This window comes from Yoonia ponticola, from assembly GCF_014199395.1.
Classification (GTDB): domain Bacteria; phylum Pseudomonadota; class Alphaproteobacteria; order Rhodobacterales; family Rhodobacteraceae; genus Yoonia; species Yoonia ponticola.
Genome location: NZ_JACIJM010000002.1, coordinates 56,129 through 113,799, shown reverse-complemented (window position 1 = coordinate 113,799; position 57,671 = coordinate 56,129). Strand labels below are relative to the sequence as shown.

General features: G+C 57.3%; 46 protein-coding genes, 1 tRNA gene and 1 riboswitch (2 of these 48 running past the window's edge). Of the genes, 20 read left to right on the top strand and 27 right to left on the bottom strand.

Annotation, left to right across the window (positions count from 1 at the left end; translation table 11 throughout):
• From fdhF to FHS72_RS03380, 9 genes are all read left to right on the top strand, one after another.
• A protein-coding gene (gene fdhF / locus FHS72_RS03420) for a formate dehydrogenase subunit alpha (RefSeq protein WP_183525626.1) crosses the window boundary here: on the top strand, positions 1-1,022 show its end. 1,744 nt of this gene lie to the left of the window's left edge; 1,022 of the gene's 2,766 nt are visible here — the last part of the coding sequence; the start codon falls outside the window, past its left edge; its stop codon occupies positions 1,020-1,022.
• A 195-nt stretch (positions 1,023-1,217) separates the two neighbouring features.
• On the top strand, positions 1,218-3,176 hold the full coding sequence (locus FHS72_RS03415; protein ID WP_183525623.1) for an AMP-binding protein: 1,959 nt from the start codon (positions 1,218-1,220) through the stop codon (positions 3,174-3,176).
• 67 nt (positions 3,177-3,243) lie between these two features.
• Entirely contained in the window at positions 3,244-4,056 is an 813-nt protein-coding gene (locus FHS72_RS03410; protein WP_183525620.1) for an ABC transporter ATP-binding protein, read from the top strand.
• Positions 4,057-4,124: 68 nt separating this feature from the next.
• Positions 4,125-5,120, top strand: coding sequence for a branched-chain amino acid ABC transporter permease (locus tag FHS72_RS03405; protein WP_183525617.1), 996 nt, complete (start codon positions 4,125-4,127; stop codon positions 5,118-5,120).
• A gap of 50 nt (positions 5,121-5,170) precedes the next feature.
• Entirely contained in the window at positions 5,171-6,247 is a 1,077-nt protein-coding gene (locus tag FHS72_RS03400; RefSeq protein WP_183525614.1) for a branched-chain amino acid ABC transporter permease, read from the top strand.
• Between the two features lie 56 nt (positions 6,248-6,303).
• Positions 6,304-7,590, top strand: a complete 1,287-nt coding sequence (locus FHS72_RS03395) for an ABC transporter substrate-binding protein (RefSeq protein ID WP_183525610.1) — start codon at positions 6,304-6,306, stop codon at positions 7,588-7,590.
• 58 nt (positions 7,591-7,648) lie between these two features.
• Positions 7,649-8,470, top strand: a complete 822-nt coding sequence (locus tag FHS72_RS03390; protein WP_183525607.1) for an ABC transporter ATP-binding protein — start codon at positions 7,649-7,651, stop codon at positions 8,468-8,470.
• A gap of 106 nt (positions 8,471-8,576) precedes the next feature.
• Positions 8,577-9,776 carry a phenylacetate--CoA ligase family protein gene (locus FHS72_RS03385; RefSeq protein ID WP_183525602.1) on the top strand — a complete coding sequence of 400 codons (1,200 nt, stop codon included), beginning with the start codon at positions 8,577-8,579 and terminating at the stop codon, positions 9,774-9,776.
• A gap of 21 nt (positions 9,777-9,797) precedes the next feature.
• A complete protein-coding gene (locus FHS72_RS03380; RefSeq protein ID WP_183525599.1) occupies positions 9,798-11,456 on the top strand; it encodes a peptidoglycan-binding protein in 1,659 nt (552 codons plus the stop codon).
• A gap of 61 nt (positions 11,457-11,517) precedes the next feature.
• On the opposite strand, the gene FHS72_RS03375 is transcribed toward FHS72_RS03380, so the two are convergent.
• The 3 genes from FHS72_RS03375 to FHS72_RS03365 form a co-directional block, all read right to left on the bottom strand.
• On the bottom strand, positions 11,518-12,744 hold the full coding sequence (locus FHS72_RS03375; RefSeq protein ID WP_183525596.1) for a DVUA0089 family protein: 1,227 nt from the start codon (positions 12,742-12,744) through the stop codon (positions 11,518-11,520).
• A gap of 200 nt (positions 12,745-12,944) precedes the next feature.
• On the bottom strand, positions 12,945-13,070 hold the full coding sequence (gene ykgO, locus FHS72_RS03370; RefSeq protein WP_113910988.1) for a type B 50S ribosomal protein L36: 126 nt from the start codon (positions 13,068-13,070) through the stop codon (positions 12,945-12,947).
• Between the two features lie 78 nt (positions 13,071-13,148).
• Positions 13,149-13,223, bottom strand: a tRNA-Val gene (locus FHS72_RS03365).
• A gap of 150 nt (positions 13,224-13,373) precedes the next feature.
• On the opposite strand from FHS72_RS03365, the gene FHS72_RS03360 reads away from it, so the two are divergent.
• Complete coding sequence (locus tag FHS72_RS03360) at positions 13,374-14,246, top strand: N-formylglutamate amidohydrolase (RefSeq protein ID WP_183525593.1); 873 nt, start codon at positions 13,374-13,376, stop codon at positions 14,244-14,246.
• Between the two features lie 7 nt (positions 14,247-14,253).
• Here the strand turns inward: FHS72_RS03360 and FHS72_RS03355 are convergent, their stop codons facing one another.
• From FHS72_RS03355 to FHS72_RS03320, 8 genes are all read right to left on the bottom strand, one after another.
• On the bottom strand, positions 14,254-14,667 hold the full coding sequence (locus tag FHS72_RS03355; RefSeq protein WP_183525590.1) for a GFA family protein: 414 nt from the start codon (positions 14,665-14,667) through the stop codon (positions 14,254-14,256).
• 31 nt (positions 14,668-14,698) lie between these two features.
• The gene (locus tag FHS72_RS03350; RefSeq protein ID WP_183525588.1) at positions 14,699-15,952 is read right to left on the bottom strand and encodes a DNA polymerase IV; all 1,254 of its coding nucleotides are present in this window, start codon (positions 15,950-15,952) and stop codon (positions 14,699-14,701) included.
• Between the two features lie 112 nt (positions 15,953-16,064).
• The gene (locus FHS72_RS03345) at positions 16,065-17,027 is read right to left on the bottom strand and encodes an aldose epimerase family protein (RefSeq protein WP_183525585.1); all 963 of its coding nucleotides are present in this window, start codon (positions 17,025-17,027) and stop codon (positions 16,065-16,067) included.
• Positions 17,028-17,030: 3 nt separating this feature from the next.
• Positions 17,031-18,932 (bottom strand): beta-galactosidase, encoded by a 1,902-nt coding sequence (locus tag FHS72_RS03340; RefSeq protein ID WP_183525582.1) that lies wholly within the window; start codon positions 18,930-18,932, stop codon positions 17,031-17,033.
• Positions 18,933-18,979: 47 nt separating this feature from the next.
• Positions 18,980-19,807: an SMP-30/gluconolactonase/LRE family protein gene (locus FHS72_RS03335; protein ID WP_183525579.1), complete on the bottom strand. Its 828-nt coding sequence runs from the start codon at positions 19,805-19,807 to the stop codon at positions 18,980-18,982.
• Positions 19,804-20,409: a 2-dehydro-3-deoxy-6-phosphogalactonate aldolase gene (locus tag FHS72_RS03330; RefSeq protein WP_183525576.1), complete on the bottom strand. Its 606-nt coding sequence runs from the start codon at positions 20,407-20,409 to the stop codon at positions 19,804-19,806. Before FHS72_RS03330 ends, FHS72_RS03335 begins: the two co-directional genes overlap by 4 nt.
• A gap of 4 nt (positions 20,410-20,413) precedes the next feature.
• Positions 20,414-21,316: a 2-dehydro-3-deoxygalactonokinase gene (locus FHS72_RS03325; protein ID WP_183525573.1), complete on the bottom strand. Its 903-nt coding sequence runs from the start codon at positions 21,314-21,316 to the stop codon at positions 20,414-20,416.
• Positions 21,313-23,406 carry an alpha-galactosidase gene (locus FHS72_RS03320; protein ID WP_183525570.1) on the bottom strand — a complete coding sequence of 698 codons (2,094 nt, stop codon included), beginning with the start codon at positions 23,404-23,406 and terminating at the stop codon, positions 21,313-21,315. The genes FHS72_RS03325 and FHS72_RS03320 overlap by 4 nt, the downstream gene beginning before the upstream one ends.
• 112 nt (positions 23,407-23,518) lie before the next feature.
• Here FHS72_RS03320 and FHS72_RS03315 point away from each other — a divergent pair, with 112 nt between their 5' ends.
• Positions 23,519-24,304, top strand: coding sequence for an IclR family transcriptional regulator (locus FHS72_RS03315; RefSeq protein WP_183525567.1), 786 nt, complete (start codon positions 23,519-23,521; stop codon positions 24,302-24,304).
• Between the two features lie 13 nt (positions 24,305-24,317).
• On the opposite strand, the gene FHS72_RS03310 is transcribed toward FHS72_RS03315, so the two are convergent.
• The 9 genes from FHS72_RS03310 to FHS72_RS03270 all read right to left on the bottom strand — a co-directional run bounded on the left by FHS72_RS03310 (position 24,318) and on the right by FHS72_RS03270 (position 36,642).
• The gene (locus FHS72_RS03310) at positions 24,318-25,187 is read right to left on the bottom strand and encodes a dimethyl sulfoxide reductase anchor subunit family protein (protein WP_183525564.1); all 870 of its coding nucleotides are present in this window, start codon (positions 25,185-25,187) and stop codon (positions 24,318-24,320) included.
• Positions 25,187-25,966 (bottom strand): 4Fe-4S dicluster domain-containing protein, encoded by a 780-nt coding sequence (locus FHS72_RS03305; protein WP_183525561.1) that lies wholly within the window; start codon positions 25,964-25,966, stop codon positions 25,187-25,189. The genes FHS72_RS03310 and FHS72_RS03305 overlap by 1 nt, the downstream gene beginning before the upstream one ends.
• A gap of 73 nt (positions 25,967-26,039) precedes the next feature.
• A complete protein-coding gene (locus FHS72_RS03300) occupies positions 26,040-28,865 on the bottom strand; it encodes a molybdopterin oxidoreductase family protein (protein ID WP_183525558.1) in 2,826 nt (941 codons plus the stop codon).
• Positions 28,866-28,913: 48 nt separating this feature from the next.
• Positions 28,914-29,975, bottom strand: a complete 1,062-nt coding sequence (locus FHS72_RS03295; protein ID WP_183525555.1) for an acetate/propionate family kinase — start codon at positions 29,973-29,975, stop codon at positions 28,914-28,916.
• Positions 29,972-30,907, bottom strand: a complete 936-nt coding sequence (locus FHS72_RS03290; protein ID WP_183525552.1) for a phosphate acyltransferase — start codon at positions 30,905-30,907, stop codon at positions 29,972-29,974. The genes FHS72_RS03295 and FHS72_RS03290 overlap by 4 nt, the downstream gene beginning before the upstream one ends.
• Before the next feature lie 7 nt (positions 30,908-30,914).
• On the bottom strand, positions 30,915-31,655 hold the full coding sequence (locus FHS72_RS03285; protein ID WP_183525549.1) for a TSUP family transporter: 741 nt from the start codon (positions 31,653-31,655) through the stop codon (positions 30,915-30,917).
• Between the two features lies 1 nt (position 31,656).
• The gene (gene xsc, locus FHS72_RS03280) at positions 31,657-33,429 is read right to left on the bottom strand and encodes a sulfoacetaldehyde acetyltransferase (protein ID WP_183525546.1); all 1,773 of its coding nucleotides are present in this window, start codon (positions 33,427-33,429) and stop codon (positions 31,657-31,659) included.
• 120 nt (positions 33,430-33,549) lie between these two features.
• Entirely contained in the window at positions 33,550-35,028 is a 1,479-nt protein-coding gene (pdxR, locus tag FHS72_RS03275) for a MocR-like pyridoxine biosynthesis transcription factor PdxR (RefSeq protein ID WP_183525543.1), read from the bottom strand.
• A gap of 231 nt (positions 35,029-35,259) precedes the next feature.
• On the bottom strand, positions 35,260-36,642 hold the full coding sequence (locus FHS72_RS03270) for an aminotransferase family protein (protein ID WP_183525541.1): 1,383 nt from the start codon (positions 36,640-36,642) through the stop codon (positions 35,260-35,262).
• 333 nt (positions 36,643-36,975) lie between these two features.
• Between FHS72_RS03270 and FHS72_RS03265 the strand changes: the two genes are divergently transcribed.
• The 5 genes from FHS72_RS03265 (at position 36,976) to FHS72_RS03245 (ending at position 42,211) form a co-directional block, all read left to right on the top strand.
• Entirely contained in the window at positions 36,976-37,977 is a 1,002-nt protein-coding gene (locus tag FHS72_RS03265; protein ID WP_183525538.1) for a taurine ABC transporter substrate-binding protein, read from the top strand.
• Positions 37,978-38,085: 108 nt separating this feature from the next.
• Entirely contained in the window at positions 38,086-38,889 is an 804-nt protein-coding gene (locus FHS72_RS03260) for a taurine ABC transporter ATP-binding protein (protein WP_183525534.1), read from the top strand.
• Positions 38,889-40,223, top strand: coding sequence for an ABC transporter permease subunit (locus tag FHS72_RS03255; protein ID WP_183525531.1), 1,335 nt, complete (start codon positions 38,889-38,891; stop codon positions 40,221-40,223). The genes FHS72_RS03260 and FHS72_RS03255 overlap by 1 nt, the downstream gene beginning before the upstream one ends.
• Positions 40,224-40,348: 125 nt before the next feature.
• Positions 40,349-41,656 (top strand): histidinol dehydrogenase, encoded by a 1,308-nt coding sequence (hisD, locus tag FHS72_RS03250; RefSeq protein WP_183525528.1) that lies wholly within the window; start codon positions 40,349-40,351, stop codon positions 41,654-41,656.
• 36 nt (positions 41,657-41,692) lie between these two features.
• Positions 41,693-42,211, top strand: a complete 519-nt coding sequence (locus FHS72_RS03245) for an NYN domain-containing protein (RefSeq protein WP_183525525.1) — start codon at positions 41,693-41,695, stop codon at positions 42,209-42,211.
• Between the two features lie 2 nt (positions 42,212-42,213).
• Here FHS72_RS03245 and uvrB read toward each other — a convergent pair whose 3' ends face one another.
• On the bottom strand, positions 42,214-44,421 hold the full coding sequence (uvrB, locus tag FHS72_RS03240) for an excinuclease ABC subunit UvrB (RefSeq protein ID WP_281378236.1): 2,208 nt from the start codon (positions 44,419-44,421) through the stop codon (positions 42,214-42,216).
• A gap of 162 nt (positions 44,422-44,583) precedes the next feature.
• Here uvrB and FHS72_RS03235 point away from each other — a divergent pair, with 162 nt between their 5' ends.
• Positions 44,584-44,895: an ETC complex I subunit gene (locus FHS72_RS03235; RefSeq protein ID WP_183525522.1), complete on the top strand. Its 312-nt coding sequence runs from the start codon at positions 44,584-44,586 to the stop codon at positions 44,893-44,895.
• Positions 44,896-44,979: 84 nt separating this feature from the next.
• Positions 44,980-45,909, top strand: coding sequence for an MYG1 family protein (locus FHS72_RS03230; RefSeq protein WP_183525519.1), 930 nt, complete (start codon positions 44,980-44,982; stop codon positions 45,907-45,909).
• Positions 45,910-45,954: 45 nt separating this feature from the next.
• Here the strand turns inward: FHS72_RS03230 and cobO are convergent, their stop codons facing one another.
• Complete coding sequence (gene cobO / locus FHS72_RS03225) at positions 45,955-46,572, bottom strand: cob(I)yrinic acid a,c-diamide adenosyltransferase (protein ID WP_183525516.1); 618 nt, start codon at positions 46,570-46,572, stop codon at positions 45,955-45,957.
• Between the two features lie 217 nt (positions 46,573-46,789).
• The gene (gene cobN / locus FHS72_RS03220; RefSeq protein WP_183525514.1) at positions 46,790-50,497 is read right to left on the bottom strand and encodes a cobaltochelatase subunit CobN; all 3,708 of its coding nucleotides are present in this window, start codon (positions 50,495-50,497) and stop codon (positions 46,790-46,792) included.
• Between the two features lie 47 nt (positions 50,498-50,544).
• Here cobN and FHS72_RS03215 point away from each other — a divergent pair, with 47 nt between their 5' ends.
• Positions 50,545-50,712 carry a hypothetical protein gene (locus FHS72_RS03215; RefSeq protein WP_183525511.1) on the top strand — a complete coding sequence of 56 codons (168 nt, stop codon included), beginning with the start codon at positions 50,545-50,547 and terminating at the stop codon, positions 50,710-50,712.
• 83 nt (positions 50,713-50,795) lie between these two features.
• On the opposite strand, the gene FHS72_RS03210 is transcribed toward FHS72_RS03215, so the two are convergent.
• The 3 genes from FHS72_RS03210 to FHS72_RS03200 form a co-directional block, all read right to left on the bottom strand.
• Entirely contained in the window at positions 50,796-51,248 is a 453-nt protein-coding gene (locus FHS72_RS03210) for a GNAT family N-acetyltransferase (RefSeq protein ID WP_183525508.1), read from the bottom strand.
• Positions 51,245-52,318: a cobalamin biosynthesis protein CobW gene (gene cobW, locus FHS72_RS03205; RefSeq protein ID WP_183525506.1), complete on the bottom strand. Its 1,074-nt coding sequence runs from the start codon at positions 52,316-52,318 to the stop codon at positions 51,245-51,247. The genes FHS72_RS03210 and cobW overlap by 4 nt, the downstream gene beginning before the upstream one ends.
• Positions 52,319-52,400: 82 nt before the next feature.
• Positions 52,401-53,075, bottom strand: a complete 675-nt coding sequence (locus tag FHS72_RS03200) for an energy-coupling factor ABC transporter permease (protein ID WP_183525503.1) — start codon at positions 53,073-53,075, stop codon at positions 52,401-52,403.
• 37 nt (positions 53,076-53,112) lie between these two features.
• Positions 53,113-53,345, bottom strand: a riboswitch (cobalamin riboswitch).
• Between the two features lie 258 nt (positions 53,346-53,603).
• Between FHS72_RS03200 and smc the strand changes: the two genes are divergently transcribed.
• Positions 53,604-57,059 carry a chromosome segregation protein SMC gene (gene smc / locus FHS72_RS03195; protein WP_183525500.1) on the top strand — a complete coding sequence of 1,152 codons (3,456 nt, stop codon included), beginning with the start codon at positions 53,604-53,606 and terminating at the stop codon, positions 57,057-57,059.
• Between the two features lie 93 nt (positions 57,060-57,152).
• On the opposite strand, the gene FHS72_RS03190 is transcribed toward smc, so the two are convergent.
• Positions 57,153-57,671: the 3' portion of a dipeptidase gene (locus FHS72_RS03190; RefSeq protein WP_343042654.1), read on the bottom strand. The gene runs 648 nt beyond the window's last position; only the last 519 of its 1,167 coding nucleotides appear in the window; its start codon lies beyond the right edge, outside the window — the gene reads right to left on this strand; it ends in the stop codon at positions 57,153-57,155.

The window sequence follows — 57,671 nt, the reverse complement described above, 5'->3', positions numbered from 1 at the left end:
ATTATCAACCGGTGAGCGACGACGGCGTGCGCACCGCGTTTCAAGAGGTCTGGAAGGATGATGGCGTCGATCCGAACAATGGTCTGACTGTCACCGAAATCCTTGATGCGGTCCATGCTGGCGACATCGAAAGCATGTATATCCTAGGTGAAAACCCCGCGATGTCCGACCCCGATGTAGAACACGCACGGGACGCGCTGGCGAAACTTAAGCATCTGGTCGTGCAGGATATTTTCATCACGGAAACCGCGAATTATGCGGATGTGATCCTGCCCGCCTCAGCATTTGCCGAGAAAACAGGCACCGTCACCAACACCAACCGACAGGTGCAAATGGGACGGCCTGCGGTGGCCCCTCCGGGGGATGCAAAAGAGGATTGGTGGATCGAAGTTGAGCTGGCGAAACGGCTTGGCCTTGGTTGGACCTACACCCATCCACGCGATGTTTTTGCGGAAATGACGCTGCTGATGCCGTCGCTGGACAACATCACATGGGACCGTTTGGAAGACGAAAATGCAGTAACCTATCCCTCGCTCTCGCCAACGGACCCTGGTCAATCCATTGTTTTCGCAGACGGTTTCCCACGCCAAGATGGACGCGCGAAATTCACGCCTGCGAATGTGATCGCGCCCGACGACGTGCCTGATGTGGATTACCCGATGATCCTGACCACAGGGCGACAGTTGGAACATTGGCACACCGGATCAATGACGCGGCGGTCCAAAGTGCTAGACGCGGTCGAACCAGAAGCGAACTGCTCGCTCCATCCCTCGACGCTGCGCAAATTGGATGTCGAACCGGGCGGGTTGCTGCGATTAACCACGAAACGAGGCTCGATCCAGATCATGGCGCGGGCAGACAGGGCCGTGGCGCCCGATATGGTGTTCTTGCCCTTCGCCTACGTCGAGGCGGCGGCGAACATTTTGACGAACCCAGCGGTGGACCCATACGGCAAAATTCCCGAGTTCAAGTTCTCGGCTGTGCGGGTCGAAAAAGCGGATGAAACCGTTCCCGCCGAATAGAAACAACATCTACAACTAAAGTTATAGGGCCCGAACACATCGTTCGGGCCCTTTATTTTATGGGGAATCGCAGTGCGCCGCAATTAAATGAACGCTTGTTCAAAAAACCATTTGACGGATTGCAGGTGGTCAGCACAGTATCAAAGCCAAGCATCGGGTCGCGGGGAGGCGATTCAATGCGGGGGAGGACCATTGATGGCGACAGGACAACCACAGGCGAGGCCAGTGTCGATTCCGGCTCTTTTGGCACGCAACGTGGCGCAACACGGCGCAAAAGCAGCGTATCGTGAAAAAGAATTTGGCATTTGGCAAAGCTGGTCATGGGCAGAGGCCGCGCAAGAGATCGACGCGCTGGCGCTGGGTCTTTTGACGCTTGGTGCAAATGTGGGCGACCATATCGCAATCGTTGGACGCAACCGTCCGGCGCTGTATTGGGCGATGGTTGCGGCGCAAAAAGCGGGCTGTGTGCCTGTGCCTCTTTACCAAGATGCGGCGGCCGAAGAGGTCGCATATGCGCTGGACCACTGCGGCGCACGGTTCGCGATTGTGGGCGATCAAGAGCAGGTCGATAAGATCGCCGAAGTGCGCGACCAACTGACCGAGCTGGAACATGTAATCTACCTAGACGGGCGCGGATTGCGCAAATATGACCACGCTGCGATGACATCCTACACGGACGTCCAAGCCGCCGGACGCGCGTCTGACATGGCATCCACGATGGCGGATCGCATCGCTGTGCTGGACTACGATAGCACCTGTGTGATGCTGTACACCTCTGGGACAACGGGACGCCCCAAGGGCGTTGTTCTGTCGAACCGCAATGTGATCGAGACCTCTCGTAATTCATCCGACTTTGACCACCTTAAGGCTGGAGATGAAGTTTTAGCTTACCTTCCAATGGCTTGGGTCGGTGATTTTATCTTTTCGATTGGTCAGGCGATGTGGGCAGGCTTCTGTGTGAACTGTCCGGAAAGCCCTGACACGATGCAGTCTGACCTGCGTGAAATCGGGCCTACCTATTATTTCGCGCCGCCGCGTGTCTTTGAGATGCAACTCACAAATGTCATGATCCGTATGGAAGACGCGGGTCGTTTTAAGAAATGGTTGTTCCATAAATATATGGCCGTTGGCCGTCGCGTTGGGCCGCGCTTGCTGGACGGCAAAGAGGTCAGTTTCAGCGATAGGTTGCAGTACCGCCTTGCGGATTGGCTGGTTATCGGGCCGCTGAAAAACACGCTTGGGCTGAGCCGTGTGCGCGTTGGATATACCGCTGGTGAGGCGATTGGACCCGAGATTTTCGACTTTTACCGTGCCTTGGGGATTAATCTTAAACAGTTGTACGGCCAGACCGAAGCCACTGTTTTCATTACACAACAACCCGACGGCGAAGTGCGATCTGACACGGTTGGGGTGCCTAGTCCCGGTGTTGAGTTGCGGATCGCTGAAAATGGCGAGGTTTTCTACCGCTCGCCCGGTGTTTTCGTCGAATATTACAAGAACGCAGACAGCACGGCGTCAACCAAAGATGCCGAAGGCTGGGTGGCGACGGGCGACGCTGGATTCATCGAGGAGAGCTCTGGCCATTTGCGGATCATTGATCGGGCAAAGGACGTTGGTAAAATGGTCGACGGATCGCTGTTTGCGCCGAAGTACGTTGAAAACAAACTAAAATTCTTCCCGAATATTCTTGAGGCGGTTGTCTTTGGCGCGGATCGGGATCGGTGCACGGCGTTCATTAACATCGACTTAACTGCGGTCGGAAACTGGGCTGAGCGGAACAATATTGCGTATTCATCCTATCAGGAATTGTCGCAGCATCCGCAGGTTTTGGACACGATTGCGGGGCATGTGGCGGACGTGAATGCGTCGGTTGCAGCCGATCCGATGTTAGCGGGCTGTCAGGTTCATCGGTTCCTTGTTTTGCATAAGGAATTGGATGCGGATGACGGTGAAATGACCCGTACCCGCAAGGTCCGCCGCCGGATTGTCGAAGAGAAGTTTAGCGATCTGATCGCCGCGCTTTATGATGGAAGATCAGAGATTTATACTGAAACGGAAGTCACCTACGAAGACGGCCGCAAGGGCAAAATCACCGCGACATTAGATATCCGTGACGCAGTTGTAGCGCCCGCGGCGCAGGTTGCTGCGGAATGATGGGTCGTCGCTTTTGCTGCGCAATGCGCCCCGCCCACCTTCCCATTTCGCTTGGAGGAAACGCTTGATGTTAGACGAAGGTTACGTCACCGCAGACGGTCGCCAGATTGGCGGCGTCATGATGGATATGCGTGGAATTACCCTGCGATTTGGCGGGGTTGAGGCGATTAAGAATATCTCGTTTGATATTCGAGAAGGCGAAATTCGTGCGATTATTGGCCCCAATGGCGCGGGGAAATCGTCGATGCTGAACGTGATTTCCGGCTTTTATAACCCGCAAGAAGGCGAGGTGTGGTTTCATGGGAAACGGCGCCCGCCGATGAAGCCTTTTCAAGTTGCGCGGCAAGGGATTGCTCGCACGTTCCAAAACATCGCTTTGTTTGAAGGTATGACCGTGCTGGATAACGTGATGACGGGGCGTTTGACGCAGATGAAATCGGGCATGTTGGCGCAAGCGATTTGGAAAGGGAAAGCCGAACGCGAAGAGACGGCGAACCGCGAAGTTGTTGAAAAGATTATTGATTTTCTGGAAATTCAGGCGATCCGAAAGACCCCTGTAGGGCGTTTGCCGTATGGTTTGAAGAAGCGCGTCGAGCTTGCGCGTGCCTTGGCCGCTGAGCCGAAACTGCTGCTTTTGGACGAACCTATGGCGGGGATGAATGTCGAGGAAAAAGAGGACATGAGCCGCTTTATTCTGGATGTGAACGATGAATTTGGCACCACAATTGCGCTGATCGAACACGATATGGGCGTGGTGATGGACCTGTCTGACCGCGTTGTCGTGATGGATTATGGCCGCAAGATTGGCGACGGCACGCCTGACGAGGTCCGCAATAATCAAGAGGTGATCGATGCGTATTTGGGGGTCGCTCATGACTGATTTTGCGGATGTGATTTGCGTGCACAAGGCGTGCACACCCCGTGCACCGAGATGTCAGGAGAATTACGATGTCAGCTGATTTTCTGTATGGGATTGAAGTCATTATCAACGGATTGATGGCGGGCGTTTTATACGCGCTGGTCGCCCTCGGTTTTGTTCTGATCTTCAAAGCGTCCGGCATTTTCAACTACGCGCAGGGCGTGATGGCGCTGTTCGCTGCGTTGACTTTGGTCGGTGTGATGGAAGGGCAGGTGCCGTTTTCACATGTCATTAACGCGGTCTTTGGCACGGAAATCCACCACTTTGGTTGGGAGGTGCCGGCGCTGCTTGCGATCTTTGTGACGCTGATGGTGATGGTGCTGTTTGCGTGGCTCGTGCAGCAATTGGTGTTCCGGCATTTGGTGGGGCAAGAACCGATCATTCTGTTCATGGCCACGATTGGCCTCGCGTATTTCCTTGAAGGTGTCGGCGATCTGATGTGGGGGTCCGAGATCAAGACGCTGGCACTTGGTTTGCCGCAGGGGGGATCACTGGTCGTGGAGGACTGGACCGCTGGTTTGGGCGGCGATGATTTCTACGGTTTCTTCATTGATAAACTGGACATGGTGGCGACGCTGGTCGCGATTGTCTTGGTCGCGGGGCTGATCGGATTTGCGCAATACACCAAACAAGGCCGCGCGATGCGGGCGGTGGCCGATGACCACCAAGCGGCGCTGAGCGTCGGGATTTCGCTGAACTTTATCTGGGTGCTGGTGTGGTCGCTGGCGGGGCTGGTCGCACTGGTCGCCGGTGTCATGTGGGGCGCAAAATCGGGCGTGCAGTTTTCACTGTCGTTGATTGCGCTCAAGGCGCTGCCGGTGCTGATGCTGGGCGGCTTTACCTCGATCCCCGGTGCGATTGTCGGCGGTTTGATCATCGGCGTCGGTGAAAAACTGTTCGAATACATGATTGGGCCGATGGTCGGCGGTGCGACGGAAAACTGGTTCGCTTACGTGCTGGCGCTGATCTTTCTGGTGTTTCGTCCGCAAGGATTGTTCGGGGAGAAAATCATTGAACGTGTTTGATGTGACCGACGTGCGGATTGAGTTATTTTGGCGAAATGAAGGGGGATGTCATGCTGTATCGTGAAGCCGGTGATTTTAAGACGTCCTACCCGGAGGATAGTCAGACCTTTCCGATTGCTTTTGATCGGTGGCGCTATTGGGCGGTGTTGGCCATTGCGTTTTTGGTCATTCCGTTTGTGATCAATGACTATTGGGCGTCGTCGTTGATGGTGCCGTTTTTGATCTACGCGATTGCGGCAATCGGGTTGAATATTCTGACCGGATATTGTGGTCAGGTGTCGCTGGGCACTGGCGGGTTCATGGCGGTGGGGGCCTATGCTTGTTACAAGCTGATGACTGCGTTTCCTGATGTGAATATCGTGTTCCACGTGTTGCTGGCGGGCGGGATCACGGCCGCTGTTGGGGCGGCTTTTGGGCTGCCGAGCCTGCGGATCAAAGGGTTTTATCTGGCCGTTGCGACGCTTGCCGCGCAGTTTTTCCTTGTTTGGCTGTTTAACAAGGTCGCGTGGTTCTACAATTATTCCGCATCTGGTCAGATCAACGCGCCAGAGCGGTTTATCTTTGGCACGGCGGTCACAGGGCCGAGCGCACCTGCGTGGGCGCAATACTTGGTCTGTTTGGTGTTCGTGACGTTTTGCGCTGTGTTGGCGCGGAACCTGACGCGCGGATCACTAGGCCGGTCTTGGATGGCTATTCGTGATATGGACATCGCTGCAGAGATCATCGGCGTGAACCCATTGAAGGCGAAATTGACCGCCTTTGCTGTGTCGTCGTTTTTCATTGGCATCTCGGGCGCATTGTTCTTTGCTGTGTATTTGGGCGCGGTCGAGGCTGGCGATAGTTTCGGCATCACCAAGTCGTTCCTTGTGCTGTTCATGGTGATTTTAGGCGGGCTTGGATCGATTTTCGGCAGCTTTGCAGGTGCCGCGTTTCTGGTCATTTTGCCCGTGTTTCTGAAGATCATTGGCGTGGACGTGTTGGGGTGGCCCACTGAAATGGTCGCGCATTTGCAACTGGTGATCGTCGGCGCCTTGATCATGTTTTTCCTGATCAAAGAGCCGCACGGATTGGCCCAGCTTTGGCGTCTGGCCAAGGAAAAGCTGCGGCTTTGGCCGTTTCCATACTGAATTATTGAGCAGGCGTTAGATCTGCCAAATCGGACAACCAATGGGAGGAAATTCCGATGACGACGAAGAAACTGATGACAGCAAGCGTGGTCGCATTGATGGCTGCAACACCTGTGATGGCGGACCTTGTGTTCCCGTCGCTATCCTACCGGACTGGCCCGTTTGCCGCTGGTGGTATCGCGTTTGCCGATGGCTACGCCGATTATTTCACACTGTTAAACGAGCGTGACGGCGGTATTGGCGGTGTGATGGCCAGCGTGCCGGAATGCGAAACGGCCTATAACGCCGAGAAAGGTGTGGAATGCTACGAGGCGACCAAAGCCGAGGGCGCGTTGGTGTATCAACCGCTGGCCACGTCGATCACGTATCAGCTGATCCCGAAGGTCGAAGTGGACGGAATCCCGCTTCATACGATGGGCTATGGCCGGACGTCTGCGAAGAACGGCGAAGTGTTCCGCCACACGTTTAACTATCCTGTGAACTACTGGGATGGTGCGTCTGCCGGGGTGAACCATTTCCTTGATTTGAACGATGGATCGCTGGAAGGGCGCAAGATCACCTTGCTACATTTCAACGGCGCATATGGCAAAGAGCCGATCCCGACGCTAGAGGCGCTGGCCGAAAAGCACGGGTTTGAATTAACCACGATAGCGATTGATTATCCGGGTCAGGAGCAGAAATCGCAGTGGCTGCAAATTCGTCGCGAACGCCCTGACTACATCCTGTTCTGGGGTTGGGGTGTGATGAACCAAGTTGCCGTTCAAGAGGCTGCAAACATTGGCTATCCGATGGAAAACTTCATGGGTATCTGGTGGTCCGGTTCTGAAAACGACGTATTGCCTGCGGGTGCTGCGGCTGACGGCTATAAAGCGCTAGCGTTCCATGAGATGGGCAGCGATTTCCCTGTGTTCGACGACATCCAGACCTATGTTGTGGATGCAGGCAAAGCGGCGGGTGCAGGCGATCAGATCGGGTCGGTTTTGTATAACCGTGGCCTATACGCCGCGTTCTTGGCGGCTGAGGCTGCGGCGGATGCGCAAGAGGCAACAGGCGAGCCGGAAATCACTGCAGCTATGATGCGTGATGCGATGGAATCGTTGGAAATCACCGCGCAAGACATGGAAGACGCAGGCATTCCGGGCTTTGGTCCGGTGTTTTCTGTGACTTGTCAGAACCACGGTGGCGACGGCCTTGCGTCTGTGGCCCAGTGGGATGCGACTGCGCAGGAATGGTCGCTGATCTCTGACTTCTTCCCGTCTGACGGTGAAGTCGTGAACGCGCTGATCAAGGCCGATTCCGAGGCATTCGCCGCGGAAAACGACATTACGCCAAGCTGCGATTAACCACATTTGCCCGGCTGGTATGTGCTGGCCGGGCATTGCGACTTGCAAGGAGAGACCGATGCTGGACGACACAAAGACCGAGACCTTGCTTGAGGTGAACAACATCGAGGTGATCTATAATCACGTGATCCTTGTTCTGAAGGGCGTGTCGTTGTCCGTGCCAAAAGGCGGGATCACGGCGCTTTTGGGCGGAAACGGGGCTGGCAAGACCACAACGCTGAAGGCGATTTCGAACCTGCTGCATTCCGAGCGCGGCGAAGTCACCAAAGGGTCGATCATGTATCGCGGGGATCGCGTGCAGGATTTGCAGCCCTCCGATTTGGTGAAACGCGGCGTCATTCAGGTGATGGAAGGCCGCCATTGTTTCGAGCACCTGACGATCGAAGAAAACCTGATGACCGGTGCCTATACCCGCACCGATGGCGCGGGAGCGGTCAGTGCTGACCTAGAGATGGTCTACAATTATTTTCCACGGCTGCGCGAACGCCGGAAATCGCAGGCGGGCTATACGTCGGGCGGTGAACAACAGATGTGTGCGATTGGTCGCGCGATCATGTCAAAGCCTGAAACAATTCTGCTGGACGAGCCGTCGATGGGGCTTGCGCCGCAGTTGGTCGAGGAAATCTTTACGATTGTGAAGAACCTGAACGAAAACGAAGGCGTGTCGTTCCTGCTGGCTGAACAGAACACAAACGTTGCCCTTCGGTTTGCCCACCACGGGTATATTCTGGAAAGCGGCCGTGTCGTGATGGAAGGCCCTGCCGCTGAATTGCGCGAAAACCCCGATGTGAAGGAATTTTATCTGGGCATGTCCGAAGACGGGCGTAAATCGTTCCGTGATGTCCGCAGTTATCGCCGCCGCAAGCGGTGGTTGGCTTGATCCCAAAAGTCTTTGGACGAAGACTTTTCTAACGTTGCTATTGAATATCAGACACCCGCAGTTCTAGCGTTGTCCTGAGCGCCGCCTGCGGTGAAAAGGAAAACCTATGACGCATTTTGACGACCTTGAGACCCGCAGTGCTGCCACCCGTGACGCGGATCAAACCACGGCTTTGCTTGCCCAGATTGCCCGCGTGGATGCGCAGGCCGGATCGTGTCTGCAGGGCGGCGATCAGGTTGCGAGCCTCGCCGACCTGCCGAAATTGCCTGTGCTGCGCAAATCGGACCTGACCAAGTGGCAAAAGGAACAGCCACCCTTTGGCGGGATGGTCGTGACGAACGCATCGCATGTGTTCCAATCCCCCGGACCGATTTACGAGCCCGGTGGCAACGCCCATGATTGGTGGCGTTTTGGTAGGTTCCTGACGGCCTGCGGCATTGGCGCTGACGATATTATCCAGAACTGTTTTGGCTACCACCTGACCCCTGCTGGTACGATGTTTGAGAATGGTGCGCGCGCTGTTGGTGCGACGGTTTTACCTGCTGGTACGGGCCAGACCGAATTGCAGGCGCAGGCCGCCCATGATCTGGGCTGTACCGCGTATGCTGGGACGCCCGATTACCTCAAGATTATTCTTGAGAAGGCCGACGAGATGGGCTTGCCGTTAAAATTCACAAAGGCCGCTGTGTCTGGCGGGGCGTTGTTTCCGTCGCTGCGTGACTATTATGCGGAGCGCGGGATCACCTGTTTACAGTGCTACGCGACCGCCGATCTGGGCCACATCGCCTATGAAACCACAGTGGGCGAAGGCATGATCGTCGATGAAGGCGTGATCGTTGAAATCGTGACACCGGGCACGGGCGATCCTGTGCCGATTGGTGAAGTTGGCGAAGTTGTCGTGACATCGCTGAACCCAGATTATCCGCTGATCCGTTTTGCCACTGGCGATTTGTCGGCTGTGATGGCGGGCGATAGCCCCTGTGGTCGCACGAATATGCGGATCAAAGGGTGGATGGGCCGCGCGGATCAAACCACCAAGATCAAAGGCATGTTTGTTCGGCCCGAACAGGTCGCAGCCTTGGTCGCCAAGCACGCTGGCATGACCCGCGCACGGGTGATCGCGGACCGCAAAGGCGAGGCCGACGTGATGATCGTTCACTGCGAAGGCGAGGGCTTGGATGCCGCTGCCATTGCCGCCAGCCTGCCTGCCGTCTTGAAACTAAACGGCGAGGTCATCGTTGTGTCAGATAACACTATTCCACGCGACGGGGTCGTGATCGAAGATTTGCGGACCTACGACACTTAACCTTAACACCGGAGGTGCCTTATGCGCCGAGTCCTTTTATCCACTGCGATTGCCCTCTGGGGCAGCACGATCTTAGCTGATGATCAGGCGTTACTGCTTGGGGTCGAACGTTACGCAAATCTGGACCGTGTGAACGGTGCCGCGGATCTGGCGGACGCGGAAAGCGGCCTGAAAGCGGTCGGTTTTGACGTCAAAACGCAGATCAACGGCGCGGGCGCAGATATGTCGCGGCGGTTGACCGCGTTTGTGGGCGACCTTGGCGGGGCGGAACGGGTTATTGTAGGCATGTCGGGCGCATTTGTGACCGACGGGGGCCGGACGTGGTTATTGCCTGTTGATGCGACTGACCCGATTTTGTTTGGCCTAGTTGGTGCTGTGTCACTGGAAAGCGTGATGCGGACGATGGCGGCGACCCCGGGCCAGTCGCTGCTGGTGTTGGGCGCGGATCGCTCTGCGAATGATCGCTATGGGCCGTATATGCGTGACGGGATTGGAACGCTGGATATTCCGAATGGTTTGACTGTGATCACTGCGACGGCTGATGGTGCTGCGGAGTTGCTGCAGGATTTGGCTGAACCGGGGGCGGATGTTATGGCCTTGGTACGCGCGAATAGCCGTTTGTCTGCGCAGGGTTTTGTGCCGGATAGTTTGGTGCTGGTGCCAGAGGATGTGACCCCTGTTGTCGCCCCCGCAGTGCCTGAGCCGACAGAGAATGAACGTGCGGCTGAGACCGCATTGTGGGAAGGGGCGCAGGCGCTTGATACCGCTGACGCCTACCGCAATTATCTGCGCCGTTATCCGAATGGGATTTATGTCGAACAAGCGGATGCGTTGATCCTAGAGATCACCACGCAGCCTAATCGTGCGGAACGTCTGGCCGAAGATGCGTTGGACCTGTCACGCGATGCGCGGCGCGATATTCAGCGTGATTTGGCATTGTTGAACTTTGACCCGCGCGGGATCGACGGGATTTTTGGCCCCGGATCGCGGGCTGCTGTGACAAACTGGCAGCAAGAAAACGGGTTCTCGCAGACGAGTTACCTGACGCTGGAACAGATCAACCAACTAGATGCGCAAGCGGCGCGTCGCGCGGCTGAATTAGAAGCGGAGGCTGAACGCGCCCGCGCCGAAAAGGAACAGCTAGATCGGGCATTCTGGGCTGAAACGGGTGCGCAGGGCGACGAGCCGGGTTTGCGGGCGTATCTCGCGCGGTTCCCTGACGGGTCGTTTGCATCGCAAGCAACAGAGCAGTTGAGCGTGATTGAAGAAGGTAAACGTCAAGCGGCTGCTGCCGAGGACAAAACTGCGTGGGATAACGCGACAGAGGCGAACACAGAGGCCAGTTACCGGACCTATCTACAGGTGTTTCCGGCTGGTGCATTTGTCGCCGAAGCCGAAGCGCGGATTGCTGCGTTGAACGCGCCCGCGCCTGCGAATGACGCGGCGATTGCCGCCGAAGATGCGCTGGGCCTTGATGGGATCACGTTGCGTTTGATCGAAGCGCGTCTGTCGCAGCTTGGGTTGGAACCGGGGAAAGTCGACGGCGGATTGGACGAGGATAGCCGGCGTGCGATCCGTAATTTCCAAGAAGACCGTGACCTGAGCGTGACGGGCTATATCGACGAGCAAACGATTGTGCGCTTGCTGGCGGACGGGTTTCAGGCGCTGGGCCGGAACTAGACCACATCACAAATCGCTAGAATGCGCCGCCCCACCCGTATTGGATGGGGCGACGTTTTGGTTAACGGGCTGCGGTGTAGCGTTCGAACACCATGCGCACGCTGCCAGTGGCTACTTCGTCGAGTTGACGAACACCAACAAGATACGTCCCCGCGTTCACACGCGCAGCGATCAGGCTGTCATAGCCGTCGCCGTAGTCGTCGTTGCGCCCCACTTGGCGACCAAGATCGTCAAACGCGACCATCAGCGGATCACCTTCGTTGCCGACGGACACGGATTCTGCGAGCAGCAATCCGGCCTCTGGCATCTCAAGCGCGAACCATGACATCTGTCCTGTTGTCGCAACATCTTGGCGCAAACGGGTTTCCAGAACACCCAAGTCGGTGAAAGGCACGCTGCCATCCAGCGGCGGTGCAACATCGCCGGACGCATAGAGCGCCATCTGTGCGGCAACCGGATCGTATTCGGTCACGGCCACTGCGATTGGCAGATCGTCGCCGTCTAACGCGCGGACTTCGATGCAATAATCACCAGCGGCGAGCCCCGTATCAGAATATTCGATACGCGAATCGAGACCGTCAAAATCGTCGTTTTCGTCGATGTGGTTTCCGTCTGCATCGCGCAGTGTCATGACCGGATCGGCGTCGCTGTTTGACGCGGTCAACGACACTGGCGTGTCTTGCGCCAAAGAGAACGACCAGAACGCATTTTCTGAAACCGATGCTGTACCCGTCAGGCCGTTAGCCAATGATCCGTCCAATGGACGTGCTTCGGCACAGCTACCAGAGGCCATAGCGACGTCTGGATCATCAATGACAACATCGGACTCGGCGCCAGTTGTCAGGGCTTCTTGTTCTGTCCGACCGACGCGCACGAATGCGGTTAGTGGCGCGCCATCGTAGCTTTTCACGGCAACGCAATAGGTGCCTGCGTCAAGCTGTGTTTCAGCGCGTGCCGCACCGCCGCCGCCGCTATCGTCGTCGGACAACAGGATGCTGCCAGTGGCGTCGTAAAGGTCCAGCAAGGGGTCGCCTGCGCCTCGACCTTGGGCTTCTACGCGCACGTTTGTTGGGCCTGATAGCGTGAACAGCGACACATATTCGTTGCCGCCAAGGACGAGCGCCATCTGTTCTTGATGCGCGTCAGCGGTTGTCATGTCCGATGCGGCCTCGCTGCCACCAATCCACTGCCCGTCGCCAAAGCCGCACATATCTTGTGCAAACGCAGGTGACGCCATCGCAAGGGTCGCGGTGGCCAGTGCAAGTGAAGGAAGGTTAAAGTGTCTCATTAGACGAATTCCTTGTTGGTTTTATTGTCTGCCTGATCCTAGGCGTAGCCGGCCCAGTATGACCAGTCCCAAGCCGTTAAAGGTAAGGAATACCGGTGGTTTTTCAGCTGTTGGCGAAATTCTGCTGATGACAATAAAAAAGGGCCGCTTCCGAAGAGGCGACCCTTTTTAATTTGCTGCTATAGCGGTCTAGCGCGGGATTAACCCTGGCGTGCCTTAAACCGACCCTGCGTTTTGTTGATCACATAAACGCGGCCCTTACGGCGCACAATGCGGCAATCGCGGTGACGATTCTTGAGCGAGCGGAGGGAGTTACGTACCTTCATGGTAGAATCCTCTTTCTTTTCGCGGCGCGCGAATTGCGCCTAGGGTTATAGTTATGGTCCGGGTGGACCTCGAATTCATGGTGGACGATACTGGGATCGAACCAGTGACCCCTTCGATGTCAACGAAGTGCTCTACCGCTGAGCTAATCATCCATATCCTCAGTGGTTTACTAGCATCTCGTCGCAAAACGAGACACGGGAAAACCGCGTCGGGTTCGCGTGCTATAAAAGGAGTCGCGAGGGGGATCAAGGGCTTTTGGAAAAACCATTTGCTGGGTTAAGCTATATTCCAAAGGAAAGTGAATGACAGCAGCCTCAGAACCGACCGCATTTCGCCTGTTTCAGCCGGAAAACCGGACCACATCCGTTGTTTTTGCGTCTCCGCATTCGGGTCGCGACTATCCTGACGCGTTTTTAAAACGTACGATTCTCAATGAACGCGAGGTGCGTTCATCCGAAGATGCCTATGTAGATCAACTATTTAGCTCTGTTTCGGGTCACGGCGCACCGCTGCTTGTGGCCTGTGCGCCGCGTGCTTTTCTGGATCTGAACCGTGGTCCCGAAGAATTGGACCCCGCATTGATCGAAGGTGTGCGCCGGATGTCACACAATCCGCGTGTTGCGTCGGGTTTGGGGGTGATTCCCCGCGTCGTGGCGAATGGTCGCGCGATTTATCGTGGGAAAATAACGCTGTCAGAGACGCATCAGCGGTTGTCTGGCTATTGGCGGCCCTATCACGACGCGTTGCAGGGGCTTTTGGACCAAAGTTTACGAAATTTTCACGAAGCTATTCTAATAGATTGCCATTCGATGCCGCATGAGGCGTTGGAAAATGTCTGCCCGCCCGGTGCGGCTCGTCCGCAAATTGTGCTTGGTGATCGGTTTGGTGCCGCCGCTGCTGGGTCTGTTGTGGAAAAAGTAGAATCTGCGTTTTCGCGGGCTGGCTTTCGTGTGGCCCGCAATATGCCCTTTGCGGGGGCCTATATCACGCAGCACTACGGACGGCCGACCCGCAGGCAACACGCGGTGCAGGTCGAAATTGATCGGGGGCTATATATGGATGAAAAGACGTTGCAGCCACACGACGGCTACGCTGATTTTGTAAGCGCAATGAACGGCGCGATTGCCGATATTGCGGCGATTGGCAGGGCGGACCGACGCATGGCGGCGGAGTAATCAGGGTTCAGGATTTCACGAACCGCAACGTGCCAATGTTGGGCGGTGATGATGAGGTATCTGTCGGATGGTTAACGCCATCCTCCACAACGACTTCAGGGAAATCAAACGGGCTGACCCCCTCTAGGCAGGACACGTTTATCCCGAACTGTGTGGGATCGGATCGACGTTGGTGATGCGTGTAGATGCCGCAAACAGAGCAGAAATAGTGCTTCGCGGTCTTGGTGTTGAATTGGTAAAGGGTGAGTAAGTCTGCGCCCTTAACGATGTTAAGCCCGTCGAGTTGGGCAGAGACTGCAATCGCCCCGCGCATACGGCAGTAGGAACACGAACAGCGGCGGATGGTGTTCAGACCGTCCGTAAGGTGGACTTGAAATTGCACTGATCCGCAGTGGCATGCGCCGTGATAATCGGTTGTCATCGTTCAAATCCTTTGTTCCAAGCACGGCAGGTCATCGCAACGCCCGCCCTTTCATGATCGCATCTGTTCCGAATTTCTCACGGATTTTATCGGCGGCACGTTCGGCCTCGGCGCGCTTGCCGGCATCTGGATCAAGCAAATCACCTTCGCGATCCGCATCCCCGTCAGACCCGAGTTCCGATATCCCCACGCCCAACAGACGAAACGGCCCACGGTGGCTGACCTGATCAAATAAGGCGCGCGCGGTGCGGTAAATTGTGTCGGCCATCTGTGTCGGATGATGCAGGCTTTGGCGCTTTGAGACGAGTTTGAAGTCTGACGTTTTTAACTTCAACGTGACGACGCGCCCCGCCTTTTGCGTGGCTTTGGCCCGCGCAGACACTTTTTCAGCCATCCGCCAAAGATGCCCATCCAGAATGTCGATATCGGCAGTGTCCACGTTAAATGTGGTCTCGTTCGACAGGCCTTTGACGGGCGTATTTGACGAAATCCGCCGCCCGTCTTCGCCCCGCGCAAGCGCATATAGCCGCTCGCCCATCCCGCCAAATCGGTCATGTAAATCGCGACGATCCCAGCGCAATAGATCGTCAAACGTCTTGATCCCCGCCTTTTCCAGCGATTGCTGCGCGACGGGGCCAATGCCCCAAATCAGGCGCACAGGCTTGGGCCGCAAGAACGCGGTGGTTTCGGCCTTGCCGATGATCGAAAAACCACGGGGTTTTTCCAGATCAGACGCGACCTTGGCCAGAAATTTATTGTGCGACAAGCCGATTGATCCGGTCAGGCCGATCTCGTCCTTCATCCGTTTCACAAGGCGGGCCAACATCACGGCGGGTGGTGCGCCATGCAGCCGCGCGGTGCCGGTCATGTCCATGAACGCCTCGTCCAACGACAGCGGTTCGACCACGGGCGTGAGTTCGTCCATTAAGGCGCGAATGGCGCGGGACGCCTTGGTGTATGCTTCGAATCGCGGCTTCACGACAATGGCTTCGGGGCATAATTTCAACGCTTGGAACATCGGCATCGCGGATTTCACGCCCTTGATCCGCGCGACATAACAGGCGGTCGACACCACGCCACGACGCCCGCCGCCGATGATCAACGGCTTGCCTTCAAGGTCGGGGTTATCGCGCTTTTCAACAGACGCATAAAAGGCGTCGCAGTCCATATGCGCGATGCTCAGGTCCCACAATTCATCGTGCCGCGTCACGCGCGGCGAACGGCACGACGGGCAGCGGGCGCCGTCGTCAAATTGGGTCAAACATTCACGGCATAATGCGGGCATGGCCCCAAGCTACGCCTTGCCGCGCACTGCCACAATGGGCGAAGACGGTACAGCACGTTTCTTTGACTTTTTCTAAATCCCGGGGGAGCCCGCAGGGCGGGGGCTGGCCCCCTTAACGCGTGAACGTCCAGGTCGTGACCTGTGTGTAGGTCTCGTCCGGTGTCACAAGGATCGACGGAAATGCTGGCTGATTTGGCGCGTCCGGCCAGAACTGCGCCTCGATCGCGATGCCCTCGTAGGTCGATTTTCCGGGCCGCGCGCCGGATTTATTGTCGTAAACTTGGACGCCGGGTTCGGTGGTGGCCATGGACATCGACAGGCCCGATTTTCCGGTTAACGTCACTGCGTCATGCAGCGGGCGGCGATGATCGGCGAGGCAAAAGTTGTTGTCAAAGCTGTTGGCGTCGGCAGTGATCGTGCGCGGCTTGCGAAAGTCGTATGCGGTATCCGTGACGTCTAGGATCTCGCCTGTTGGGTAGAACAGCGGTGTGCTGGGCAGCACAGCGTCTGCGTTGATTTGCAGCGTGTGCCCGTCCCATTTTTCACTGCCATCAAGGTTCCAATAGCTGTGGTTTGCAAAGTTCATCGCGGTGGTGGCGTCCGTGGTTCCGGTGATTTCCATCGACAATGTCGCGGGTGCGCTGACACGGTAAGTTACTGTGATCATACGGTTTCCGGGCAAGCCGCATTCGCCGTCCGGCAATGCGCAAGTCAATGTCGCATGGGTGTCAGAGGTATCGACAAGCGTCCACGCCCGCCGTTGCGTGGCCTGCGCACCGGAATGCAGGTGAATGCCGTCTTTGCCGTTGCGTTCAAGCTCGTACATCATGCGGTCGATCTTGATGCGCCCGTTGCTGATCCGGTTCACGATGGGGCCAATCAGCGATCCATGGTGGCGCAATGTGCCTTCGTAATCGGCCAAATCATCGGACCCCAAAGTCAGGCTGTGATCGACGCCTGCAATGCGGACGTCTTGCAAAATCGCGCCCCATGTCAGGATGCTGACGGTTAAATCGCCTGCGCTCAGCGTGACCTTTTCGACGTCAACGCCGGTGCTGCTCGTTCCGAAACGCATGGTTTAGATTTCCTCCCAATGGACGCCCGCGGCGGGGATAATCACGTCGCCCCATTTGCGGGCCTTCGCGGCATAGTTGAACACAAAACGGTGGGTTTCTGTATCCCTGATCCGCAGGCCCTTAGGCAGGTCAAACGTCGGAATATCAAGCGTGTCACACAGGTTTCCGATGATTTGATCAAAGGTATCATCGTCGGGCCAGCCCGCGAGATAGCGCAATGACCCGCTGCCCATGATCGCAGGTTGGCCGGATTTGGTGGACAGATAGACGTCGCCCGTGCCGCTGAGATGCTCGAACCAATGGCGGAATTTACCGCCGTTTTGCAGCTTGATCGCGTCCGAGGGCGGCAGACTTTCCGACATAATGACGCTGACATCCGCATTCGGCAGATCGGGGCCGAGCGACGTTGGAATCGCGAGTTCTGTCGTCTTGGTGTCGGTGCGGGGGCCGATCAATGCGATGCCGTCGAAGGCGGCGAGCGCCGCGCGGAACGGGTCGGAAATCGTCATCAGGCCGGGGGCGAGGACCAGTTTGTAGGCTGACAGGTCCGCCGTTTCCGGATGGATGATATCGACGTTCAGACCTGCGCGACGCAACCCGCGGTAGGCCGCAAACGCGAGGCGGAACATATCAAAATCAGCGCCTTGCGGCTGCACATCCCATGCCCATGCGCTTTCGTAATCGAATACAAGTGCGACGGGGGATTGCGCGGTGCCGACCTCTGGCATCTGCGCGAGTTCATGCGCCACTTTGGCGGCTTCGGCCAATGCGGGGGCCGGTTCTGCGTCGGGTCGCAACAGGGCGGCGTGCATTTGTTCTTGCGCGAATGGGGCCTGCCGCCAGCGGAAATAGCAGACGGTTTCGGCGCCATGCGCAAACGCTTCCCACGCCCAAAGACGGGCCATGCCGGGCAGGGGTGCGGGGTTGTATGGCGCCCAGTTTACGGGGCCAGGTTGTTGTTCCATGACCCACATCCGGCCCCGTCCGATGGCGCGGTAAAGGTCGTGGTGGAACGCTTGGTTATCGGGGTGGCCTTGGCGCAGATAAGTTTGTTTTTCTTTGGCTGTGCCTTCGATCCGGTCCGACAAAAAGCCAATCGGGTAGCTGTCCCATGACGCAATATCGAGGTCAGCGCCGACTTTCCAATGATCAAACGTTGTGATCCGGCCCATGTAATTGTGGATCAGTGGCGCGTCTGTGTGTGGGCGGATCACGTCAACTTGGGCTTTGTTGAAGGCGACAACTTGGTCGGATGAATAGCGCCGGAACGCCAGAACATGCGGGTGGTTTGGTTCGGTGACGGTCAGGTTGGGCAATGCGATCTGGTCGAATGTGTCGTATTGCATTGACCAAAACACGTTGCCCCATGCGCGGTTTAACGCATCGGTGGATTGATACCGTTGGGCGAGCCAGTCTTGGAAGCCCGTTCTGGCAGCGTCTGAATAAGACAACGTGGTGTCGTGGCAGTCGTATTCGTTGTCGATTTGCCAAGCGGCGATATACGGGTTTTTGCCGTAGCGTTCGGCCATGAGGCGGGCGATACGTTTGGCCTCTTCGCGGTAGCCGAGGTGGCTGAAATCATAATGCCGCCGCGAGCCGAACTTGCGCGTTTGATTATTTGCGTCCACTGCAAGCATATCTGGATGTTTATCGATCATCCAACGCGGCGGTGTTGCGGTGGGCGTGCCGAGGACGATCTTCAGCCCAGCCTTGCCCAACACGTCAATCGCACGGTCAAGCCACCCCCAATCAAAGGCGTCGGGCGTGGGTTCCATCAAGGACCACGCGAATTCGCCGATGCGTACCCACGTCAGGCCATTGGCCACCATCTGGGCGGCGTCGGTTTCCCAACGGTCTTCGGGCCAGTGTTCTGGATAGTAACAAACGCCGAGCGTGCGGTTCATGGCGGTGCCTTTTGAGTTGTTTTGGCGAAATGAAGAAACGGGTCGTGTTACAGGATAACGCGGTGTTCTGCTTGGCCAGTTGTGGAGGTTTCTGTGGCGAACGTTTTGCCGTCGTCTGCGCCCGGCACGTCCAAGTTTTCTGTGGCGGAGGTGCAGTAGAGCGTGGACAGGTCTGGGCCGCCGAATGCGGGGCAAGATGTTTGGCGGGCCGGAAAGCTGATCGCCTGTAGAAAGGTCCCGTCGGGGGCGTATTGGGGGACGCGCGATGCGCCCCATTGCGCGTTCCAGATGTTGCCGTCTGCGTCTACGACTGCGCCGTCGATGCCGAAATCTTCTGCGCTGAGGTCGATGACCAGGCGTGGTTTTCCGGTGGGCCAGCCGTCTGCATCAAGGTCGGTTGCCATCAATTTGCCGACGGCAGTGTCCGCGTAATATGCGATGGTGCCGCAGGGCGCGAAGCAGATCGCGTTCGTGATTGTGATGTTCGCAAACAGGCGGCGCAATTCGCCGCGATAGTAGCGGTAGATTGATCCAGCGTTGCTTTGCGCGAATTTGCCCATTGTGCCGATCCAGAAACCGCCTTGCGGGTCGGCGCGGCCGTCGTTGGAACGGGTGTCGTCATTGTCGCTTTCGAGGCCGCAGATGTAGATTTCTTCTTCAGTTTCAATGTTGAAAGTGAAAAGCTGCGATTCCGAGGCGATCAGGAAGGTGTCATGATCGACCCAACCTGCGGCCGAGACGTATTCGTCGAAATCCCAGTGCTGACCTTGCGTGTGAAAGCGTTTGTTCAGGATGTCGAACCAGAAAAACTGTTGCCGTTCAGGGTGCCAGATCGGGCCTTCGCCAAGCGTGCATTGTGTGTCGTCGAAAATCATAACGCGGCCTTGTAGGCGTTAACCATACCTTTGGCGCGTTCGGCGACGTCTGCTACCGAAAAGCCGGGTTTGAACAGGGCGGACCCGATGCCAAAACCGTCAACCGTTGCGTCCATCCACAGCCGGAAGTTGTCGGCACCCGCGCCGCCAACCGCGAAAACCTGGGTGCCGATGGGCAGCACGGCGCGGATCGCTTTGATGCCGTCGGGGCCGATCAGGCTGGCTGGGAAAATCTTGAGACCATCGGCCCCGGCTTTGAGTGCTGCGAAGCATTCGGTGGGGGTCATCACGCCCGGCCAGCTGGCCATTCCAGCCGCTTTGGTGGCCATGATCACGCGCTGGTCGCAGTTGGGCGACACGATCAATTCACCACCTGCATCGCGCACACGGCCCACGTCGTCGGTGGACAAAACGGTGCCTGCGCCGATGATCCCGGTGTCGCCCACGGCGGTTTTCATCGCGGTGATGCTCGCGAATGGTGTCGGGGAATTGAGCGGGACTTCGATCTGGGTAATGCCTGCGTTTACAAGGGCTTCGGCCATTGCGGGTGCTTCGTCCGTGGTGACGCCACGCAAGATTGCGATCAGGGGAAGATGGGACATCGGATTATCCTTTCAGGCGGCGGTAGGCCGCAGTGAGACCGGCAAGGGTGACGCTGTCGCCCTGCACTTGGGTAGCGGGCGCGCCCTGAAGTTCAAGCGCTTTGACGTAGAGGCTGGCGATATCGCCTGCACCAATGACGGCGATCTGTTGGCCCAGCCAATAGGGGCGGGCAGCGGCAAGTTCGGCCCCGATCAACAGCCCAGACAGGCGGCTGCGGGCGGCCTCGTTGGACATGTCATGCAACAGGCCCTCGGCACGCAGCGAAAACAAATGCGCAGCGAGCCGTTCGGGGCGCGACATGGTTTCGTTAATCGCGGCTTCATACATGGCAGCGTCCCAGCCTGTGCTGTCGACAGAGTGCTTCAGGACCGTATGACCAGAGATCGCTGCAAACAATTCGCCGCTCATAAATGTCTGGAAACTCACAACTTCATCGGCGCTGATGTGGACCCATTTGGTGTGACTTCCGGGCAGGCAGATCACGCCATCCCAGTTCGGATTGCGCGACAAAAAGCCTGCGATTTGCGTTTCTTCGCCGCGCATCACGTCGGCGGGCGCGTCTTGGGCGATGCCGGGGATGATGTGAACGGAAAGATCGGCGTTTTCGGTTGTAACCTTGGTAAATCCGGTGGTCGCAGCGGGGCAAGGCACGCGGTCATATTTGGCTTCGGTCCAGCCTTGACGTGCGCCGACCATGCCACAAGCGATGACCGTGATCGGGCCGTTGATCCAACCGCCGACGAGGTCCAGCAAAGCTGGCTCAAAGCCGTCGCGGGATAGTTTTCCCATGCCTTGATCCGATGATGCTTCGGCCAGAACATCGCCCGCATTAGACATCGCCCACACGCGCAGGTTGCTCGTGCCCCAATCGGCGGCGATCCAGTCGGGGGTGATCGTATCGGTCATGTCGCGTCCTTTATCAGAGTGCCCTCAATGACCCACATGCGGTCCGGGAATGTCCATGGTAATGTCAGCCCGTGGTGCATCAGATAGGTGCCAGATACCTCAATTTCCGATGATTTCAAAATCTGGTTGCCGCGTGATAGCGCAGGGGCGCTGGTCCGGTTGGCGAGGCTGATTTTGTAGGTCGCATCGGGGGCGAGGCCTGTTAGGCGTAGTGGGCGCGGTGAGATCTGGTCGCTTGTCGCGGATTTACCTGCAAAAACAACGAACTGATCGCCATTTTGTGTCATATGCTGTTCGGCAATAACGGCCGGATCGGCGCTGTCGAGCCGCAGAATATCCGCTTTTTGCATCCAGTGACGGTTATGTTTCCACCATGTTGTGACTTCGGTCAGGACGGCGATTTCATGCGCATCCAACTCGCGCGGGTCCATCTCGAAGCCCATGTGCCGTTGTGCCGCGACCCATGCGCGGAACGAGATATCCAGCACGCGGCCAGAGGTGTGGCAAATGCGCGGCCCGACGTGTGATCCGGTGACGGACAGCGGCAGGAAAAGGGCTGCGTCATGCTGGATGCGAAGGCGTTCAAGCGCGTCGTTGCTATCGGACAGCCACACGCGCTGCGTGCGCTGCATGATGCCAAAGTCGATGCGCCCACCACCCGATGCGCAGCTTTCGATTTCGGTGTTGGGGAAGTCCGCCCGCAGGCGATCAATCAACGCATAAGACCCGCGTGTTTGGGCCGCATCGGGCATTGGTAACACGCGATTGTGGTCCCATTTGATGTAATCAACGTCGTGGTCACGCAGGATTTTCGACATGCGATCATACAGGAAATCACGGACCTCTGGCAGCGCCATGTTCAACGCTTTTTGTTGCCGTCCGAGGGTCTGATCTTCGCTGCCCAAGGCCCAATGCGGGTTGGCGCGGTGAATGTCGCTGTCTTCGTTGATCATTTCGGGTTCGAACCAAATCCCGAATGTCATGCCGAGACTGTGGATGTGATCGACCAGCGGACCAAGCCCGTCTGGATATTTCCGTGGATCGACGGTCCAATCTGACAGGCTGCGGGTATCGTCGTCGCGTTGGCCGAACCAGCCGTCGTCGAGTACAAAACGTTCGGCCCCAAGGGCTGCGGCGCGGTCGGCGATGTCTTTCAACACGGGCAGTTTGTGGTCGAAATACACGGCTTCCCAGCAGTTATAATGTACGGGGCGCGGTGCGTCCGGCTTTGGCCACGTCACGATCCGGTCGCGCAAGTGCCGCTGGAATGCAACTGCGCAGCCGTTCAAACCGCTGTCGGAATAGGTGATATAGAGCGGTGCAGTTTTGAACTGCATAGCAGCAGTGGTTTCCATGCGGGCGGCGTGGCCCCATTGGATTTGGCGCCGTCCGTCTTGCAATTCTTCCGCGATCATCCGGTGGCCACCGGACCAGCCATAATGGAAACCGTAGGCTTCGCCCTGCGTGTTCGTGGCACCCGTGCAGGGGACAATCAGACCGGGGAAATGTTCGTGACCAGTGCGTCCGGTGCGGTTTTCGCGGTAGCGGATGCCTGCGCTCCATGCGGTTCGATTTGGCTGGAATTCACCACACCAACGGCCAGAAAAGTCAATCATTTCATCGGATTGCTGTGGTGCGGGTAACACAGGGGCGGCGAGCCAATGCAGGTGCATCGGGCGATCCGCGTCGAGCGTGGTTTGGCAGGTAATGATGTGTGTGTGCGGGTCCGGTTTAAAGCTGACGGTCAGCTGCAAGCCGTTGTCCGCATCGCTGTAGGATAGCGTCAGACCGTCGGTTTCGTCGGCGCTGTCAAAGCAGAATTTCGGCAGCAAAGGTGTGCCGTCGGTGTCGCGAATGATCAGACCGGGTTGGCCGGGAAACGACCGCGTGGCCTCTGGGCAGATCGACAGATCGGGGTTTTCGTCCAGCATGCCGCCCGTCACATCCAGCGCGCCAGCGGCGTGGATCGTGGTTAAATCTTCGTTCATTGGCAGGGCCGGACCCCAATACACGACCTCGTGCAGACGGTTATTGCGTGCCGCAAGGACAAGCGTTTGGCGGTCATCATCAAGGCGATAGGTGCGTGTCATGGGAACTCTGCGGCGCTGCTGTTTCAATAGTTGAAACTAGGTTTTGAATATTGATACTAAAGCGGGTATCGTACCAAAATGTCAACTGTTGCAACCGGAAAGGACCGCCATCATGTCACGAGATCACGAAGACGGAACCGTGGGCAAAGCGTTAGCGGTTTTGGATCAGGTCGCGGCCTTTGGGCATCCTGTCCGCTTTGGTGAAATCCTTGCGCAATCGGCGTTTCCAAAGCCCACGTTGTACCGATTTGTGCAGACGTTAACCAATCAGGGGATGCTCGCCTACAACCCGGATCGGCAGACATATTCGCCGGGGGTGCGGCTGGTCCGGTTGGCGCATGCGGCATGGGCGCAGTCAACGTTGGCCCCAATCGCGCGGCCGCATTTGGATGCGTTAAGTGCCGAGGTCGGCGAGACCGTTCACCTTGCCCAGTTGGATAATGCGCAGGTTTTGTATCTGGAAAAACGCAACGCGGTGCAGCCCGTACAGATGTTCAGCCAAGCGGGCAAAGTCGGCCCCGCCTACTGCACAGGCGTCGGCAAGGTGATGCTGGCCTACACCGAAGACGCGCAGTTGAACCGGATCATCGCACAGCAATCATTCCACCAATTCACGCCCAAAACGTTAACATCGGCTGAAAGCTTGATGGAGGAATTGGACGCGATTGTCGCTCGTGGGTACGGGTTCGATGACGAGGAACATGAACCGGGGATCATCTGCATCGCGGTGCCGATTTTAACGGAAAAAGGGCGTCCGCTGGGGGCGCTGTCCGTGACAAGCACGACGGATCGTCAGACGCTGAAAGGCATGGAAAAGCTCGCGCCGCTGCTGCAACAGACCGCGCGAGACATCGCCTATGACGCCGCGAATTGGCATATCCGCGACGAAGATTCCTGAATTTTACGGGCTGTTAACGCTTGCCGTAATATAGTCCAACGACGTGCTCTGCCTCTGCAAAGAATAACCAGCGCAGGGTCAGAACGCCTGCGATGTGGCTGATGACAGCCAAGAGCGCGAGCATGTGGTTGAAGTGGAAGTTTAGGAAAAAGACCGGCAGGGCAAAGCTAAGGATCAGTGCAATCATCCGCAGTTTTTGCGCGTGTTTGCGACCGACGACGTGAATAAATTCGCGCATCAGGTAGTTGGTGCCGGTGTGCGGTGGTTCAAACGCGCGGACGTCACCGATATGGCCGAGGCCGGTGGCTGTTTTCATGTCTGTGCCGGATTGCGCAAGGCGGCTGTCGCCTGTGATCCACGTATAGCCCTGCAATGCGGCCGCTGCGGTGAACAACAGAAACGTCGTGGCGATCTGCCCCGCGAACAACGCGCCGCCGCCAATGGACAGCGTCAGAAACAATGCGGGCGTGGTCCAATGCCGCCAGCGCGGCACGGTTTTCATCTGCGCGTAGATCATCGACGTTGTGAAAACGGTGGCGATTGCGCCGATTGCACCGATAAACCCGACGAGTTTGAGGTGCGCACCGAACAGGGAAAACAGGGCATAAATCCCCATGATAATTAGGGTCGCGACGGCGGCAATTGCTTCACGTGACAGCCAACTCGTGCGCCACTGACTGAACGCTTTGATCGCACGTTCTGGGCGGCCAAGGTGGAACGTCGACGCGAGCAATCCACCGACGGCCATCGCGTAGGCCAGCGCAAACCAGATGAACGCAGAAAGGCCCGACGGCGTGATCGCCCCAAGACCAAGCCAGAAAAGCAGGCCAAATCCGAGGCCGGAAAACGTGGTGAACAGGATAACACTTGGTGCAGGATGCATTAATTTACTCCTCCGGGCAGAGCATTCAGCGCCTTGTCGAGCCAGCCGACAAAACCTTTTGCGTCCGCCGCAATCGGTTCAAGGTAAGGGGCAAGCACGTCAAATTCGGGCGCTACGTCTTTGGGGCGTGGCGGCAGATATTTGTTCACGGGCTTGGTGCCTTGTTCCGGCATCAGATCGAAGCCACCACGTTCGCGGGTCAGGATCGAGACGTTGGATTCCGGATCGGCAAAGTCGCCAAAGTGCCGCGCATTGGATGGACAGGTGCGCACGCAGGCGGGTTGGCGGTCTTCTTCGGGTAGGTTTTCGTTGTAAATCCGGTCCACGCAGAGGGTGCATTTTTTCATGACACCTGCGTCAGCATCTAGCTCGCGCGCGCCGTATGGGCAGGCCCACGCGCATAATCCGCAGCCGATGCAGTCTTGCTCATTCACCAAAACGATGCCGTCTTCGCTGCGTTTGTAACTTGCGCCAGTTGGGCAAACCGTGACGCAGGGCGCGTCGTCACAGTGCAGGCAGGATTTGGGGAAATGGATCAATTGTGCGGCGGGTTGTGCGCCATCTTTTAAATTAGGCGGCTGGACCTCGTAGGAATGAACGCGGTTCAGAAATGTACCCGTCGGATTTGCGCCATAGGGGTCTTGGTCCGACAGCGGCGCGCCATAGTTTTCGGTGTTCCAGCCTTTGCAGGAAATTACGCAAGCGTGGCAGCCGACACAGGTATCAAGGTCGATCACAAGCCCGAGTTTTTTCTGCGTGGAGGTAGGGAGGGTGGTCATGATTGGCCTCCTGAAAGGACGAGAATGCGGGATGCCTCCGGCGGGAGTTTATGCGGCGAAATGAAGTTAGGGGTCATTTTCCTACCTTCCATGCCAGCTTGCTTGGCCCTTTGCCGATGGGTGATTTGATCGGCGGGATCGTTGGCTGGGCCTCGTTCGGCGTGTCGGATTTACTGATTTTCACACGCAGATCGAACCACGCGGCTTGGCCCGTGATCGGGTCGGAATTGGCCCACCGCAGCCCGTCGCCTTTGGGCGGGAGCAGTTCGTGGATCAGGTGGTTCATCAGGAATCCTTTGGTGGCTTCCGGCGCCTTTTCGTCCAGCGCCCACGCGCCCTTGCGTTTGCCGATGGCGTTCCATGTCCAGATAGTGTTTTCGTTTAAGCTGGCCTGATGGGCGACAGGCACAACGATGGCACCATGGGCGGATTCGACCTTTGCCCAATCGCCTTCTTTAAAGTTGTTTGCGTTCCAAATCTTGGTCGGCACGTACAGCGGATTGTGTCCGTGAATTTGACGTAACCAAGCGTTTTGCGTCCCCCAAGAATGGTACATTGCCATAGGGCGCTGCGTCAGCGCGTGAACGGGGTATTTGTCGGTGTCCACGTGGCCGTCTTCAAATGGCGCATACCAGATTGGCAACGGGTCCATGGTTTGCTTGATCCGTTGACGTAGATGTTCAGGCGGTTGCCTGTCGCCGATGCCTTCAGCGGCAAGTTGGAATTTGCGCATTGGTTCGACGTAGAGTTGGAAAATGTAGGGCTGCACTGCATCATAAAACCCCTTTTCAACCGCCCAATTTTGGTAGGCTGTGTTGAAGGGTTTGAAATATGCGGCCCCTGCTGGCACGTGTTCGATCCAGAAGCCGCCGTTGTCGATGTAGGCCTGCAACTGGTCAGGATTCACGTCGCCGCGCCCGCCACCAGAGCCGTCTTTGTTGCGGAAACCAGCCAGCGGACCAACGCCGGGACGCCTGATGTGGTTGGTGATGTAGTCGCCGTAATCCGCGTATTTCTGGCTGCCGTCTTCGTTCACAAAACCGGGCATATTGAGCATCGCACCAAGTTCGCACAGCACCGATTGAAAGCCACGCACGTCGCGGTCGGGTTCAACCACAGGCCAGCGAATTGCGTCGGCCACCGCGTCCGCTTCGCAGATCGGGCGGTCGAGCAGCGAGATACAATCGTGCCGTTCAAGGTACGTCGTGTCGGGTAAAATCAGGTCAGCATAGGCCACCATTTCAGACGAGTAAGCGTCGGAATAGATGATGTTCGGGATCACATAACTGCCGTCGGGATTCTTGTCCGTCAGCATTTTCATGACGCCAGACGTGTTCATCGACGAATTCCACGCCATGTTCGCCATATACATGAACAAAGTGTCAATTTTATACGGCACACCCGCATGAGCGTTCGAGATGACCATGTGCATCAGCCCATGCGCGGACATCGGATTGTCCCACGAATAGGCTTTATCGATGCGGGTCGGCGTGCCGTCATCTTGCAGCAGCAGATCGTCGGGACCCTGCACATACCCAAGGTGCGGACCGTCGAGAGGCTCGCCAACCGTGACCTTGCCGTGCGGTTTCGGGTGCGCGGTCGCGGGTTTCGGGTAGGGCGGTTTGAACCGCATCCCGCCGGGGGTTTCGACCGTGCCGAGCAAGATTTGCAGCACATGCAACGCGCGGCACGTTTGGAAGCCGTTCGAATGCGCAGAGATGCCGCGCATCGCGTGAAATGACACCGGACGCCCGACCATTTTCGCATGTTTCTTGCCACGAAAATCGGTCCATTCACGATCGAGCGTGATCTCTTCGTCAAACGCAACGCGGGCGAGTTCGGCCGCCATTGCGCGGATTTTCTCGGCGGGAATGCCTGTTCGTTCGGCGACATTTTCAGGCGCATATTCGTCTGACAGGTATTTCTCGGCCATTAAATGGAACACCGGGCGGTGCGTCACGCCAGCGTTTGTGTAGGTGCCGGACAGGTCGGGTTCGACGCCTTTTCCGTTCCATGGGGCCAATTCGCCCGTGTTGCGATCTACCACCTGCGGTTGACCGTCGCTGTCTTTCAAAAACAGCCCGCGATCATCGCTGTTGGGGTCTTCGTTCACCAAAACCGAGGCATTGGTAAAGCGGGCGAGGTACTCCAGATCGACTTTACCCGCCTTCATCAGACAATGGATCATCGACAGGATGTACAGCCCGTCGGTGCCCGGTGTGATCCCCACCCATTCGTCGGCAACCGCGTTGTAGCCTGTCCGAATAGGGTTAACACCGATGATTTTTGCGCCGTTGTTTTTCGCCCGTCCAATGCCCATTTTGATCGGGTTGCTGTCGTGATCTTCGGCGACACCAAAGATCATCACCATCTTGGTCAGGTCCCAATCCGGTTGTCCAAATTCCCAGAACGCGCCGCCCATTGTATAGATGCCAGCGGCGGCCATGTTGACGGAACAGAAGCCCCCGTGGGCTGCAAAGTTGGGTGTGCCGTAAGCCTGCGCCCAAAAGCCTGTGAAGGATTGTGACTGATCGCGACCCGTAAAAAACGCCAATTTTTCAGGGGCTTCGTTGCGGATCGGTTCCAGATGCCCTTTGGCAATCGCCAGCGCCTCGTCCCATGATATTTCTTCGAATTCGCCGGACCCACGTTCGCCAACACGCTTTAGCGGCGCGCGCAGGCGCGACGGCGCGTTATGCTGCATGATGCCAGCAGAGCCCTTGGCGCAAAGCACACCTTTGTTCACGGGATGGTCGCGGTTGCCTTCGATATAGGCGACCTTTCCTTCCTTCATATGAACGTTAATGCCACAGCGGCAGGCGCACATGTAACAGGTCGTCTTGCGGATCTCGTCGGACACTTTTGGCGAAGTGTCGAGATCTGGCTGGTGGTGCGTCATGCGGGCCTCCCTTTAGGTCACGTCAGCATTTTCGTTCAATCAAGTCCATCACGCCTGCGCCATCACGGATAATGCGTCGCGTGCGATTGCTTTTTCTTCTTCGGCGGCGATCACATGCACGTCTGGCGTGCCAAAGCAGGACAGATGCGCCATGATCCGGTCGCGGATTGGGGCTGCGTTTTCGCCGATGCCGCCCGTGAAGGCCACGGCGTCGACGCCGCCCATTGCGACGATCGCTGATCCCGCGTGGCGGGCTGCCCAATAGCAGAAATGGTCAACCGCGAATTTGGCCGCATCGTCGTCGCGGTCCAGCAGTGTTTTCATGTTGCTCGCGCCCGCAAGCGCCTTGAGCCCCGAGTTTTCGTTCAGCATCCGGTCGGTCGCGTCTTCGCCTATCGCGTCGGAAATGCGCAGGACCGCAGCCCCGTCGATATCGCCCGATCTTGTGCCCATCGTCAGGCCCGAAAGAGGCGAATATCCCATGGATGTCGCGACAGATTTACCGTCTTTGATCGCGCAGAGCGATGCGCCGTTGCCGAGGTGAAGTGCCAGCAATCGCGACGGCAGCGCGTCGCCGAATTCTGCGACCATGTTCGCGTAGGACAACCCGTGAAAACCGTAGCGCCTGATGCCTGCGCTATGTTGGATTTCTGAGATCGCGTAGCGCGTCGCGACGTCGGGGTTTGTGGCGTGGAATGCGGTGTCGAAGCTCGCGAATTGCGTGAGCTTGGGGGCGATTTTTGCCAAAGCATGAATCGCGGACAGGTTTGCGGGATTATGTAATGGGGCCAAGGGGATGCAGGTTTTGATCTCGGCGATTTTGTCAGCGTCCAGCCGCACTGGCGTCGTCATTGTCGCACCGCCATGCACGACGCGGTGGGCGGCGGCGGTCAGGTCGTCGACGGTATGGCCAAGATCGGCGAGCAGTGCGAGGATTTGCGTTAACGCCGCGGTGTGATCCGCAATCGGTTCGTCGCGTTGCACATCACCCAGCTGCAGACTGCTTTCGCCGCTGATTTCACGGACAATACCGCTGGTGATCTGGTTCAGATCACGGTCGAACAGCGCGACTTTCAGTGACGACGACCCTGCATTCACAACAAGGATCATTTCGGCAACCCACAGGTGATATTCGCCAAGGCAACCGACGCGAGACGCGCGGCGACAGGATCAGCGCGCGAGGTCAGCAATAGCGGGACTTTGGCCCCCGATACGATGCCCGCCGCACAGCCGCCCGCAAGGTAAACGAAAGCCTTAAAGATTGCGTTACCGGAAATCACGTCCGGCACGATGATCGCATCGGCGCGACCCGCGACGGGATCGTCGGTCAGGTGTTTGATTGCGGCGGATTCCGACGACAGGATCAGGTCCAGCGCAAGCGGGCCGGACACGTCGGCGTCGGGCATATTCTCGACGGCCCAATCGGCCAAAGCGCGGGCATCCATTGACGACGGCACAGCGGGGATCGGTTTTTCGCTGGCGGACAGAATGGCGATTTTCGGCCGTTCGGTGCCAAGCATTTGCAACAGATCAGCAACACGTCGCATCGCGATTTTGCGCACCGCCAAATCGGGCGTCACGTTCACGGCAGCATCCGAGATCAGCATCGGCTTGCCGCCACCCGGTGGGCTGATGTGGAAAATATGAACAAGCCGTTGATCCGTGCGCAGACCGGATTCCTTGCGCAACGCCCCGCTAAGAAACACGTTGCTTTTGATGTCACCCTTCATCAGCACGTCCGCATCACCCGCCCCGCAGATCGCGGCGGCGATGCGGCCTGCGTCTTCTTCGGTGTCCGTATCGTGCAGCGCGTAGCCGGAAATGTCCCAGTCCAGCTTGGCGGCTTCGGCGCGGATCAGGTCCGCTTTGCCGACGAAAACGGGGATCATAATGTCCATTTCAACGGATTTTTTCGCGGCCTGCATCGGCAATGGCGCCCCCGCGCAAGCAATCGCCACGCGCGGTGTCGCAAATGTATTCGCGAGATCAATCAAGTTTTGCGGGCAGGTGGCCGCGTGGGGGGAAACAAATGGTGATGTCATAAGGACCTCATATCAAAGCACGAAACAGCCCTAGCGATGCTAGGGTTAACAAGAGCATGACGGCAAACTTTCGAAATGTCTTGGGGGTGGTGGCGAGAAACTGACGCCCGCCCAGCCAAACACCCAAGGCCAGCAGCGGAAATGCAAAACCGGCGGCGATGATCGTGTCCTGCGTGACCAATCCGCCGTGCCACATCAGCGGCAGGGTAATTAGGTCGAGGCCGGTCAGATAGACGATCATCGTGGCGCGGAATGTTGCGGCGGCAATCGGTTGCGCGGTCAGGAACGCAGCAACTGGTAGCCCGCCGATGCCGGCCGCGTTGCACATGCCTGAAATCACACCCACACCCGTGAACCCTGCCAACGGAATGCGGCGATTGATCGTCCAACCGCTGAGCAAAACAAGTGACATGGTAAACACGATCCCCGACACGATCAGTCGCGCGGTTTGATCGCCCACCGAGAGAATGACGCCGATTGCAAAGGGCAATGCGACAGCGGCCCCCAACAACAATGCGCCCACACGTCGCCAATCGACGTGATTGCGGATGCCGCGTGCTTGCAGCGCTGTCATCAAGATTTCGCAGGTAAAAACCACGGGAATAAGGGGAAGCGGGTTGGTGATGAGCGCCGCAAAAGCGATGAAAATAGCCGAAAAACCAAAACCCGAATAGCCTCGGACATAAGCCGCCCCCAGCAATGCAATGCTGAGGACGGATATTTGCCAGAGGCTAAGGTCAAACAGCAAACTAGTCTGCTGCCATGTCAGCGGCGTCGATGCCTGCCACTTTGACGGGTTTCTTCATCGCGTCACGACGGAACGGTTCACCAAGTTCTTGGTTCAGGATGACTTCGATCAGGGTAGTTGTGTTGTTTTCCATCTGATCGACAATCGCTGTGTTCAAAGCGGTGGTCAGTTCGTCCATCGTTTTGACCTGTACACCTTTCAGGCCGCACGCTTGGGCGATGCCCGCGTAGGAGACCTTCATGTCCAGTTCTGTGCCGACAAAGTTATCGTCGAACCACAAGGTAGAGTTCCGCTTTTCCGCGCCCCATTGGTAGTTGCGGAACACGATCTGCGTGATCGCTGGCCATTCGTCGCGGCCAATCGCGGTTAATTCGTTGACCGAAATCCCGAACGCGCCGTCGCCAGCAAAGCCGATCACAGGCGTGTCGCGCTGGCCGATTTTTGCGCCGATGATCGACGGCAGGCCGTAACCGCAGGGACCAAACAGGCCCGGTGCCAGATATTTGCGGCCTTTAGGGAACGACGGATATGCGTTGCCGATAGCGCAGTTGTTGCCAATGTCGGACGAAATAATCGCATCTTCTGGCATCGCAGATTGGATCGCACGCCACGCCATGCGCGGTGACATCCAGTCAGGACGCGCTTTGCGGGCGCGGTCATTCCAGTCGGTGCCTGGATCGTCTTCTTCGTGATCCAGCGATGTCAGCTCTTGCGCCCACGACGATTTTGTCTGTGCGATCAGGGCTGTACGGTCCGCACGGCCAGCGTCGCCAGCCGTATCAGCCAGCTGTTCCGCCAATGCGGTGGCGACTTTTGCAGCGTCGCCCACGATCCCCACGGTGATCTTTTTGGTCAGGCCAATGCGGTCGGGGTTGATGTCAACTTGAATGATTTTCGCCTCGGTCGGCCAGTAATCAATGCCATAGCCGGGCAATGTCGAGAACGGGTTCAACCGTGTGCCAAGCGCCAGCACGACGTCGGCCTTTGCGATCAATTCCATGCCAGCCTTAGAGCCGTTGTAGCCCAAAGGCCCCGCGAATAGCGGATGATTGCCGGGGAACGCATCGTTGTGTTGATAGCCCACGCAAACAGGCGCATCCAGTTTCTCGGCGAGCACACGAGACGCCTCGATCCCGCCAGCCGCCAGAACAACGCCCGCGCCGTTCAAGATCACTGGGAATTTCGCGGTGGACAGCAATTCTGCCGCTTTTGCGATGGACTCTGTACCGCCGGGGGATACTTCGAATTCGACTGGTTCTGGGATCTCGATGTCGACGATTTGGGTCCAGAAATCGCGTGGGACGTTAATCTGGGCAGGGCCGGACAGGCGTTTTGCCTTGGCAATCACACGGGCCAGAACTTCGCAAATGCGGGTCGGATCGCGGACTTCTTCTTGGTAGGCGACGCAATCTTTGAACAGGTTCATCTGCTCCATCTCTTGGAAACCACCTTGACCGATGGTTTTATTCGCGGCCTGCGGTGTGACCAGCAAACAAGGGGTATGGTTCCAATATGCGGTCTTCACAGAGGTCACAAAGTTGGTGATGCCCGGACCGTTTTGCGCGATCATCATCGACATTTCACCCGTCGCACGGGTGTAGCCGTCAGCCATCATGCCCGCAGTCATTTCATGGGCGCAGTCCCAGAACGTGATGCCAGCGGCAGGAAAGATGTCAGAAATCGGCATCATGGCAGAGCCGATGATCCCAAAAGCGTGGCGAATGCCGTGCGCTTGCAGCGTTTTGACGAAGGCTTCTTCGGTCGTCATTTTCATGGGAAATCTCTCCAGACAGTGTGACAGGCGTGGCGTTACGGCCCCGCTGGTTTTGATTTGACACTAAGAATTGGTCAAGGGTTCGGTTAGGGCCAGTTGTTCAGGCATCTTAGTGCCAGATTATGATTTTGGACGCGCTTCCATCGCCTTTAGCGCCTCAGCGATCAGACGAATGCCGTCGGCAATGCGGCTGGCGGCGATTGACGAATAGGCGATGCGGAAAAAGTTCTGCGGGGGATCGTCGCCACTGAAGAACGCAGCGCCCGGTTCGATCAGCACGCCTTTGGTGCGCAATTGGGCGGCGAGGTCGTTGGTATTGATGTGCGGCGCGGCCTGCATCCAGATCGAACTGCCGCCAAATGTGCCGCGCCCCGCGACGGTTAATCCGTGGTCGATAATGGCTTGGTCGATCACGATGCGGCGTTCTTTGTAAGCGCGGCTCATGCGACGAACGAGCGCGTCGTAATGCCCAAGTGACAGATAATAAGCGACGGTGCGCTGCATTTGACCGGGCGGATGGCGCAAGACAGAGGCACGCAACGCGCGAGCCTCGCGGATAAAGGGCGCGGGACCGACCAGATAACCCAGCCGCAAACCCGGGAAAAGTGACTTGGAGAACGACCCGACATAGATCACGCGGCCATTCTGGTCGAGCGATTTCAGCGAGGGCGACGGGGCTTTGAGAAACGACATTTCGAATTCGTAATCGTCTTCTACAATCAGAAAATTGTCGTCTTCTGCCTTTTTTAACAAAGCTTTACGGCGGTGCAGCGGCATAGTCGCCGCCGTCGGACATTGGTGGCTGGGCGTGGTGAACACGACATCCGTACCATCAGGAATATCGGCGGGCGGTAGGCCGTCTTTGTCCACGGCAACGGCGCTCAGCTGGCAACTGGAATGCGTCAGAATGGTGCGCAACGCGGGGTAGCTGGGGTCTTCGATCGTGGCGCGGCGTCGGGCGTTCAGCAGGACTTGGGCCGTGAGCCAAAGCGCGTTTTGCGCCCCCATCGTGACCAAAATCTCTTGGGGATTCGCCAAAATACCGCGACGCGGCAGGATTTGACGGGCGATAAATTCGATCAGTTTAGGGTCGTCACGGTCATAATAATCCGAGGTCATCGCGTTGAAATCGCGTTTGCCAAGCGCTTGCATCGCACACAACCGCCAGTTGGCGTTGTCGAAAAGCGTCGGATCGGTTTGACCGTAGATGAAAGGATATTTGTAGCTCGCCCAATCCGCAGGCCGTTCCATGACAAAGGCTGGCGCGTGTTTGTGCGCAATCGCGCGGGCCCAATCTACGGTGCTTTTGGAGGCTTGCTGGGCCGGAAAAGCGGGCGGTTCGGGGGCGTTTTCAGAGACGAAATAGCCGGAACGCCCTTTGGAGCTGAGGTAGTCGTCAGCGACTAATTCGGTGTAGGCGAGCGTGACGGTGATCCGGCTGACGCCGAGATGGTCAGCCATGCGCCGCGATGATGGCAGGCGTTCGCCGCGTGAAAATCGCCCCGCGAGAATGCCCTGCGCGACCATTTGCTGGATGCGGGCTTGCAATGTGCCTTCTGCATCGGCGTCGAGGAAAAAGGTTTCGATGGAAATCGGCATGAGCGACCTAGCTGGACTTAAGTTCAAGCGAGGGTGGACCTAATTTGAGCTTTGAACAAGTCCGCGTTTTCGCGGCTTTGCGCCAATGCTGCAGATGAAACCTTCCCCGCGGGGAAGGCGTTCGTGGTGGTTTCTAAAAGATGAATCCCTATGGGTAGAGTTTGCTACCCGATCTAGGAACAAAAAAGGGCGCCGCGATCTGCGACGCCCCGTTTCCTGTTCGTCCCAAATTTAGCCCAGAACGCGGGTGATCGCCTGATCCACCGCGTCGGTGACGTGGTCAATATCGTCAGGTGTCGCGATCAGCGCGGGCGCGAACATCAATGTGTTGTTAAAGCCCGGCAGTGATTTGTTCGTCGCGCCGATAATCACGCCTTGGTTCATGCAGTCCGCGACAATCGCCGCGACGAGTTTCTCGTCAACGGGTTCTTTGCTGCCACGATCCGCAACCAGTTCAGCGCCCGCAAACAGACCCATGCCGCGCACGTCGCCGATCCATTTATGCTTTTCCATCAAAGCGTTGAGGTTGTTTTCCAGGTGCTCACCAGTGCGGACGGAATTACCGCGCAGGTCTTCTTCTTCGATGATTAGCATGTTCTCGATGGCTGCCGCTGGCCCGCCTGTGCAACCGCCAAAGGTGGAAATGTCGCGGAACATAGACAGTTTATCGGTGTCGTCTTTGAATTGGTCGAAAACGGCATTTGTCGTGACGCAGCAAGAGATCGCGGCGTAGCCGGAGGCCACGCCTTTGGCCATTGTCACGATGTCAGGTTTGACGCCGAATTGCTGATATCCGAACCAAGTTCCCGTCCGACCAACGCCGCAAACGACTTCGTCGATGTGTAGCAGGATGTTGTATTTGCTGCATAATTCTTGAACGCCGTCCCAGTATCCAACAGGTGGCACAATGATGCCGCCGCCCGCTGTGATGGGTTCGAGACAGATTGATCCGATGGTGTCTGCACCTTCGCGCAGGATCACGTCTTCGATCGCTTTGATGGATGCGGCGGCGTAGGCTTCGCCGCTTGTGCCGTCTTGGCTACGATATTCAAGGCAATGTGGAACGGCGATGAAGTCAGGTGTGAACGGACCGTATTGCGCGTTGCGTTCTTCTTGGCCGCCAGCGGACAGGCAGGCGATTGTTGTGCCGTGGTAGTCGCGTTCGCGGTACAGGATTTTGGATTTCTTGCCGCCGTAATGTTTGTGGCTGATCTGGCGGACCATCTTAAAGGCTTTTTCATTCGCCTCTGAGCCGGAGTTTGCGTAGTAAACGCGGTCCAGTCCCGGCATTTTATCGATCAGCATCTCGGCAAAGTGCGCGCCCGGAATGGTGCCAGCGGTGCCGCCGAAAAAGCACATCTTGGTCACTTGGTCAGCGATTGCTTTGCCGATCCGCTCGCGGCCATAGCCAACGTTTACGGTCCAAACACCGCCGGACACCGCATCAAGGTGCTCTTTGCCTTTGATATCCCAGACTTTCATCCCCTTACCTTCGACAATGATCCGCGGATCAACACCAGAGTCGTAAGGTTTATGCTGGGTCATATGGTGCCAGATGTGGGCGCGGTCGGCTTCAACAATATGGCCGGGATCATTGGAAAGCGTGACGTCCATCGGGACACTCCTTGATTGTATGGGTTTCAGGGGCGCGAATCCATTGATCGTGCCGATGCCTGTGGTGGACTTTGGCTAAGTTGGTGGCTTTTCGATAGCGCCAGTGCGACTGCATGCATATATCCAGATACCATGGTGCATAGACCGATGATCCTTTGTAATGTTTGTTTTACCTCATTGAGGCTTCGTGAAACAAAGCTTTAGAGAAACGAAACGTGTGTTCGAACAGGGCTAGCGAAATCGATTTTTTCGTGGTCAGCTTCGACCGATGAGACGGGGTCCACCTGTCCGACTAACTGGTCGCTCAAAGACCACCAACTTGGAGAACGATTGATGACTTTAACCAACAAGCTCATGAGCGCCGCTGCTGGCGTTGCGATGATGACTGGTGCAACCGCTGCGTTCGCAGACGGCCATAGCGAAATTACTGTAGGCTATTTTCTCGAATGGCCGATGCCGTTCCAGTTCGCAAAAGTGAACGGAACCTACGACGAGGCGATGGGCGCAAAAGTGAACTGGGTGTCGTTTGATTCCGGTACTGCGATGTCCGCCGCGATGGCGTCCGGCGACGTGCAATTGTCCGTGTCACAGGGCATCCCACCGTTCGTGGTTGCAACCTCTGCGGGTCAAGATTTGCAAGTTCTGGATGTGGCCGTTTCATATTCTGAAAACGACAACTGCGTTGTGAGCGCGGCACTTGAGATCGATGCGGCCTCGGCGAGCGAACTGACTGGCAAAAAAGTGGCTGTTCCACTGGGCACGGCTGCGCACTACAGCTTTTTGCGTCAAATGGACCATTTTGGCGTTGATATAACGTCGTTGGATGTCGTGGATATGGCACCTGCTGAGGGTGCGGCTGCGATTGCGCAGGGTCAAGTTGACATGGCGTGCGGCTGGGGCGGCGCGTTGAACCGCATGAAAGAGCACGGCAATGTGCTGCTGACAGGCGCTGAAAAAGAAGCATTGGGCATTCTGGTATTCGACGCCACAACTGGCCCGACGTCATTCGTCGTGGAAAACCCTGAAATGGTGACGGCATTCTTGCAGGTCACAGCTGACGCAAACGCAGCATGGGCTGCGGGCGAAAACGAAGCAGAAATGCTGGCAGCGATCGCCGCTGATTCCGGTATGGACGTCGAAGCGGCTGCCGCATCTTTGGCCACATTCGTATTCCCAACAGTTGAAGAGCAGCTGTCAGGCGCATGGCTTGGCGGCGCGGCCCCTGCGTTCATGAAAGGCGTCGCTGACGTCTTCGTTGAATCCGGTTCGATCCCGTCTGCACTGGGCGACTACGAGGGCACTGTGAACATCGGTCCATTGTCCGCAGTGGAATAAAAGAAATGCTGAGGGCGCGGCAGAAATGTTGCGCCCTTATTGCCATTTTCAAGATGAAACACTGAACACGCTCGGGGTTTCACAAAAAACTACAACAGGGAGCAGGGTATGTCTGGATTGCAGATTGATAATATATCCATGCGTTTTGATTTGCCGAACGGCAGTTCGGTTCAGGCGCTGAAAGACGTCTCGCTTGACCTGAAAGCAGGAGAGCTGCTGTCGGTTCTTGGGCCATCAGGGTGCGGTAAAACAACGCTTTTGAACATCGTCGCGGGCTTTTTGGCACCGACTGAGGGCAAGATCGTTTTGAACGGAAACACGGTTCATGGCCCCGGCGCCGAACGCGGTATGGTGTTTCAACAGGGCGCATTGTTTGAATGGATGTCGGTGCGTGAAAACGTCGGATTTGGCCCGAAAATGAAGGGCATGGCCCAAGGCCAAAAGCGCGAAATCGTGGATCACCTGTTGGATGTCGTGGGCCTGAGCGATTTCAAGGAAAAAGCCGTCTACGAATTGTCTGGTGGGATGCAGCAGCGTGTGGCTTTGGCCCGCTGTCTTGCGAATGAACCTGACGTGATTTTGATGGATGAACCGCTGGGTGCGCTTGATGCGCTGACCCGCGAAAAGATGCAGGGTCTCGTCCTCAAGTTGTGGAAAGAGACTGGCAAAACGATCATCCTGATCACGCATTCGGTCGAAGAAGCACTGCTTTTGGGCGAGCGCCTACTGGTTATGGCTCCGCGTCCGGGACGTATTCACAAAGAATATCGCCTGCCATTTGCGGAAATGGGCGTCGACCAAGACCTGCGGTTCGTCAAAAAAGAACCACAGTTCGCCGAGGTCCGTGAAGAAATTCTGGGCATGATTTGGGACATGGAAGAAGAAATCATGGGCCGGAAGGAGGGTGCGTAATGGATATCATTTCACAACTTAGTGCTGAACTCGTCGCCGTATTGCGCACGCTGTTTTATGCGCTGCCCTATGTTTTTGGGTACATCCTTTTGATCCTTGCTTTCTCTTTTATTTGGCAAGCGGTGAAACGGTTTGTGACGCCAAAACACGACTACGGATCGTTGAAGACAGTAACATTCGGCGATGAAAGCGCTGTGACCTCGAATACGGTCGCGTCTGTGGTGTCGATTGTCTTGATTTTCGTGCTGTGGGGGGCGTTTACCGGATCTAAAATCTTGCCGTCATTCATGCACGCACCGGGCGCGTTTACGGGCGAAGGGTCGTTCACATACACGGTCACAACACCTGACGGGCAAAGCGACGATGCAACCGTAACGGTTGTTGTCTACGAGACCGGCGCGACGGTTGATGCGCCAGAAGTCGACCCCGGCGACGGATTTGCCAAAAACGATAGTATCGCACTGGCCGCTTATCGGTCTGGGTTGTTGCGCGTCGATGAAAACGACGAGATCGGGCGCGACCAAGATGCGACAATCACCGCGATCAATGGCGTGGCGATTGAACCGGGTGGGTCGGTCAGCACCGACTTCGGTCGCGTTGAATTATCGGGCAAAGGCACGCCTAACGTGTATCCCGCAAAAGGCGTTCAGATGGAGCCGATCTGGCTGCCCGCCCCCGAAGCGGTCTGGGCGCGCCTGACCGAAATCGCCACCGAAGGGTATCGGAACTCGACCTTGGCGGAACACCTTGGCTTCTCTCTTTTCCGCGTGATCGTAGGCTTTATCCTTGGCGCGATTGTCGGCATTCCGTTGGGTTATGCGATGGGACTGTCGAACTGGTTCCGTGGTTGGTTCGACCCGATTGTGGAATTCATGCGCCCCGTGCCGCCGCTCGCCTTGATCCCGCTGGTAATCATCTGGGCCGGGATTGGTGAGGTCGGAAAAATCATCCTGCTGTTCCTCGCGGCCCTTTGGATTATGGCGATTGCTGCCCGATCCGGCGTGTCTGGCGTGCGTATCTCGAAGGTCCACGCGGCCTATTCGCTGGGTGCATCGAAGTGGCAAATCATGCGCTACGTCATCATTCCGAACTCGCTACCCGAGATTTTCACCGGCGCACGCGTCGCGATGGGCGTCTGTTGGGGCACCGTTGTTGCGGCTGAATTGGTCGCGGCGGAAAAGGGGGCGGGCATGATGATCATGGTCGCGTCCAAATTCCAATCAACGGATATCGTGCTGATGGGGATCATTTTGATCGGCGTGATCGGCTTTACCATCGACATGCTGATGCGTTGGGCCGAGCGGTGGTTGGTCCCTTGGAAGGGTAAAGGGTAACGCACCCCTCGGATTTCCAAAACCGGATTTCAGCCAACCGAAACACAGCAAGGCAAAGGGTTTTCGCCCTTTGCCTTTTTGCTGTGCCGTGGCCATGTGACCCCATACCAGTAGGGAGAAATTGCATGGCCGAGTACCTAAAAACCGCAAGCCGGACCGCCGAAGAAGACCACGCAGATGTGAGCGTCGTGGTGCGCGGACTGCTGGACGAAATCAAAAAAGGTGGCGAGGCCGCAGCCCAAGAATTGGCCAAACGGTTCGACAAATGGGACGGCCCGATCATCGCATCCCGCGCTGACATTGACGTGGCATCAGCGCGACTGCCCGAACAGGTTAAGAAAGACATTCAATTCGCCCACACGAACGTCCGCAAATTCGCCGCTGCACAGCGCGAGACGATTGTAGACACGCAGGTCGAAATCATGCCGGGTTTGGTCGCCGGGCAAAAACAAATTCCGGTGAACGCGGCTGGTTGCTACGTGCCGGGTGGCCGTTACGCGCATATCGCGTCGGCGATTATGACCGTGACCACCGCAAAAGCGGCTGGCGTTGGCCACGTGATCGCCTGTTCGCCGCCGACACCGGGCAAGGGAATCCCCGACGCAATTCTCTATGCGATGGATCTGTGCGGCGCGGATACGATCTTGAATATGGGTGGCGTACAGGCCGTGGCAACGATGGCGACCGGGCTGTTTGGGCTGCCGAAAGCGGATATTCTGGTGGGGCCGGGCAACGCGTATGTGGCTGAAGCAAAACGGGTTTTGTTCGGTCAGGTTGGCATTGATATGGTGGCCGGACCGACGGATTCACTGGTGCTAGCGGATAGCACGGCGGACCCTGAAATCGTCGCGGTTGATCTGGTGGGGCAGGCGGAACATGGGCCGAATTCGCCTGTGTGGTTGGTCACGGATGACCGCGCATTGGCCGAACAGGTCATCGCCCGCGTACCAGCCTTGATCGAGGCGTTGCCGCAGATGAACGCGGATAGCGCACGGGCGGCATGGCGCGATTATGCAGAGGTGATCCTGTGCGAAAACCGCGAAGAAATCGCCGTTGAATCCGACCGCATCGCGCCGGAACATCTGACCGTGATGTGCACCGATCTGGACTGGTGGTTGTCACGTTTGTCGAACTACGGTTCGTTGTTTTTGGGCGAAGAAACGACGGTGGCGTTCGGCGACAAAGCGGCAGGGCCGAACCACGTGCTGCCGACATCGGGGGCGGCGCGGTACACAGGCGGGTTATTCGTCGGGAAGTTCATGAAAACAGTCACTTGGCAGCGGTCCACCCGAGAAGCGGCGAAATCCGTCGCTGAAACAACCGCCCGTATTTCGCGTATGGAAGGCATGGAAGGTCACGCACGCAGCGCTGATATCCGCCTCGCGAAATTCTTTCCGGATGAGATTTTTGAGTTGGGTGAAGTTGCACACTAGGGTTGCATTTTATTACGCGGGTGATCCAAATGCGGCATGTATTCTGACCTGCTGATTTTGGCCCCTGCGGCTATCGTTTTTGTCGTCCTCATCCTGCTGTCACGCAGGCAGGCCGCGCCTGATGTTGATGTCACAGAGGATGGCCCGCCCGACAATGCGATTGTCGTGGACGGGTCCAATGTCATGTATTGGAGCGGCAAGCCGTCGCTCAAGGTGTTAGCCGGTGTTTTGCGCAGTATTGAGAAGGCCGGCTATGCCCCGATTGTGTTTTTTGACGCAAATGTGGGGTATAAGGTGGGCGAGCGCTACTACACTGAGGAAACGCTCGCACCGCTGATCAAGGTGCGGTTTGACCACATTTGTGTGGTCTCCAGTGGCGTGGTGGCCGATGAATCCATCCTGATGTTCGCGACTGATCATGGTTTACGCATTGTCACAAACGACCAATTCCGCGACTGGCGGGTTAAGTTCCCACATGCCGCCAAAAAGGGCACACTGGTGCGCGGTAAATGGCATGACGGATCGGTAAAATGGGCGCGGCCGTTCAAGGCCTAACCCTATTTTTTACCACCATAGCGCGATTTGCCACCGCGCATCCCGCCGCGTCCACCTGTACTGCGCCCTGATTTCACACCAGCATCGGCGACCGCTTTTTCGACGGCTTGTTGCCGCGCAAGTGGGTCGTCAGACACGGCCAAATCGACGGCTTCGAGACGTTTCACCTCGTCACGCAGACGCGCGGCCTCTTCGAATTCAAGGTTCTCAGCAGCTTTGCGCATGTCGGTCCGCAGCCCGTCGAGCACGGTTTGCAGGTTCCCGCCAGCCAGCGGATTGTCGATTTTCGCGGTGACGCGGTTCATATCAGCGTCGCCTTTGTAGAGGCCCGCCAAGATGTCTTCGACGTTTTTCTTAACGGTTTGCGGCGTGATATTGTGTTCAATATTATAGGCTTGCTGCTTTTCGCGACGTCGTTCGGTTTCCAGCATTGCGCGTTCCATCGATCCGGTAATCCGGTCGGCGTACATGATCACGCGGCCATCCGCATTTCGCGCGGCACGACCGATGGTCTGCACAAGCGAGGTTTCAGAACGCAAGAAACCCTCTTTGTCGGCGTCCAAAATAGCGACTAATCCGCACTCAGGAATGTCGAGACCCTCTCGCAAAAGGTTAATCCCGATCAGCACGTCAAAGGCACCTAGTCGCAGATCGCGCAGGATTTCGATGCGTTCAATCGTGTCGATATCCGAGTGCATATAGCGCACGCGAATGCCCTGTTCATGCATATATTCGGTCAGATCCTCGGCCATACGTTTGGTTAACGTGGTGCACAGCGTGCGGTAGCCAGCGGCGGTCACTTTGCGGACTTCGTCTAGCAGATCGTCCACCTGCGTTCCAACAGGACGGATTTCGATCAGTGGGTCAATCAGGCCAGTCGGGCGAATGATTTGTTCAGCAAACACGCCGCCTGCTTGATCCAACTCCCACGCGCTAGGCGTCGCGGAGACAAAGACCGATTGCGGGCGCATCGCGTCCCATTCTTCGAATTTCAGCGGACGGTTATCCATGCAGGACGGCAGCCGGAAACCATGTTCGGCCAGCGTCATTTTGCGTCTAAAGTCGCCCTTATACATGCCGCCGATTTGCGGGACGGATACGTGAGATTCGTCAGCAAAAACAATGGCATTGTCGGGGATGAATTCGAACAATGTGGGCGGCGGTTCGCCCGGCGCGCGACCCGTCAGATAGCGCGAATAGTTCTCGATCCCGTTGCAAACGCCTGTCGCCTCAAGCATTTCGAGGTCAAAGTTACAGCGTTGTTCCAACCGCTGCGCTTCGAGCAATTTACCTTCGGCGACGAGTTGATCCAGCCGCATTCGCAGTTCTTTTTTGATCCCGATGATCGCTTGGTTCATCGTCGGTTTTGGCGTCACGTAGTGCGAGTTCGCGTAGATGCGAACCTTGTCAAAGGTGCCGGTTTTCTGGCCCGTCAGAGGGTCGAATTCTGTGATACTTTCCAACTCTTCGCCGAAAAATGACAGCTGCCATGCCCGATCATCAAGGTGGGCGGGCCAGACTTCCAGACTGTCGCCACGCACACGAAAACAGCCACGCTGGAAGCCCTGATCGTTGCGGCGATATTGTTGGGCCACAAGATCGGCGATTATCCCGCGTTGGTCATACGTTTTCCCGACGTGGATGTCCTGCGTCATGGCCCCATAGGTTTCGACCGAGCCAATACCGTAGATGCACGACACAGAGGCCACGATGATCACGTCATCGCGTTCCAACAGCGCCCGCGTCGCAGAGTGGCGCATCCGGTCAATTTGTTCGTTAATCTGGCTTTCTTTTTCGATGAACGTGTCAGAGCGGGCAACGTAGGCCTCGGGTTGATAATAATCGTAATAGCTTACGAAATACTCAACGGCATTTTCGGGAAAGAAGCCTTTGAATTCGCCGTATAATTGCGCCGCTAGTGTCTTGTTCGGCGCGAGAATAATCGCGGGTCGCTGGGTCTCTTCGATCACTTTGGCCATCGTGAACGTCTTGCCTGTGCCTGTCGCGCCCAACAGCACTTGGTTTTGTTCGCCCGACATCACGCCCTCGGACAACTCTTTAATGGCTTTGGGCTGGTCGCCGGCGGGATCAAATTCCGTCACCAGTTTAAACGCTTGCCCGCCTTCTAGCTTTTCCCGCGTCCGCACATCGGGGGCAGGGTTCGCCAAAAACGGCATTTCAGGGGACTTATCAGTCTGGGCGTAAGGCATTGCGGGCTCCTGGCGGGGTCCCTTACATTTGGCCTTTCATGCGCCGGCTTCAACCCTTGATTAACGCGGCGACGTGTTTGCACCATTTATTAAGGGCATTGTGCGGGAATCCTTGCAATGTGCGGCCGTTTTTTACATAAGACGCTCATCAAGGAGAAACCCATGCGTGCACGTATTTTTAAGCCTGCGAAAACTGCCATGTCATCTGGTACGGCTAAGACTCGGAAATGGGTTTTAGAGCACGTGAATGAGACGGGCCGTGAAGTTGACCCACTGATGGGGTGGACGTCGTCGTCTGACACGCAAGCGCAAGTGCGCCTGACCTTTGACACCAAAGAAGCCGCGCTAGATTACGCCAAGGATCACGGCATCGACGCCGTTGTTCAGGAACCCAAAACACGCAAAGCAAACGTGCGTGCCGGTGGGTATGGCGAGAATTTTGCGACGAACCGCCGTGGGGCTTGGACCCACTAACCCGTTGTTAAGACGAACATTGCTAATCTCAAGGCGACCAATCGGGTCGCCTTTTTTAATTCTGATGCCCTTGTGGAGCCACCTATGACCATCACCAACCTTGTCACGCATTCAGGCGGTTTCCACGCGGATGAACTGCTGTCTTCCGTTATTTTGACCCAACTTTTCCCCGACGCAAAACTGGTGCGGACGCGGGATCGTGACATGATCACGCCCGGTGCGGATAAGATCATTTACGACGTTGGCGGCGATTTTGACGCAGACGCCCAGATTTTTGACCACCACCAACGGCCTAGCCCGCTGCGTGAAGACGAACAGCCGTACAGCTCTTTTGGTTTGATCTGGGCACATTACGGGCGCGATTATCTGGCAGCGATGAACGTGCCTGAAGATGATATCGACGCGATCCACACGACGTTCGACACGAAATTTGTGTTGCCGATTGATCTGTTGGACAACGGCGCGATGGAACCGTCAGTGGCTGGCCCCTTGTCGGTGATGACATTGCCGTCGTTGCTGGGCAGCCTGAAACCTGTGTTCGACGACCCGTCGCCAACTGCAGATGACGACGCATTTTTCGCAGCGATGCCGATTGCGCGGCGCTTCATCGAGGCATTTATCGCCAACGTCGCTGCCAAAGCCCGTGCGCAAAGCATGGTCGAGGCAGCGATTGAGGCGGCGGGCACATCCGCAATTCTCGAATTGCCAATGGGGATGCCGTACCGCTCTGCGTTGATCAAAGCAGAGGCCGACCACATCTTGTTCGTGGTTAATCCGCGCGGTGATGACTGGACGTTGAACGGCATCAAACTATCGCATGACACGTTCGATCAACGCGCCGATTTGCCGGCTGCATGGGCTGGCTTGACCGACGCCGCATTAGAAGAAGCAAGCGGCGTCAAAGGGGCAAAGTTCTGTCACAACGCCCGTTTCATCGCCGTGGCGAACAGCCGCGATGCGATTTTGGAAATGGCTGAGATTGCTGTGAAAGAAGCGGCTTTGACGGCTGAATAAATGACGCGCCCGCGCTGGCGGGCACGTCCTTTGGCGTTGGGTGGATTAAAACTCGACGCCGATCTGTGCTTTGATCCCTGACCGGAACGGATGTTTCACCAGCTCCATTTCGGTCACGAGATCGGCGAGTTCGATCAGGTCTTCATGCGCGTTGCGGCCCGTCAAAACTACATGCGTCATGGCTGGTTTGTGATCGCGCAGAAATTCCACAACTTCTGCTGCGGACACATAATCATAGCGGATCGCGATGTTGATTTCGTCGAGCAAAACCATGTGGTTGGTCTCGTCCAAGATCAGTTCTTTTGCCTTGGCCCACGCAGCCTGCGCCATTTCCGTATCGCGGCTTTTGTCCTGCGTTTCCCACGTGAAACCCTCGCCCATCGTGTGGAATGCGCAGGTGTCGGTGAATTTCGCGAGGATCAAATCACGCTCGCCTGTGGACATTCCGCCCTTGATAAACTGGACCACGCCGCATTTCATGTCATGTGCGATGCACCGGAAAATCATGCCAAATGCGGCTGATGATTTGCCTTTGCCCTTGCCCGTATGGACGATCACTAGACCCTTTTGATCGGTCTTCGTCGCCATGATTTTATCGCGAGCGGCTTTCTTTTTGGCCATTTTCATCGCGTGGCGGTCGTCGGTGTTTGGCGTATCGGTCATGATGTGGTCCTTTCGGGGATAACCCCAATTTGTAGCGTCGTAGCCACAATCGCAAGCCATGCGCTGCGGCATTGTTTTTTCCCCTCACCGTTTCGTGAAAATGACCTTAGTACGTCAAAAATCGAAATCAGGTTTAGGTCGAGGCGGTTCAGATGCGTTTGTTTTCTATGGTACTTTTTGCAAGTTATCTGGGTGTGGCTGTTTTGGCTGCTGGTGTTTAATCTAACAAATTGGCGATCCGTGCGCGGGCTGAATTAGACTTCGGCTGCCAAAGATCGCGGTCGATAGCCTCTTGCAGGCGTTCGGCGATTTCTTTTAGGGCTGGCGCGTTGTGATCTGCGATGAAGTCGCGGACCGTGTCGTCTTCTAGGAACGCACTTTCCACAAGATCAAAGTGATGGTTGCGCACGGCCCCTGTGGTCGCGGCGAAGGCGAACAGGTAATCGACTGTCGCGGCCATTTCAAACGCGCCTTTGTAGCCGTGGCGCATGACGCCGTTGATCCATTTCGGATTAACCACGCGGGACCGCACGACGCGGCCGATCTCATCTTCGAGTGTGCGGATCACGGGCCGTTCAGGGCGGGAATGGTCGTTGTGGTAGATTGGGCGATCTTGGCCTTGAAGCGTGCTGATCGCCGCCGCCGCGCCGCCCTCAAATTGGTAGTAATCGTCGCTATCAAGAATGTCGTGTTCGCGGTTATCTTGGTTTTGAACAATGGCTTCGGTTTGGGTCAGGCGTTGTTCAAAGGCTTTGCGTTTTTCGGCCCCGTCATTACCTGCACCATAAGCGTAAGACCCCCATGTGAGGTAGGCTTCGCCAAGGTCGGATTTGTCGGACCAGAGCCGTTCGTCGATCATCGCTTGCAGGCCCGCCCCATAAGCGCCCGGTTTTGATCCGAAGACGCGAGCGGTGTCTTCGCCCAGTTTTGCGCGGGCCGCAGCAGGGTTCAGATCGGCTGGTTCGTCGAGGTCTTGCACCGCTTTTGCAGCGGAATCGACGAGCGCGATCAATTGCGGGAATGCGTCGCGGAAGAAGCCGGATATGCGCAAGGTGATGTCAACGCGCGGGCGGCCAAGCACGCCTTGGGGCAGGATTTCAAAGCCTGTGACGCGGCGGTTCGCGCTGTCCCATTTCGGTTTTACACCCATCAAAGCAAGGGCTTGCGCGATGTCGTCGCCGCCCGTGCGCATGTTGGCGGTGCCCCAAGCGGTGAGCAACATGGTGCGCGGCCAGTCCCCGTGGTCTTGCAGGTGTTTCTCAATCAGCAGGTTTGCGGATTTCCACCCAAGCGCCCAAGCTGTCGGTGTCGGCACGGCACGGCTATCGACCGAGTAGAAATTGCGCCCTGTTGGCAGCGTGTCGAGCCGTCCTCGCGTGGGCGCACCGGACGGGCCCGGCGCGACGAAGTGCCCTGCAAGGGCGGTGAGAAGCGCCGCCGACTCGGCTGGGCCGCATTGCGTGACTTTGGGGGTGATGTTCGCCGCGATCTCGTCGAGGACGGGTTGTGACGCTCGTGGGTCTACGCCCACATCGCCCCACCCGCCGTCCCGCAACAGGTGTTGGGACAGGATTTCAAGGCGTTCCACCGTGTCGCCGTTTGTGCGCCATGTGTCCGTTGTGAGGTCTTTGAGGTGGTCAGGTTTTTCGGGCGCAGGTGCGGCCAAATCGCAATCGAGCGGGTCGATTGAGATTTTGAGGTCTGTAGCAATTGCCCGCAACAGTGATGCGTTCCCGGCTTTGCCATCGCCGCGAGGCACGCGGGCGAGCGCGATTGTGAGGTCGCGTGCAAGGCCGTCGGTCGGGGATTGACCAAAGATGTGCAGGCCGTCGCGGATTTGGGCCTCTTTGAGTTCGCAGAGATAGGCGTCGAGTTTCGCGAGGTCGCCGTCTTGGTCGCCTGTGAAAGCCGCGTCTTTGGCGAGGCCGGAGACGTCAGAGAGCGACAGGATTTCGCGACGTAGGTGTTCAATCCGGCGTGGATCGACGCCTGCTGCCTCATAATATTCGTCCACCAATGCTTCAAGATCGCGCAGGGGGCCGTAGCTTTCCGCGCGTGTCAGTGGCGGTGTCAGGTGGTCGATGATGACGGCTGACGTGCGGCGTTTGGCTTGTGTCCCTTCGCCCGGATCGTTGACGATGAAGGGGTAGATGTGGGGCGTTGGGCCGAACACGGCTTCGGGCCAGCAGGTTTCTGATAGTGCTACTGCTTTACCCGGAAGCCATTCGAGGTTGCCGTGTTTGCCCATATGAATAAGGGCATCGGCGTTCCAGTGGTGGCGCAGGTAGAAGTAGAACGCGAGGTAATTGTGTGGCGGTACGAGGTCAGGCGAGTGGTAGGTTTCGGTCGGGTCGATATTGTAGCCGCGTGCAGGTTGTAGGGCCACGACGGCGTTTCCAAAGTGATGGATCGACAGTTTAAAGCCGGTGGTGCCATTGAGTTGTTTTGGCGAAATGAAGGGGTCTGCGTCGGGTGCGCCCCAGCGGTCGGTAATCTGTTGTTTGACGTCCCAAGGCAGGGCCTTGAAGTGTTCTTCGTAGATATCGAGCGACAGGAACGCGCCGCCGTCGGTGTCAGCCCGATCTGTGAGCCAGTTTGTTGGCCCTGCCATGATTTGGTCCATGAGCGTTTTGCTATCGGCGGGTACATTTACCGTATAACCCGCGTCTTTCAAAAGCGTTAACGCGTGGATCGTTGCGGCTGGTGTGTCGAGGCCCACGCCGTTCGCGAGGCGGCCGTCTTTGTTGGGGTAGTTGGCGAGGATCAGTGCTGCTTTTTTATCCTTGGCAGGCGTGGCGCGGAGGTGCGCCCAATTTGCGGTGAGTTGTGTGACGAAATCGATGCGATCGCCACGGGCTGCATAGGTGGCGATGGGGCATTCTGTGGCCTCGTCAAAGTAGGCTTCGCCCTTAAAACTAACGGCGCGGGAGAGAATTCTGCCATCGACTTCTGGCAGGGCAACGTTCATGGCGATGTCGCGGGCCGAGAGGCCTTGGGGGCTGTCATTCCATGCGGTTTCAGAGGCGCTGGACAGGATGACTTGGAACACGGGTGATTGGTTCGCGGAGGTCATGGTTAGCGGATTTTGTGGGCTGTCGTCGCCGTCGTGCGGGGAGCCTACTGCGAAGGCTGTGCAGTTCAAAATGACTGATGGTTCAAAGGCTTGGAAGATTTGGTCCAAGGTCGCGACGGACAATGGATCTTTGAGTGACGCCACGAAAATGGGGATCGGTTGTAGCCCTGCGCGGAGCAGGGATTTGGTCAGGCGATTGATCGGGTTCAGCCCGCCGCCCTGCACCAAAGCACGGTAAAAAATGATTGGCACAATGCGTGCACCGGGCGTGCACAAGGCGTGCACAGCGTTGACAGTTGTGATGCCTTTGCCGGGCCAATAGATTCCCGCGCGCAGCAGCGGGCTGGCCGCTGCTGGTTTGTCGCCGCCGTGGATCATTGTCTTGGCATATGCGAGCGCGTTGATGCTGTTTTGCGGTCCACCTTCGACGAGGTAGGACCAGAGCGCGTCGTAATCATCGTTTGAACATGTGCTGAGGTCGCGCAGTTCAGCGTCGGGTTTGTCGTCACCGGGCAGAGCGACGAAAGTCACGCCGGATTCGCGTAAGCGGGCTGCGTATTGCACAAGGCCGTATTTCCAGTAGCCCGCACCGCCGAGCACACGTGCGATGACGAGTTTGGATTTGGTGGCGCAATTGTCGAGGTGCAGATCCACAGACATCGGGTGCTGGAGGTGCATCATATTGGCGAGCCGTAGCGTTGGCGCGTCCTGCATTTCAGCCCGCGCTTCGGACAAGGCTGCCAGTTCGGTATCCGCTGCGGAGATCACAATGATATCGGCGGGCGTTTGCCCCAGATCGACCGGTTCCTGACCGTCGTCGATTGCACCGGGGGTCGCGGCTAGTAGGTGCATCTGGTTTTGCCTCGTGTTAAGTGCGCGTCAAATGAGAGGTCGAAGACATGGATTATAAAGCTGCAGGTTCGCCCAAGAAGGGCAAAAACCAACCGAGACATAGTGAGCATAACGCCCACGGGTCCGGCAAAAAGCCGTTTGGTGCGCGCGAAACAAAAGCTGAATTGCTGGCGCGGATGAAGGCGGCGGCTGAGGCTAAGAAGGACGACGCGTAGTCCGCAAAGGCGGCGCTGATTGGGGGCCAGCCCCCAAGCCCCCGGGATATAGAAGAAGTCAAAGAAACTGGGGTGGCTGTGCGTCATGTCAGGGGTTTTTCCATGAAGATGGAAGACCCTGCGATGATGTATGGGCCGAAGACGCCACAACGGGTGAAGCCGTGGCGTTCGTAAAGACGGTGCGCTGCGTGTAGCAGGTCGCCTGTTTCCAGTTTCATGATTTGGACACCTGCATCGCGGGCGGTGTCTTCGAGTTGGCGTAGGATTGCGCCTGCCACGCCTTTGCCGCGTGCGGATTCGGCGACGAACATGGATTTCACTTCGGCGTAGTCGGGTTTCAGCGCGATGGCGCCTGTCCCCAGAACTGTGCCGCCTTCGCGGGCCGTGTAGAATTTAATGTCGGGCGACACGAGGTCGTCGATATCGAGGTAGAAGTTATCTTCGGGCGGAAACAGGGATTCCATCAGCGCATGGCTTTGCTTGAGCAGCGCTGTGGTTTCGGGTTCACGCGGGTCTGTTTCCGCCACGATGATCATGCTGTCAGGGCTTTTGTGATTGCGGCTTGGTCGAGGCCAGCTTCGCCGATCACCACGAGGCGGGTTTCGCGGGGTGCGTCGCCGAAGGGTTGATCGAAGTAAGTGTCCACGCGGGGGCCGACGGCTTGCAGGGTTTGCCGCATTGGTTTGCCTGCGACCGCGACAAACCCTTTGAGGCGCAGGATATTGTGGGCGCGGATTGTGTCGGTGACTTGGCTAACAAATGCAGCTGAATCGGCGATTTCACCGCGTGTGACAATGAAGGACTCGAATTCGTCGTGGCCGTGTTCATGTTCGTGATGATGATCGTCGTGGTGGTCATCGTCGTCATCGTGGTGGTGATGATGGTGGTGGATTTCGTGGCGTGCTTCGAGGTCGGATTCAGAGCCTACGCCTTGGCCGAGCAGCACATCAACGGGCAGTGCGCCCATGGATGCTTTGACGACTTGAACGCCTGCGCGGGCGTCTGTTTTGAGTTTGGTCACCAGCGTCGTGACCTCGTCGTCTGTCAGCAAGTCTGCTTTGTTCACCACGATCATGTCGGCGCAGGCGATCTGGTCTTCGAACAGTTCGGATAGCGGTGTTTCGTGGTCGAGGTTTTCGTCCTGCGCCCGTTGCGCGTCAACTGCCGCGATGTTGTGCGCGAATTGGCCGTCTGTGACTGCGCGTCCGTCTACCACTGTGACGACGCCATCTACTGTCACTTTGGTCGAAATGCCGGGCCAGTTGAACGCACGCACCAGCGGTTGTGGCAGCGCGAGGCCAGAGGTTTCAATCACGATATGGTCAGGCTTTGGATCACGCGCCAAAAGCTGTTCCATCGTCGGGATAAAGTCGTCGGCCACGGTGCAGCAGATGCAGCCGTTAGACAGTTCAACGATATCGTCTTTGCTGCAAACCTCGTCGCCGCAGCCTTTGAGGATATCGCCATCAACGCCTAAGTCGCCGAATTCATTGATGATAAGCGCGATCCGTTTGCCTTGGGCGTTTTGCAGCATGTGGCGGATCAGCGTGGTTTTACCGGCCCCAAGGAAACCTGTGACGACGGTGGCGGGGATTTTAGCGGCCATGTGAGATGCCTTTGTTAAGAGATGTTTCAAACGACATAACGGCCCCAGGAGGGACCGTCATGCCATGTACGAATGTGTGTGATTACGCAGCGTAGAGGCGGTCGGATACCAGACCGGATTTTTCCAAGCCGCGTAGGGCTTTGGCACCTGCGAGGACGCCAAGATCGACGAGCGGTTCCAGCAGGATCACGGTCATGTAAGCCGCGCCAAAGCTGAGAACGGAAGCCGTGTTTTCAGCGCCGAAGCCTTGGCCGTAGAATGCCCAGAACGCGACCCACGCGACGATGCCGCCTTGGTAAGTCACGGACATGGCGAGTGCTTGCTTGTAGGTCAGATCAACGTAGGCGGTGCCTTTGGCGATCAGTGTTTTGGTCACGGCGTGCAGGCCGAGCAGTGGCACGAGCAGCGTGGTCAGGTTCATGCCGTATTGCGGCAGATCGAAGGGAGAGAACAGCAAGCCTTGCAGTAGTAAACCGAGCGCGAGGCCAATGGCGGCGGGGGCCGTGCCGAGCATCAAGAGCAGGGTGGAGCCCATGATGAGGTGCACTTCTGACACGCCGACGGCCATGTGCGGGAGCAGTTCAAAGAAGATGATTGTGGCAAGTGTCGCGATTGCGCCGCGCCCGATCAGGGATAATGCGCCGCGTGCGACGAGATTTTCCCAAATGAGTTTGCCGGAATAGGCCACGGCGCCTGCCGCTGTTGCGTAAGACAGGACGATTTTCGCGCCGGTCACAATGCCAGGTTCGATGTGCATAGTACGTATCCTTTGTTCACCGCCATCCCCGGCGGTTGTTCCAATATGTTGCAAGGCCGGTCTCCTGGCTTGCGGGTCGATGCGCTTTGTTGCCTTCCCGGTTGCCCAATTTCTTGGTGCCCCAGTGGCGTCTTAACAAAACACTCTCCGCATACAGTCGCGGGGGCGGCTGTGGTTTTAGGCCTCCCGATTTGGGATCGGCCCGTCCACATTCCCGTTTGATCCCCTGATGCTTTGCACCGTGCGGGGAACCATGCCCATGTTTTGTGCGCTGAGGGCGGCGGGGCGTCAAGGATGAAACCGACGGGTTTACGGGGTGATGCGGCGCTGTGGCTGGGCGGTGGTCGCATTTTCTTGAAAATTCGGATGCCTCCGGCGGGAGTTGTTTTGGCGAAATGAAGGGGAAGGTTGCGCAATATCTTGTGGATAAGTGGCCGGATTGCGCCAGATGCGGGGCGGGTTTGTTGACACTGGCAGGGCAGTGGGGCGATTGTACCGTTTCGTTAGAATCATCTTGGGTTGGACCTCGTGCGTTTTAGTAAGCTTCGTTTGAATGGCTTTAAGAGCTTCGTGGATCCGACTGAACTGGTGATCGCGGATGGTTTGACGGGCGTCGTTGGGCCAAATGGCTGCGGGAAATCCAATCTGTTGGAAGCGTTGCGTTGGGTCATGGGCGAGAATCGCGCCAAGGCGATGCGTGGCGGCGGCATGGAAGATGTGATTTTTGCTGGTACAGTGACGCGGCCTGCGCGGAACTTTGCGGAAGTGTCGCTGCACATTGATAACTTTGACCGGCTTGCCCCTGCTGCGTTTAACGACACGGACAATTTGGAAGTTGTGCGCCGGATTACCCGTGATGCGGGGTCTGCGTATAAGGTCAGCACCAAAGACGTTCGCGCCCGTGATGTGCAGATGTTGTTTGCAGATGCGTCAACCGGTGCCCATTCGCCTGCGCTGGTGCGTCAGGGTCAGATTGCGGAACTGATCAACGCAAAGCCCAAGGCTCGTCGCCGGATTTTGGAAGAAGCGGCAGGGATTTCCGGTCTGTATCAGCGCCGCCATGAGGCTGAGTTGAAGTTGAAAGGCGCGGAAACCAATTTGACCCGCGTTGATGATGTGGTTGAGCAATTGGCATCGCAGTTGTCGCAACTTGCGCGTCAGGCGCGCCAAGCGGCGAAGTATCGCGAAATTGGCGATGCGTTGCGGCAGGCCGAGGGCATGTTGCTGTATCGCCGTTGGCGCGAGGCAGATGAAGGTTTGATCGCAGCGACGACGCAGTTGCGCGACCGCACGACGGCTGCGAAAGCGGCTGAAAAGGATGCACTGCAAGCTGGCACCGCGCGGCAATTGGCTGAGGAAGCATTGCCAGCCTTGCGCGAAGAGGAAGCGATTGCGGCGGCAGTATTGCAGCGGTTGATGGTTCAGCGCGATACGCTGAAAGAGCAGGAAAGCCGCGCGGTTGAGACGATTGCGACGCTGGAATCGCGGATCGAGCAGCTGACCAAAGATATGGATCGCGAAGGCGGGTTGAACCGTGATGCGGGTGACACGATTGAGCGGTTAGAGTGGGAAGCCACCGAGATCGCCAAGGCTGGTGTTGGTCACGAAGACGCGTTGGAAGAGGCGAATGCGGCGGCCCGCGAGGGTGCTGCGAAGCTGCAAGAGCGCGAAGATGATTTGCAGGCGTTGACCGAGGATGTGGCCCGTTTGGCGGCGCGTCATCAGTCTGCGAAACGTTTGCTGGATGATTGCCGCACGACGCTTGAGAAAAACGAGACCGAAGCCGCGCGTGCTAAGGATGCGATGGGCGCTGCGCGTGAGGCGTTGGCGAAAGCCGAGGCGGATTTTGCCGCGGCGGGCGAGGCCGAAGAGCAGGCGGTTGCGACGGCTGAGAATGCGGATGAGACGTTGGTCGAGACCGAAGCCGCCCGCGCTGAATGTCAGACGATGGAAAGCGATGCGCGGTCCCAGCGGTCAGAGGCCGAAGGCGAGGCGAATGCACTGCGTGCAGAGGTCAATGCGCTGGCGAAACTGGTCGAACGCGATACGGCTGAGGGTGGGCAGGTCTTGGACCTGCTGACGGTGAAGTCGGGCTATGAAAAGGCGCTGGGTGCTGCCTTGGCTGACGATCTGCGCGCCCCTGCGATTTCGCCTGATGCCGCGTCTGGTTGGGCGAATTTGCCTGCGTATTTATCGGTGCAGGCTTTGCCGGATTCGGTGCAACCATTGACCGAATTTGTTGATGTGCCTGAGGTGCTTGAGCGCCGGATGTCCCAAGTGGGCTTGGTCCGCCAAGAAGAAGGCGCACAGTTGCAAGCGGTTTTGAAACCGGGTCAGCGGCTTGTGTCTGTTGAGGGCGATGTCTGGCGCTGGGACGGGTTCCGTGCTGCGTCAGAGGATGCCCCGTCAGCGGCTGCCTTGCGGTTGCAGCAGTTGAACCGTTTGGTCGAGCTAAAGCGCGATTTGGAAGAAGTGTCGGCGCGGGCCACGGGCGCAGCACAAGCCCACGAGATTCTGACGCGGCGATTGAAGGATTTGACCGACGCGGACCAACAGGCCCGCACGGCGCGGCGCAATGCGGACCGTTTGGTCGCTGATGCGAACAGGGCGGCGTCGCGTGCCGAAGCGGATCGTGATCTGGCGGAGGGCAAGCTAGAGGCGTCAGGTCTCGCGATGAAACGCTACGAGGACGAGGCGACAGTGGCGCGGCGTGCGTTGGTTGAAGCAGAGAATGCGGCGACTGGGCTAGAGGATTTGCCAGAGGCGCGTGGTCGCGTTGAAGATATCAAGATGACCGTAGAGGCGGCGCGGATCATGATGATGACCCGCAGGTCTGCACACGACGAATTGCGCCGCGAAGGTGATGCGCGGTTGAAGCGGTCGCAAGAGATCACGAAAGAGGTCTCTGGCTGGAAATATCGTTTGGAAACAGCGAATAAACGGACATCAGAACTGGCTGATCGGCGATCTGTATCCGAGGCGGAATTGCTTGAAGCGGCAGCGGCCCCAGAGGAAATCGCAGAGAAACGGGCTGAGTTGGCCGATGCGATTGACGAGGCCGAAGGGCGGCGGATGGCTGCGGCGGATGTGCTGGTGACGGGTGAGACGGCGTTGCGCAATGCGGCTGTCGCGGAGCGCGATGCGGAGCGCACAGCGTCTGAGGCACGCGAAGCACGGGCGCGGTCAGAGGCGCGGTCGGATGCGGCTAAGGAAACGGTTGCCTATGCCGAAGAACGGATCATGGAAAGCCAAGACATGTTGCCAGCAGAGTTGCTGGCGCGATTGGACGTCGCGGTCGAGGACATGCCTGCGGCTGAGGTTATTGAAGGTCAGGTGAACGGGTTTAAGCGCCAGCGGGATGCCTTGGGGGCCGTGAATTTGCGGGCTGAGGAAGACGCGAAAGAGGTACAGACTGAGCATGACCTGCTGGTAAATGAGAAGTCCGATTTGGAAGGCGCGATTGCCACGCTGCGGACTGGGATTGCGTCGTTGAACAAGGAAGGTCGCGAGCGGCTGCTGACGGCTTTTGAACAGGTGAACGAGAACTTTGGTCTGTTGTTCACCCACTTGTTTGGCGGCGGCGAAGCGCGGTTGGAATTGGTGGAATCGGATGATCCGCTGGATGCGGGCCTTGAGATACTGTGTCAGCCACCGGGTAAGAAGTTGTCGACATTGTCGTTGCTGTCCGGTGGAGAGCAAACGCTGACGGCGATGGCGTTGATCTTTGCGGTGTTCCTCGCGAACCCCGCCCCGATTTGTGTGCTGGACGAGGTGGATGCGCCGTTGGATGATGCAAACGTGAACCGGTTCTGTGATATGCTGGACGAGATGACGCGGCGCACGGATACGCGGTTCCTGATCATCACGCACCATGCGGTGACGATGTCGCGGATGGATCGGTTGTTTGGTGTGACGATGGGCGAGCAGGGCGTGTCGCAGCTTGTGTCGGTTGATCTGAAAAAGGCCGAGGCGATGGTTGCTTGAGTTGACGACGGGGTGACGCGCGGCTGCGCCGACGCCCCACCCGCCGTCCCGAGGTGTAGCCTCCGGCGGGAGTTGTTTTGGCGAAATGAAGTCTTAGTTGGGCAACCGGTCGCGTAGGACGCGCACCATATTTTCGCCCATGACTTTGCGAATTTGCGTTTCGGGGATGTTGAGGTCGAGCAGGGCTTGGGTGATTGCTGCGAGTTCAGATGTGTCGAGGGCCGTTGTCACGGATCCGTCGAAGTCGGATCCAAGGCTGACGTGGTTTTCGCCGACCAGACTAATTGCCGCTTGAATGGATTTTGCGATGCCTGCGGGGCTGTCGTCGCAGAGCACATCGCGCCAGTAGCCGATCCCGATGATGCCGCCCGTTGCTGCGATGTCTTGCATCAGATTGTCGGGGTAGTTGCGTTTGACCGGGCAGACATTGTGGACGCCTGTGTGGCTGACGACGATGGGCATGTCGGTTATTGCGAGCACGTCGCGCACGGTTTGCGGGGATGAATGTGCCACGTCGAGGATCAGATTGCGGGCGGCGATTTCCATGACGACTTGCGTGCCAAAGTCGGTGAGGCCGTGGTCGTCTGCGCCATGGAGCGAGCCACCCAAAGC

Bases quoted from the DNA above. Each gene is read 5' to 3' on its own strand.
- FHS72_RS03415 (WP_183525623.1), top strand. From the start codon at position 1,218: ATGGCGACAGGACAACCACAGGCGAGGCCAGTGTCGATTCCGGCTCTT.
- FHS72_RS03410 (WP_183525620.1), top strand. From the start codon at position 3,244: ATGTTAGACGAAGGTTACGTCACCGCAGACGGTCGCCAGATTGGCGGC.
- FHS72_RS03405 (WP_183525617.1), top strand. From the start codon at position 4,125: ATGTCAGCTGATTTTCTGTATGGGATTGAAGTCATTATCAACGGATTG.
- FHS72_RS03400 (WP_183525614.1), top strand. From the start codon at position 5,171: ATGCTGTATCGTGAAGCCGGTGATTTTAAGACGTCCTACCCGGAGGAT.
- FHS72_RS03395 (WP_183525610.1), top strand. From the start codon at position 6,304: ATGACGACGAAGAAACTGATGACAGCAAGCGTGGTCGCATTGATGGCT.
- FHS72_RS03390 (WP_183525607.1), top strand. From the start codon at position 7,649: ATGCTGGACGACACAAAGACCGAGACCTTGCTTGAGGTGAACAACATC.
- FHS72_RS03385 (WP_183525602.1), top strand. From the start codon at position 8,577: ATGACGCATTTTGACGACCTTGAGACCCGCAGTGCTGCCACCCGTGAC.
- FHS72_RS03380 (WP_183525599.1), top strand. From the start codon at position 9,798: ATGCGCCGAGTCCTTTTATCCACTGCGATTGCCCTCTGGGGCAGCACG.
- FHS72_RS03375 (WP_183525596.1), bottom strand. From the start codon at position 12,744: ATGAGACACTTTAACCTTCCTTCACTTGCACTGGCCACCGCGACCCTT.
- ykgO (WP_113910988.1), bottom strand. From the start codon at position 13,070: ATGAAGGTACGTAACTCCCTCCGCTCGCTCAAGAATCGTCACCGCGAT.
- FHS72_RS03360 (WP_183525593.1), top strand. From the start codon at position 13,374: ATGACAGCAGCCTCAGAACCGACCGCATTTCGCCTGTTTCAGCCGGAA.
- FHS72_RS03355 (WP_183525590.1), bottom strand. From the start codon at position 14,667: ATGACAACCGATTATCACGGCGCATGCCACTGCGGATCAGTGCAATTT.
- FHS72_RS03350 (WP_183525588.1), bottom strand. From the start codon at position 15,952: ATGCCCGCATTATGCCGTGAATGTTTGACCCAATTTGACGACGGCGCC.
- FHS72_RS03345 (WP_183525585.1), bottom strand. From the start codon at position 17,027: ATGCGTTTCGGAACGAGCAGCACCGGCGTTGACGTCGAAAAGGTCACG.
- FHS72_RS03340 (WP_183525582.1), bottom strand. From the start codon at position 18,932: ATGAACCGCACGCTCGGCGTTTGTTACTATCCAGAACACTGGCCCGAA.
- FHS72_RS03335 (WP_183525579.1), bottom strand. From the start codon at position 19,807: ATGATTTTCGACGACACACAATGCACGCTTGGCGAAGGCCCGATCTGG.
- FHS72_RS03330 (WP_183525576.1), bottom strand. From the start codon at position 20,409: ATGTCCCATCTTCCCCTGATCGCAATCTTGCGTGGCGTCACCACGGAC.
- FHS72_RS03325 (WP_183525573.1), bottom strand. From the start codon at position 21,316: ATGACCGATACGATCACCCCCGACTGGATCGCCGCCGATTGGGGCACG.
- FHS72_RS03320 (WP_183525570.1), bottom strand. From the start codon at position 23,406: ATGACACGCACCTATCGCCTTGATGATGACCGCCAAACGCTTGTCCTT.
- FHS72_RS03315 (WP_183525567.1), top strand. From the start codon at position 23,519: ATGTCACGAGATCACGAAGACGGAACCGTGGGCAAAGCGTTAGCGGTT.
- FHS72_RS03310 (WP_183525564.1), bottom strand. From the start codon at position 25,187: ATGCATCCTGCACCAAGTGTTATCCTGTTCACCACGTTTTCCGGCCTC.
- FHS72_RS03305 (WP_183525561.1), bottom strand. From the start codon at position 25,966: ATGACCACCCTCCCTACCTCCACGCAGAAAAAACTCGGGCTTGTGATC.
- FHS72_RS03300 (WP_183525558.1), bottom strand. From the start codon at position 28,865: ATGACGCACCACCAGCCAGATCTCGACACTTCGCCAAAAGTGTCCGAC.
- FHS72_RS03295 (WP_183525555.1), bottom strand. From the start codon at position 29,975: ATGATCCTTGTTGTGAATGCAGGGTCGTCGTCACTGAAAGTCGCGCTG.
- FHS72_RS03290 (WP_183525552.1), bottom strand. From the start codon at position 30,907: ATGACATCACCATTTGTTTCCCCCCACGCGGCCACCTGCCCGCAAAAC.
- xsc (WP_183525546.1), bottom strand. From the start codon at position 33,429: ATGAAAATGACGACCGAAGAAGCCTTCGTCAAAACGCTGCAAGCGCAC.
- pdxR (WP_183525543.1), bottom strand. From the start codon at position 35,028: ATGCCGATTTCCATCGAAACCTTTTTCCTCGACGCCGATGCAGAAGGC.
- FHS72_RS03270 (WP_183525541.1), bottom strand. From the start codon at position 36,642: ATGGACGTCACGCTTTCCAATGATCCCGGCCATATTGTTGAAGCCGAC.
- FHS72_RS03265 (WP_183525538.1), top strand. From the start codon at position 36,976: ATGACTTTAACCAACAAGCTCATGAGCGCCGCTGCTGGCGTTGCGATG.
- FHS72_RS03260 (WP_183525534.1), top strand. From the start codon at position 38,086: ATGTCTGGATTGCAGATTGATAATATATCCATGCGTTTTGATTTGCCG.
- FHS72_RS03255 (WP_183525531.1), top strand. From the start codon at position 38,889: ATGGATATCATTTCACAACTTAGTGCTGAACTCGTCGCCGTATTGCGC.
- hisD (WP_183525528.1), top strand. From the start codon at position 40,349: ATGGCCGAGTACCTAAAAACCGCAAGCCGGACCGCCGAAGAAGACCAC.
- FHS72_RS03245 (WP_183525525.1), top strand. From the start codon at position 41,693: ATGTATTCTGACCTGCTGATTTTGGCCCCTGCGGCTATCGTTTTTGTC.
- uvrB (WP_281378236.1), bottom strand. From the start codon at position 44,421: ATGCCTTACGCCCAGACTGATAAGTCCCCTGAAATGCCGTTTTTGGCG.
- FHS72_RS03235 (WP_183525522.1), top strand. From the start codon at position 44,584: ATGCGTGCACGTATTTTTAAGCCTGCGAAAACTGCCATGTCATCTGGT.
- FHS72_RS03230 (WP_183525519.1), top strand. From the start codon at position 44,980: ATGACCATCACCAACCTTGTCACGCATTCAGGCGGTTTCCACGCGGAT.
- cobO (WP_183525516.1), bottom strand. From the start codon at position 46,572: ATGACCGATACGCCAAACACCGACGACCGCCACGCGATGAAAATGGCC.
- cobN (WP_183525514.1), bottom strand. From the start codon at position 50,497: ATGCACCTACTAGCCGCGACCCCCGGTGCAATCGACGACGGTCAGGAA.
- FHS72_RS03215 (WP_183525511.1), top strand. From the start codon at position 50,545: ATGGATTATAAAGCTGCAGGTTCGCCCAAGAAGGGCAAAAACCAACCG.
- FHS72_RS03210 (WP_183525508.1), bottom strand. From the start codon at position 51,248: ATGATCATCGTGGCGGAAACAGACCCGCGTGAACCCGAAACCACAGCG.
- cobW (WP_183525506.1), bottom strand. From the start codon at position 52,318: ATGGCCGCTAAAATCCCCGCCACCGTCGTCACAGGTTTCCTTGGGGCC.
- FHS72_RS03200 (WP_183525503.1), bottom strand. From the start codon at position 53,075: ATGCACATCGAACCTGGCATTGTGACCGGCGCGAAAATCGTCCTGTCT.